Annotated in this window: 38 protein-coding genes and 1 tRNA gene (2 of these 39 running past the window's edge); 18 read left to right on the top strand and 21 right to left on the bottom strand. The window is 53.4% G+C overall.

Annotation, left to right across the window (positions count from 1 at the left end; translation table 11 throughout):
- Positions 1 to 1,155, bottom strand: the 5' portion of a protein-coding gene (locus tag MK110_03680) for a Gfo/Idh/MocA family oxidoreductase (protein MCH2210376.1). Its footprint begins 219 nt before the window's first position; the window shows 1,155 of its 1,374 coding nt (coding positions 1-1,155); it begins with the start codon at positions 1,153 to 1,155; its stop codon lies off the left edge, out of view.
- A 172-nt stretch (positions 1,156 to 1,327) separates the two neighbouring features.
- Entirely contained in the window at positions 1,328 to 2,344 is a 1,017-nt protein-coding gene (locus MK110_03675) for a formylglycine-generating enzyme family protein (GenBank protein ID MCH2210375.1), read from the bottom strand.
- Between the two features lie 520 nt (positions 2,345 to 2,864).
- Here MK110_03675 and MK110_03670 point away from each other — a divergent pair.
- The 7 genes from MK110_03670 (at position 2,865) to MK110_03640 (ending at position 11,815) form a co-directional block, all read left to right on the top strand.
- On the top strand, positions 2,865 to 3,872 hold the full coding sequence (locus MK110_03670) for a GGDEF domain-containing protein (protein MCH2210374.1): 1,008 nt from the start codon (positions 2,865 to 2,867) through the stop codon (positions 3,870 to 3,872).
- 522 nt (positions 3,873 to 4,394) lie between these two features.
- Positions 4,395 to 5,621: a protein kinase gene (locus MK110_03665; GenBank protein MCH2210373.1), complete on the top strand. Its 1,227-nt coding sequence runs from the start codon at positions 4,395 to 4,397 to the stop codon at positions 5,619 to 5,621.
- A gap of 206 nt (positions 5,622 to 5,827) precedes the next feature.
- Positions 5,828 to 6,931, top strand: coding sequence for a glycosyltransferase family 4 protein (locus MK110_03660; GenBank protein ID MCH2210372.1), 1,104 nt, complete (start codon positions 5,828 to 5,830; stop codon positions 6,929 to 6,931).
- Positions 6,932 to 6,933: 2 nt separating this feature from the next.
- Positions 6,934 to 8,148 carry a molybdopterin-binding protein gene (locus MK110_03655; GenBank protein MCH2210371.1) on the top strand — a complete coding sequence of 405 codons (1,215 nt, stop codon included), beginning with the start codon at positions 6,934 to 6,936 and terminating at the stop codon, positions 8,146 to 8,148.
- Between the two features lie 33 nt (positions 8,149 to 8,181).
- Entirely contained in the window at positions 8,182 to 8,571 is a 390-nt protein-coding gene (locus MK110_03650) for a GNAT family N-acetyltransferase (GenBank protein MCH2210370.1), read from the top strand.
- A 664-nt stretch (positions 8,572 to 9,235) separates the two neighbouring features.
- Positions 9,236 to 10,213, top strand: a complete 978-nt coding sequence (locus MK110_03645) for an NAD-dependent epimerase/dehydratase family protein (protein MCH2210369.1) — start codon at positions 9,236 to 9,238, stop codon at positions 10,211 to 10,213.
- Between the two features lie 372 nt (positions 10,214 to 10,585).
- The gene (locus MK110_03640) at positions 10,586 to 11,815 is read left to right on the top strand and encodes a mandelate racemase/muconate lactonizing enzyme family protein (protein MCH2210368.1); all 1,230 of its coding nucleotides are present in this window, start codon (positions 10,586 to 10,588) and stop codon (positions 11,813 to 11,815) included.
- A 290-nt stretch (positions 11,816 to 12,105) separates the two neighbouring features.
- Here MK110_03640 and MK110_03635 read toward each other — a convergent pair whose 3' ends face one another.
- From MK110_03635 to MK110_03615, 5 genes are all read right to left on the bottom strand, one after another.
- Entirely contained in the window at positions 12,106 to 12,384 is a 279-nt protein-coding gene (locus MK110_03635; GenBank protein MCH2210367.1) for a hypothetical protein, read from the bottom strand.
- Between the two features lie 273 nt (positions 12,385 to 12,657).
- Entirely contained in the window at positions 12,658 to 13,713 is a 1,056-nt protein-coding gene (locus MK110_03630; protein MCH2210366.1) for an Ldh family oxidoreductase, read from the bottom strand.
- 584 nt (positions 13,714 to 14,297) lie between these two features.
- Entirely contained in the window at positions 14,298 to 14,690 is a 393-nt protein-coding gene (locus MK110_03625; GenBank protein MCH2210365.1) for an STAS domain-containing protein, read from the bottom strand.
- A 276-nt stretch (positions 14,691 to 14,966) separates the two neighbouring features.
- Positions 14,967 to 15,830 (bottom strand): dihydropteroate synthase, encoded by an 864-nt coding sequence (folP, locus tag MK110_03620; protein ID MCH2210364.1) that lies wholly within the window; start codon positions 15,828 to 15,830, stop codon positions 14,967 to 14,969.
- Positions 15,831 to 16,297: 467 nt separating this feature from the next.
- Positions 16,298 to 17,917, bottom strand: a complete 1,620-nt coding sequence (locus MK110_03615; GenBank protein MCH2210363.1) for an alanine:cation symporter family protein — start codon at positions 17,915 to 17,917, stop codon at positions 16,298 to 16,300.
- Between the two features lie 566 nt (positions 17,918 to 18,483).
- Between MK110_03615 and MK110_03610 the strand changes: the two genes are divergently transcribed.
- From MK110_03610 to MK110_03595, 4 genes are all read left to right on the top strand, one after another.
- Complete coding sequence (locus MK110_03610) at positions 18,484 to 19,551, top strand: hypothetical protein (GenBank protein MCH2210362.1); 1,068 nt, start codon at positions 18,484 to 18,486, stop codon at positions 19,549 to 19,551.
- A gap of 443 nt (positions 19,552 to 19,994) precedes the next feature.
- Positions 19,995 to 20,165 (top strand): hypothetical protein, encoded by a 171-nt coding sequence (locus MK110_03605; GenBank protein ID MCH2210361.1) that lies wholly within the window; start codon positions 19,995 to 19,997, stop codon positions 20,163 to 20,165.
- Positions 20,166 to 20,491: 326 nt separating this feature from the next.
- Entirely contained in the window at positions 20,492 to 21,043 is a 552-nt protein-coding gene (locus MK110_03600) for a sigma-70 family RNA polymerase sigma factor (protein ID MCH2210360.1), read from the top strand.
- 729 nt (positions 21,044 to 21,772) lie between these two features.
- The gene (locus tag MK110_03595) at positions 21,773 to 24,562 is read left to right on the top strand and encodes a hypothetical protein (GenBank protein MCH2210359.1); all 2,790 of its coding nucleotides are present in this window, start codon (positions 21,773 to 21,775) and stop codon (positions 24,560 to 24,562) included.
- A gap of 561 nt (positions 24,563 to 25,123) precedes the next feature.
- Here the strand turns inward: MK110_03595 and MK110_03590 are convergent.
- From MK110_03590 to MK110_03565, 6 genes are all read right to left on the bottom strand, one after another.
- Entirely contained in the window at positions 25,124 to 26,428 is a 1,305-nt protein-coding gene (locus tag MK110_03590; GenBank protein ID MCH2210358.1) for a dihydroorotase, read from the bottom strand.
- Positions 26,429 to 26,464: 36 nt separating this feature from the next.
- The gene (locus MK110_03585; GenBank protein ID MCH2210357.1) at positions 26,465 to 27,424 is read right to left on the bottom strand and encodes an aspartate carbamoyltransferase catalytic subunit; all 960 of its coding nucleotides are present in this window, start codon (positions 27,422 to 27,424) and stop codon (positions 26,465 to 26,467) included.
- Between the two features lie 414 nt (positions 27,425 to 27,838).
- On the bottom strand, positions 27,839 to 28,621 hold the full coding sequence (locus MK110_03580; protein ID MCH2210356.1) for a PrsW family glutamic-type intramembrane protease: 783 nt from the start codon (positions 28,619 to 28,621) through the stop codon (positions 27,839 to 27,841).
- Between the two features lie 194 nt (positions 28,622 to 28,815).
- A complete protein-coding gene (locus tag MK110_03575; GenBank protein MCH2210355.1) occupies positions 28,816 to 29,730 on the bottom strand; it encodes a hypothetical protein in 915 nt (304 codons plus the stop codon).
- Between the two features lie 162 nt (positions 29,731 to 29,892).
- Positions 29,893 to 31,734 carry a M20/M25/M40 family metallo-hydrolase gene (locus tag MK110_03570; protein ID MCH2210354.1) on the bottom strand — a complete coding sequence of 614 codons (1,842 nt, stop codon included), beginning with the start codon at positions 31,732 to 31,734 and terminating at the stop codon, positions 29,893 to 29,895.
- 778 nt (positions 31,735 to 32,512) lie between these two features.
- Entirely contained in the window at positions 32,513 to 33,358 is an 846-nt protein-coding gene (locus tag MK110_03565) for an AAA family ATPase (GenBank protein MCH2210353.1), read from the bottom strand.
- A 339-nt stretch (positions 33,359 to 33,697) separates the two neighbouring features.
- On the opposite strand from MK110_03565, the gene MK110_03560 reads away from it, so the two are divergent.
- A tRNA-Gln gene (locus MK110_03560) sits at positions 33,698 to 33,769 on the top strand.
- A 251-nt stretch (positions 33,770 to 34,020) separates the two neighbouring features.
- Here MK110_03560 and MK110_03555 read toward each other — a convergent pair.
- Entirely contained in the window at positions 34,021 to 35,061 is a 1,041-nt protein-coding gene (locus MK110_03555; GenBank protein MCH2210352.1) for an NAD(P)-dependent alcohol dehydrogenase, read from the bottom strand.
- Between the two features lie 1,240 nt (positions 35,062 to 36,301).
- Between MK110_03555 and MK110_03550 the strand changes: the two genes are divergently transcribed.
- The 5 genes from MK110_03550 (at position 36,302) to MK110_03530 (ending at position 44,444) form a co-directional block, all read left to right on the top strand.
- Positions 36,302 to 39,205, top strand: coding sequence for a VCBS repeat-containing protein (locus MK110_03550; GenBank protein ID MCH2210351.1), 2,904 nt, complete (start codon positions 36,302 to 36,304; stop codon positions 39,203 to 39,205).
- A 116-nt stretch (positions 39,206 to 39,321) separates the two neighbouring features.
- Positions 39,322 to 41,052, top strand: coding sequence for a hypothetical protein (locus MK110_03545; protein MCH2210350.1), 1,731 nt, complete (start codon positions 39,322 to 39,324; stop codon positions 41,050 to 41,052).
- 45 nt (positions 41,053 to 41,097) lie between these two features.
- Positions 41,098 to 42,195: a Gfo/Idh/MocA family oxidoreductase gene (locus MK110_03540; GenBank protein ID MCH2210349.1), complete on the top strand. Its 1,098-nt coding sequence runs from the start codon at positions 41,098 to 41,100 to the stop codon at positions 42,193 to 42,195.
- Between the two features lie 581 nt (positions 42,196 to 42,776).
- On the top strand, positions 42,777 to 43,664 hold the full coding sequence (locus MK110_03535) for an acetamidase/formamidase family protein (GenBank protein ID MCH2210348.1): 888 nt from the start codon (positions 42,777 to 42,779) through the stop codon (positions 43,662 to 43,664).
- A gap of 21 nt (positions 43,665 to 43,685) precedes the next feature.
- Positions 43,686 to 44,444, top strand: a complete 759-nt coding sequence (locus MK110_03530; GenBank protein MCH2210347.1) for an SDR family oxidoreductase — start codon at positions 43,686 to 43,688, stop codon at positions 44,442 to 44,444.
- A 282-nt stretch (positions 44,445 to 44,726) separates the two neighbouring features.
- Here MK110_03530 and MK110_03525 read toward each other — a convergent pair whose 3' ends face one another.
- From MK110_03525 to MK110_03510, 4 genes are all read right to left on the bottom strand, one after another.
- Complete coding sequence (locus MK110_03525) at positions 44,727 to 46,133, bottom strand: DUF1501 domain-containing protein (protein ID MCH2210346.1); 1,407 nt, start codon at positions 46,131 to 46,133, stop codon at positions 44,727 to 44,729.
- Between the two features lie 111 nt (positions 46,134 to 46,244).
- Complete coding sequence (locus tag MK110_03520; protein MCH2210345.1) at positions 46,245 to 48,734, bottom strand: DUF1549 domain-containing protein; 2,490 nt, start codon at positions 48,732 to 48,734, stop codon at positions 46,245 to 46,247.
- Positions 48,735 to 48,871: 137 nt separating this feature from the next.
- Positions 48,872 to 49,558: a YebC/PmpR family DNA-binding transcriptional regulator gene (locus MK110_03515; protein MCH2210344.1), complete on the bottom strand. Its 687-nt coding sequence runs from the start codon at positions 49,556 to 49,558 to the stop codon at positions 48,872 to 48,874.
- A 41-nt stretch (positions 49,559 to 49,599) separates the two neighbouring features.
- The gene (locus MK110_03510) at positions 49,600 to 49,785 is read right to left on the bottom strand and encodes a hypothetical protein (protein ID MCH2210343.1); all 186 of its coding nucleotides are present in this window, start codon (positions 49,783 to 49,785) and stop codon (positions 49,600 to 49,602) included.
- 92 nt (positions 49,786 to 49,877) lie between these two features.
- Between MK110_03510 and MK110_03505 the strand changes: the two genes are divergently transcribed.
- Entirely contained in the window at positions 49,878 to 51,752 is a 1,875-nt protein-coding gene (locus MK110_03505; protein MCH2210342.1) for a serine/threonine protein kinase, read from the top strand.
- A gap of 188 nt (positions 51,753 to 51,940) precedes the next feature.
- On the opposite strand, the gene MK110_03500 is transcribed toward MK110_03505, so the two are convergent.
- The 3 genes from MK110_03500 to MK110_03490 form a co-directional block, all read right to left on the bottom strand.
- Positions 51,941 to 53,434 carry an acyl-CoA synthetase gene (locus MK110_03500; protein MCH2210341.1) on the bottom strand — a complete coding sequence of 498 codons (1,494 nt, stop codon included), beginning with the start codon at positions 53,432 to 53,434 and terminating at the stop codon, positions 51,941 to 51,943.
- Between the two features lie 361 nt (positions 53,435 to 53,795).
- Positions 53,796 to 55,262 (bottom strand): DUF1501 domain-containing protein, encoded by a 1,467-nt coding sequence (locus MK110_03495; GenBank protein ID MCH2210340.1) that lies wholly within the window; start codon positions 55,260 to 55,262, stop codon positions 53,796 to 53,798.
- Between the two features lie 4 nt (positions 55,263 to 55,266).
- Positions 55,267 to 57,671, bottom strand: partial view of a DUF1553 domain-containing protein gene (locus MK110_03490; protein MCH2210339.1) — the 3' portion only. The gene runs 451 nt beyond the window's last position; only the last 2,405 of its 2,856 coding nucleotides appear in the window; its start codon lies beyond the right edge, outside the window — the gene reads right to left on this strand; its stop codon occupies positions 55,267 to 55,269.

Below are 57,671 nucleotides of genomic sequence, written 5' to 3'. Positions count from 1 at the left end.
AACTTCATTGTACTGCGCGTCTTTCCGAATGGCGGCAATCAGGTCATTCCATTCCAGCTGGTAAGGATTTTCCTCCCTGCGGGGATAGGCCCACTGCAACGAATCAGCTTCTGCATTGTGTCCTTTGTAAATCCGTGATTTAGCCGGTCTGTGACCTGATGAGGACACAATGGCGAGACCTTTTGTTCCGTGCGCATACGTCGCAAAATCGTGGTAACAACCAGGAACAGTACGTCCCCCGACCAGCATCTTTGTCCCGTCCGCAAACGTATATTCAATCGAGTAAGAATCAAAATTCTGATCGATCATATCACCACGGTAATGGCGCCCCCCCGTCGCAACAGCCTCAACCGGCCAGGCATCCTTCATCCAGCACCCTTCATCGATATTGTGAATCAGAAAGTCACTCACGGCCCCACCGCTCAGCCACAGGAACCCGTGAAATTGAGAAATCTGATAGTGCAGCGGACTGATTCCTTTGGGCATCGGCGGCACCGCCGCTGAGGCCGTCGGTCCGGCAAGGCGGTTCGCTCGAAGCAAATTGATCTCGCCGATTTCGCCGTTCTGAATTCGATCAAATAACTCGCGTCTGGCGTCACAATGGCGGCACATGAGACCCACCGCAACTTTAAGATTTTTCGCCACTGCCAGTTTGTTGAGTTCCAGCATTCGTCGACTGGTGGGACCGTCCACGGAGACCGGCTTCTCCATAAATACGTTGAGGCCTTTCTCAATTGCATACGTGTAGTGCACCCAGCGAAAAGCCGGAGGAGTTGCCAGAATCACCAGGTCACCGGGACGCAGACAGTCCATAGCCTTTTTGTAGGCGTCGAAGCCGATGAACTGCCGGTCTTCCGGAACGTCCATTTTTCCGTCTGCCTCAAACCTTTGGGCCAGTCCGCCGCGACTTGTTTCAAGTCGTCGGTCAAACACATCGGCCATCGCCACGAGTCTGACAGGCCCCTGGTCTGCGACACTCATGGCCTGACTGGCGGCTCCGGTTCCTCTTCCTCCACAGCCGATTAGCGCAATTCGAATTTCGCTGTCTTCGCCGGCATAGGCCCCCACTGAGGCAGCCTGCAGCGTGGTGGCAGCTGCGGCCACCTTACTGCCGGTTTTCAGGAACGAGCGGCGGGTTGTTTCTGAGGATACCATGATGCACCTTCTGTAGGAGATAGCTGAGAATTGTTACTTCGCCGAAAGCGGTCTATTGTCGCACCAGAATCCGGTCATTTTGTGAACAGGAGCTCGACTGATGTCATAAAGAACAGAGCTCACGCGGGAACCCGCGGCTCCTGCATTTCTGATGTGTTACTGTTGCATATCCTTACTCTTCCGGGTCCAGCTGCACAGGGTCTGACTTATTCCAAAAGTCGTTTTGTTCATCCGGTGGTGGCACGTTCAGTGGACGAACAACACGAAACCCGACACCGAGTGCGTCCGTATGATACCATATGCTCCGGGGAATTTGAGGGTCCTGCTCTTTCCATTCCGAACTGGATGCGGTGCGAACAGCACTCCGCAGCTTCGCTGCTGAATCGTCATAGCAGCCGCCTCTAACGACTCGCGGATACAACGTCACGGGAATCACCAGTGGATTCGTCGTGCCGGACTTTTCGCGACGGCTGTAGGTGTCAGCCGAATACTGATCCAGTACCCATTCGGCCACATTTCCGTGCATGTCGTGCAGTCCCCAGGCATTGGGCTTCTTTTGCCCCACAATCTGATAGGTATAGTCGGAATTGTCTTCATACCACGCGTAGTCATCAATCAGCGAATCGTCGTCACCAAATGACCATGCCGTGGTGGTACCTGCACGACAGGCGTATTCCCATTCTGCTTCCGTCGGCAGTCGGTAATAGCGCCCGGTTTTTGCACTCAGCCATTCGCAGTACTTTCGTGCGGCATGCTGGGTCATGCAGATCGCCGGATACTTTTGTTTCCCCATTCCAAAACTCATATCAGTGTACGGCGGTGTGGGTCGCGTAACAGCATCTGCTCCTTCATCCCGTGGAGTGGCTGTCCTGCCAAAAATCCGACGACGGATAATGTCCATATTCTCTCCCCAGACATCATACTGTTCCCAGGTAATTTCACATTTTCCCATCCAGAAAGCGTCAACGGTCACCGGATGCGCAGGACCCTCGTCGGCGTTCCGACTACTTTCTGTCTCCGAACTTCCCATCAGAAAAGTTCCGCCGGTCACAGGGATCATCTCAATAACAAGGTCAGTATGCTCCAGCGGTTCTGCGTAGAACTTCATCTCCGATTCGATTAACGCCACAGCATTCTCAACCTCCAGCGGCGCGACCTGCCCGTGGGCCAGCAGGGACATGCACATCACGGCGGACAACGGAAAACACTTTCGAAGTACTGAATATGCGGCAAAAGGCATCGGTGTTCGAGATGCTCCGGCACAATAGAGTAAGCGATTCGACTGACGGGTGTATTATGTGCGGATGATGGCAAAGAGTCGAGCAAAACCAATGAAATGACAGATCCACCAGGTGAGCAGCGATCTTCTGGCCGCCGTCGGGAAACCTTCGTGGACCTAACCCAAATCCCGCCACGCGGTGAACTGTTACATTACAACTTCACCGGAACATCTCTCTGAGAGTCCCGGCCCCGTATCCGGCTATTGTCACCGCTGCAGGTGTAATCAACCACTTCAACCCGGACCATCGTTACCGCCGAATCGGATGGAATCCCGAATCTTTCGCGACTGATCCGGCCGATGAGCTACGGTTCCTGTGTCGAATTACGCGGTCCGCACTGTGAGTGGAATTCTTAATTTCCATTCGACTAAACGCGACGCGGCCGAAATCGAACTGTCGTCCGACCGCCGGTTACGAAGAGGAATTTCAATGGTTGCACAGAACCACTTGAGAAAACATGCAGGCCAGCTCCTGCTGGAGATGGACACCGGGGAAGGCACGTTACTTTCACTCGATCGCGAAACACAACTTGGCGACGTTGTACCTCAGTTGAAAGCACAGCCTTATGTGCTTGCGACGGATGACACCGGCCAGATCACCGGAATCGTTTCGGCGGCAGAAATTCGTAGTCGGCTGGCCTCGATCAATCAGTTCGAACAACGTCGCTGGCAGCAGATGCCACTTAGCTCCTTACTCAACGTCACATTTACCCGTCAGGATAAAACACCAACGGTAACTGCGGGAAAGTCCGCAGAATGCGTTGCCATTGGTGAAGGAGAAAACATCTTCGGTCTGGCAATCGAAGATGACATTTTCCTCAGCTGGCGAAGACTGGAATCATTACTTTGTGTAGCGCAGTCTGATCCTCTCACCGGACTCCTGAACCGCCTGGCCTATGAACGTCGTCTTCGCGAAGAATGGAGCCGAGCCGCACGTACGGGGATGTCCGTTGGTGTCGTCGTCATTGACCTGGACAATTTCAAGACTATTAATGACACCCTGGGCCATCCTGCCGGAGATACGGTACTTCAGGGCGTCGGACATGAACTTGAAGCATCAATGAGGTCCTATGATGTCGTGGCGCGCTTCGGTGGAGACGAATTCGTAGCCTTGTGCCTGGGCTGCACCGCAGGAAATATTGCGATCCCGATCGAACGAATTCAGCAGGGTATCAACTCGATGAACCTGGCATTTGAAGCCGGCACCATTCCCGTTTCGGTTTCGATCGGAGCGGCTGTTCGGCACGACGGATTTGATTCCTCTGATCCTCGTGAGCTGTTTTCTGCGGCTGATGAATGTTTGTACCACGCCAAGGCCTCCCCGGAATCGGCATGGAACGTGGAACTGGGCTCGACATGTTCGGGAGTTCCGGAACCAGTTCGATTAATGCCCTCGGAAACGAATCACAGCGCAACTGCGTGTTACGTAAGCTGTTGAGATTTTCCCTGAGGACCGTCTCAACCGGTGCACTCTGACACTCACAACCGTTCGCCGGATCTGGCCTCCAGGTCTTCCGCAGAGCCATTCGTGCCGGCCCCCGACCGGATCCCTGACCAACGCCACAGTTCACGTTCCTCTGCTGCGATTTACTCCGGTTTTAGACCTTACCAGCCAAGGCAACTGCACCACTATGCCCTCGCTCCGGCTGCCAAACATCGTTTTCAGAAATCATCGTTCGCTGCTGATTATGACATCATCAGAATTCCTGATGTGCGCGGTTGGGAATGATTGACAGATTCTGCAGTGATCGCACAATGTTTCAGGTCCGGTCACTTTTAGACGAATGTCGCATGAACTTGGAACGTGGTACCGGCGTCTAAACCGCGGCCATCAAACGACGTACGTCTGTCCGACATGCAGCTCGCCTTTGAATTGCCGCCTGACCCGCGCAGTGATGACACCGTGGTGTTTCACACCGACTCCCGAAACACGTCTAAGGCCCGAAAGATTCGTGATCAAATGAAACACCAATTGACAGTGATTGATGGCCAGGAAGCAGGACGTACCATTGATCTGTCCGAGGGAACGTCATCGTTCGGTCGCAGCAAGACGGCTGAAATACAGATAGGTGACCGTAGTGTGTCCCGTCAGCACTGCACTTTTGTCGTGTCTCCCACTTCCGTGCAAATCGTGGATTCAGAAAGTTCGGGCGGAACGTATGTAAATTCACAGCGTGTACAGCGAAAGATGCTGAGACCAGGCGACGAGATACGAGTGGGGAATACGAAAATTCGCCTCAGTCTGGCGGACTCGGAACAGGCAACAGTCATTCTGCCGGGACCGAATGCTACGTCGGCAAAAGCAGAAGCTGATAGTCAGCTGAAGGATCTGATCGGGATGAAAATCCACGAATATCAGATCGAAACGATGCTGTCAGAGGGCCACAGCGGCGCTGTTTTTAAAGCAGCAGACACATCAAAAGATCGCACAGTTGCACTCAAGGTTCTGTCGCCCGAGATCGCTGAAAACTATGAAGAGATGCAGCGTTTTCTCAGGGCGATGAAAACAATGTACCCCGTCCGACACGAAAATCTTGTTCAAATCTATAAAGCGGGTCGAACCGAAGATGGATGGACATGGGTGGCGATGGAGTATGTTAACGGTGAAAGCATGGCGCAGGTCATTCAGCGGATCGGCACGGCCGGTATGCTGGACTGGGATTACGCTTTTCACGTCGCTGTGCATACGACGCGAGCGTTGAACGCCGCGTTTGAGCATCAGATTATTCACCGTAATATTAAGCCGGAAAACATCCTGATGAGGTCTTCAGACAGGGTCGTCAAGCTGGGTGACATGATGCTGGCCAAGGCTATCGAAGGTCATTTGGCTAACCAGATTACGCTGCCGGGTCAGCTGATAGGAGATCTGTGTTATATCTCACCGGAAGCCACAGTGGATTCTGCTGCAGCAGATGGTCGGTCTGACATCTACGCACTGGGCGTCACCTGCTATGCTCTGTTGACCGGTCGTCCACCGTTCGAAGCCCGCACTCTTCCGGCGATGCTGGATAAGATGAGAACTGAGGTTCCGGAATCACCAAAGGCGTACCAGCTGGCCATCAACGACCAGTTCGCAGGCTGCGTAATGAAAATGCTCGAGAAACGTCCGGAAGACCGACATCAGACACCAATCGCTCTGCTGAAAGACCTGGAGCGCATCGCCAAACTTACGAACGTCGTCGTTTAACGTGGCTTCCGACGAAACTCCTCCGACAACCATCCAGGCCGATGGATGATTGTGAATCGTTGCTGGTTCCGACGACTCAAGTCAAACCGCTGCAGCTCAGATAACAGACAGGAGCGAATCCAACCGGTGCTCTGCGTCAGGTTGTATTCCACCTCCGACCACCATAGTCTTGGCATATGGCGAACACACCTGAACGCGTACTCTTGATGGCCACTGATCTGTCCTTTCGCGGGTCATCTATTCTAGCCCTGCGTCTGGCGCAAGGCCTGCAGGATCTTGGCATTGACACAGTACTCCTGTGCACACGAATCGGTCAAACCGACCGAAATCTGCTGACAAACCTTCAGGTACATGAGCTGCCGGGCTACCTTTTTCCGGTCTGGGGTCAAATTGTACGCCGTTCAGTGCTGCAGAACCTGATCGACCAGCCTCCTGACGTCATTCATGTATTGACGCCAAAGATGCTGCCACAGGCAACCTGGCTGGGCGAACGGTTAGACTGCCCTGTCGTCATGAGTATCAACGATCATGCGGACGCCTCGGCACTGCAGATGCCGTCTTCATCAGACTGTTGTCGAATGATTGTCTGTGTAAGTGAAAGTGTACGGTCATCCCTGCCCGAAAATCGTCAGTTCAATCAAATTGAACAACGAGTGATCCATCCAGGAGTCCCGGTACTGTCCGAATCACAGTGCCAGCCTGTTCTCGACCCAACCCGGACACCGGTCATTGGAATGGCGGGCCCTCTGGAACTTCTCAAAGGCGGCTCATTTTTTCTCCGGGCCTGCCATCGCGTTATTAGTCAGGGAAACAACATACGAATTGTGATTGCCGGATCAGGCTCTGAGGAACGAAACCTGAGAAACCTGGTAACATCACTGCAGCTGGATGATCAGGCAACTTTTGTTGAAGAAACAACAGACATGAAGACGTTTATGTCTGCAATGGACGTATTTTGTATGCCCTCGCTGCAGCAGGGCATCGGAGTGCTGCTGCTGGAGGCGATGGCTCAGGGTCGTCCGGTGATCGCTTCCGGTGTAGGCGGAATTCACGCGGTGCTCAGCAACAGTCAGGCCGGCCTGACGGTACCGCCATCCGACAGTCGGCAGCTGGCAAACGCCATCGTCCGTCTGATAGACCATCCGGAACAAACTCGTCAAATGGCTCAGACGGGACGCACTCTGACAGAACAACGGTTCTCTCTGCAGCGAATGCTTGACGAGGTCACGGCACTGTACAACGAACTTAGCGGCGGAATTCCGGACACCGTCTCATTGTTACCGTCAGCTCCGGTATCGGGCCAGGATTAAACATGAACGCCGAACTCATTGCCATCGGCTCTGAACTCGTTTGCGGTGCCGGTCTTGACACAAACAGTCAGTGGCTCAGTCAGGAACTCGAAGCACGCGGCTGGACCGTAACACGCCACACGACGATCGCAGATGACCTTGACGCTATGGTTGAAACTCTGCAACTGGCGGCTCGTCGGTGCAGAATCGTGCTGGTCACCGGAGGCCTTGGTCCTACTCGTGATGATATTACCCGGGAAGCGATGTCCGGTGCATTCAATCAGCCGCTCGTGGAAGACGAAACCGAACTGCAGTATATCACGGGAATGTTTGCAAGACTCGGCCGGCCTATGCCGGATCGCAATCGCATACAGGCAATGAGACCACGTGACGCGACTCCTCTGCGCAACAACCATGGTACAGCTCCCGGAGTCCTTCTGAACGTTGCATCACCCAAATGTATGATAGCCGCCATGCCAGGCGTCCCCGGTGAAATGAAAAAGATGTTCGATGAGCAACTGGTGGCGATGCTCCCAAAATCATCCGTTTTTGTCCGCAGAGTAGTGCTGCGAACATTTGGATATGGTGAATCACATGCGGAAGAACTTCTGGGAAATCTGACCGAACGGGGTCGCAATCCCGAAGTAGGTATTACTGCCAGCGGAGCTGTCATTTCACTGTCTGTGACGGCTCGTGCTGATACCGAGTTGCAATGCGACACCCTTATTCAGCCCGTGATAAATTTAATCAACGACAAACTCAGTCACGCCGTATACGGGACAGGTTCTGACGAACTTCACCTAGTGGTCCGCCGAAGTCTGGCCGACAGGAATCTGACCGTGGCCCTTGCCGAAGGAACAACAACCGGAGGTCTTTTGAGTCAGTGGCTGGTTCACGATTGCGCTGATGAAGGACCGGTGGTCCGCTCCGATCGCCTGATTTCCGGCACCGAAAATTTGGATGACCTCGTTCAGTTGTGCAAAACGGTACAGAATGACGCGGACTATGCGATCGTCACATCCCATTCCGTGTATCGCAGGAACGATGACGGATTTGCTGTCATGCACGGACAGTTTGCCGTTACAGGTCCTGGACTCAGTCGCGTCGTAAACGTGGATTTTACGGGTGACCTCGGAATTTTTCGCGAACGTGCTGCGAGAATGGCAATCAATCTAATTCGACTGCACATCAATGGTCATGCAGTAGAACCTGTTGTATCCGGAAACACTGTCAGATAAAGCATGAATGCATCATCCCCGACGGGTCCGGTCATGCGGCCTGCAAACTCCAAAGATCTCCCGGAAATCTTAGACGTGGTGGACAGTTTTGTGCGCGCTGACCGCCTGTTGCCACGGACGATCGATGAACTTGAAGAACTGTTGCCAGCCGGATTTGTTGCCATCAGCGAAGGAGCCGTTGTGGGATTTGCAGCACTGGAGGTCTACTCACCGAAACTTGCCGAAATTCGCAGTCTCGCAGTGATCCAAACAATGCAGGGACAGGGAATTGGACGAATGCTGGTCAGGGAATGTGTCCAACTGGCAGAACAAAAAAACGTACGTGAGGTAATGGTTGTGACTTCGTCTGAAGACTTTTTTGTTTCATGTGGCTTCGATTTCACACTGCCGGGTGAAAAGAAGGCGCTGTTTATTCAGCCGTAACATACGGCTCGTTGTCTTCGTATCACCGCTTTCAGTTCAGCGACAGTTCGAAGTCGCCGGTCTGTGGATTCCGTTACAGAATTTTTGAAATGTGCTGAGGTAAAAGAACACGGGGTGTCAGTATCAATCAGTAAGATATGACTGTCCCCCGAATATTTATTTTCATGTGAAACCACCGGAAAAACAGACGAACGAGTCGATCAATTTTCGCACGAATTTTATTCCGGACGTCATAAAACTACCTGCTAAGTATCGAACATGAAAAAATGATGCGGTGGATCATCTGGTGTGTTCATTAATGACTTACCCCGATTACGATGCATGGGAGCACGAACCTTCCGTCAGCGCAATCACTTACATATCCTGGACAACATCGAGTCAGAATTCCCGTTACGTTTCAACAACCGGTCAAATCTCAACTCAATCGCTGAATACGGTCATTGTTTGTGGATACAATCAATCGCTCCGTATTACAGAAACGTAGATCCCTGGACAAACTACCTGATGGGCCGCGATTCCTGTTAATAAAGGCCCTTGACGCAGGATTGAATCCCTGCAGACTTGCAGATAGCCCTCTGAGGGATCAAACAACAGAAACAGACGTTGTCGATCATCGGCCAGAGTGTGTCATATTCAGAATACAACCACGGGATAACCAGAAATAATGAGTCAGCAGCATGCATTCATTACCGGGGGGGCGGGCTTCATCGGCAGCCATCTCGCAGAACGGCTGTTGAGTGACGGAATAGCAGTCACTCTGCTCGATAACCTGTCAACCGGCAACTACGCAAACATTTCGCATCTCGAAGCACGAAATGACGTCAACCTGCTGATTGACACGGTCTTCAACGAGTCACTGGTGGCTGAATTGATTCGTGATTCTGATTTCGTGTTTCATCTGGCATCGGCCGTGGGTGTCAAGCTGATCATGGAACGACCCGTTGAAACAATAGAAACGATCTTCGGTGCTACGGAAGTTGTCCTGCGAAACTGCTCGCGATTTCGAAAACCAGTACTGGTTACAAGCACCAGTGAGGTCTACGGCAAAGGAACATCCATCCCCTTCCGCGAAGGCGACGACGTTGTAACGGGACCAACCAGCAAACACCGTTGGGCCTACGCCTGTGCCAAATCCCTTGACGAATTTTTGGCACTGGCTCACTGGCGACAGAGTCGTCTGCCGGTATCGGTCGTACGTCTGTTCAACACTGTGGGCCCCAGACAAACCGGACAATACGGAATGGTTGTCCCGAGGTTCATCGAAGCCGCACTCGCCGGTGACCCAATTGTTATCCACGGAGACGGATCACAGGCCCGTTGTTTTGCACACGTGTCAGATGTCGTCGACGGCCTCGTACGCTGTCTGCAGACCCCGAACTGTTATGGACAGGTCATGAACCTGGGAAATGACCAGGAGACAACGATCAGCGACCTCGCTGATCGTGTCATTCAGATCACCGAAAGCGACTCTCAAATACACCGGATCAGCTACCAGGAAGCATATGGAGAGGGATTTGAGGACATGCAACGTCGCGTGCCGTGTCTGGACAGGGCACGACGCCTGATTAATTATCAGCCAACACGTGATTTGGATCGAATCATCCAGGACGTTGCTGCCTGTGTGAGAAAACCGGATTCTTAGTGCAACAACGCACGCTTGCAGCTTCCGGTTCGGCATTCATCCGCCCCAAATGTTTTCCACGGCAGCGGCTTCTTCGTCACGGATCGTCGGTCTGACATGTGCCCGGACTTTCAATCGGACAGGCAATTTGACGGTTCTCATGTGATTACCATATGAGCCACCCTGGTTGTGCAAATCACCCACAGCACAGATGTTCTGAAACTCGAATCCAGCAGTGTACACAATTAAGGCTCACGTTTTCCCCTGACACAGTCACGTGTGACTGTGATGGACAAAATATCGCCCGCTCATAAATTTTCGTCAACAGCGCATGTGATGTCCACCCGCAGGTGATACCCGTTCGTTATGAAACTGACATTGAAGGATTCACAAATGACGAAAACTCGGCAGAGCAGGATCCTGTCTCGTCGTAATTTACTGGCCACCGGTGCCACTGCCGCTATCGCAGGATCCTGGTGGAGTCCGGTCGCGACGGCCTGGGAACGGCATCGGGACCATAGCAGCCTGCGCATTACCGGACTTGAACTATTTCCTGTTCGCCTGCCGCGCAACAGAACATGGCTTTTTATTCGGCTTCGGACCAACCAGGGAATCAGCGGTATCGCTGAAGCAACGTTGGGTGGAACTGACAAAGTGTCGGAGCTTAAAACATTTTTCCAACTCATTGACGGCAGGTCGCCTTTCGACATCCGTCGATATCGGAAACAAGGCCTGAATCTTGCGGTGACAGGGGGTCGAAAAATGGCCGGAGCATTCAGCGCAATTGAACAGGCGCTGTGGGACCTTGTCGGTAAGACTCTAAACGTTCCGGTGTATGATCTGTTTGGTGGAAAGGTCCGGGACGAAATTGATTTGTATGCCAACATCAACAACGCCACCACCGACCGGTCACCGGCTGGATTTGCAAAAAATGCAGATCGGGCTGTCCGAGAAGGATTTCCTGCGATCAAAGCCGCTCCTTTTGACGGTTTCCCGTCCCTCGACGCCCCTTCTGATCAGGTCAAGCGGGCAACAGACACCGGTGTCGATTGCATTCGCGCTATTCGTGCAGCAGCCGGTGACGAAGTAAAAATCCATGTCGATTTCCACAGCTACTTTGATGTTGGCCTGACCATCGACATAGCAGAACGCGTTGAACCCTGTGATTTATCATGGATTGAGGAACCGATTGATCCACGGAAAGTGATCGAAAACAACGAAATCAAGAAGGCCATTCCTCAGAGACTTGCCGGAGGTGAATTCCTGGTTGGTCTGCACGAATTTGGACCGTTGTGTCGGACACAGTGCATGGAGGTGCTGATGCCCGACGTCCAGATCTGTGGGGGGCTCCTGGAGGGGCAGCGTATTTCGACAGCTGCCGAACTGCATGGTATGTCAGTAGCGCCGCACAATGCGCACGGACCTGTCGCGACTGTCGCTTCGGCCCAGTTATCCGCTGTACTGCCAAATTTCGAGATACTCGAATATCAATGGAACGAAGTACCATGGCGGGCCGAGTTGATTGACCCACCCGAGTCAATTCACGAGGGGCGACTTTATCTGAATGATCGCCCCGGTTTTGGCGTCGAGCTGAACGATCAGGTCATCGCCGCGCACCTCTGACTAGCCGTCGCCGTATATCCTGCAGGATCCACACAACAGCAGTGGCTCCCCGCGGCCCGGATATACACGGTTCATGGCAAAAACGGCAAATGGATCCGAACCGTGCACGGCATACTAAACAGTTCTGACAGCCATTGGCGCAGCCTTTTCTTGAATACACTGTATCGACGTGGCAAACGAGAACAGGCAGATTCTTCCGAGCGGATCAATGTGCCGTTGTGATTGCAATGCCCCAGTGATTGTCAAGCAGCAGGCAACGCTTCCATGCAATGGTATTCTCCGGTTACGAATCAAGGTTGTGTTTTTCCGGAGAGACAAGCGAATGCGATGGCGCTGCCAACGACCCCAATCACAAAACCGGTGATGGCGCCAAGCAGGCCGGTGGCTTCGTAGCCGTGATTGTCGGCAACGCGAATATCGACATCCAGGTTTGCGCCGACAGTGGCTCCAACACACAAGCCAGCGACCGCACAGGCAAAACCAATAAGAATCGCACCGAACACGATACGTGCAATGGACCGTGGTGTCCGTGACACGGGCAGGTGGTGAGCTTCATGTTCATCTGTCATTTGATGGCTCCCCTCGCGGCGACGGAACCGTTTGCAAAATCAGGAACAGCATGTCCGAACCCCGCTGGATGATTCTTTATTCAAGACTAACCGGATCGGCGGCATCCTGGGGATGGCCTTTGTTATGTGGTATTTACCACGTTAGCCACACCAATTACTTTCGACAAAGTCTTATCATGGGTTGGCGTTCGGTTCGTCCTTTGGCTCACCGGCAGCCGTGGTAATGAGCCACATCCGTTTGTCTCACATCACGAATAATCGGGCTTTCCCGGCTCACTGCTGCCACGAGTCCGGGTTCAGTCCGAGCCCTCTGGCGCTTGTGCAAATGTGTGACCACGTGGTTTCGTCGACGTCGATTCCGTTGCGGCTTCGCTCTTTATACTTCCTGAATTCCGGCTCACCTGGCACTAAAATCTCACCAACATCCGGATTGACCCGGCTTGTACGGAGGTGACGGATCAATGTCTCGATTTCGGCATAGTAGCTGTCGAGGTCTGTAAAATGCTCGATATCATAAACGGTGAAGACCGCTCCGTTGCTGACCATGTGAACTTCCCCGGACGCAACCCCCTCACCACTAAGCGCTCCGCCAAGCACTTCGACAATCCAGCTGAGACAGTAGCCCTTGTGACTGGCAACACCTCCCAGTGGCAGCATGGCCCCTGCAGACTCCAGATAGTCACCAGGGTCGACACTCGGCTGCCCGGCATTGTCAGTAATCCAACCCGGCGGGAGTGACTCGCCTCGGTTTCGGGCAACCCGGATCTTACCTTCGGCAGTCACAGATGTCGCCATATCAACCATAATCGGATCGTGATCTTTGCGTGGTGCGCAGAAGGCAATCGGATTGGTGCTGAGTTTCCCGTCGATCCCGCCGTGAGGTGCGATCTGTCTTCCCATACGCCCGGCGTTGACAAAAGCGACGGCAATCAGATTATTCCGTGCTGCCATCAACGGATAGGCTCCACAGCGACCAAGATGACTGCAGTTGCGCAGCGTCACTGTTGCGGTGCCATGTTCACGGGCCTTCTGCATCGCTATTTTCATAGCAAATGCGCCCGACACCTGTCCCATTGACGATCCACCATCAACAATCGCCGTGCACGGATACTCGGAAACAATTTTGGGAACGCCGCGCGGGGTCCAGAGTCCTCTCTCGAAAAAGCCCAGGTATTCGTAAAATCGAATAAGTCCGTGTGAGTCGTGACCGTAGAGGCTGGAGTCCACCAGGTGGTCGGTCACAATCCGTGCGTCTTCAGCTGAACACCCCGCAGTCTCGAAAAGCCGGCAGCCGATGTCTCGCAAAAAATCAGGGAAAAGTATGGGCATCTGTCGTATTTAAACGGGTCAGGACTGATGGTAAGGGCACAGTGCGGGTCGTCTGTTGTACAGTCCCCGACCGACCGCTGCTGAACAATAATCAACACAGGATTAAATTGAGACCTGGTTTTCTGCAAAGATCGTCAGAACGTCTCCCAGGCCGGGGCTTCGTCGCCGGTCTCGACACACCGGGATCCCGTGAATTTAACAATCACGTACAGCAAAACGATGAGTAAATTTTGCCGATCCTGCCTGTCTCTGCATATCCAACGTCGCAACTGACATTTCTTTCGATCGACGGCATGCGGTTCATCAGTGTATTCAAACACACATCCATTCCCATCAGTCCGCAAAATCACGTAAGCCCCGTCACAAGTCCGGGACACGGACGTCAACCGGGCAATTTTCACCCCGCAGATGAGAACAACCCGGGACACAGGCAGTCTTCGGCCCTGTCCCCTGAAACGCTTTCCCGCTCAGAAAACGGTACACATTCGAAACGGACAGATTCACAACAAAGAAACGCCCGCCATCCCATCCGAGGATGGTATCCAGCACGATTTCGCGGAAACTCTCCAGTTCCGTTCGCGGACTCAGTTGATGTGATGCACTTCAATCATCGTGTTGAGCTTGGTGATCTGCAGAACCTCTTCGATGTCAGACGACGGATTGAACAGCTGGACCCTTGGTGAAAGACCTTCAATCTTCCTGAGTGACACCAAAAGGCCCAACATTCCGCTGGGAATCATCGGCACACCACCAACGTCAAATGCAACAGTTGAACAATTATTCTCTTTCAGGAGATCCGTGATTGCAGCACGGTAATGAGCAGCATTGAACTCCGATGGGACATCTTTTCCGTCAAATCCAAGAACCGTAGTCTCACCAACGCGGTAGACTTTCATCGCCCCGTCCGCTGTGAGCGCATACTGGCCGGAAGGAGGCATGCCATTTGCCATAAAGTCAGCATTAGGTGTATCGTTCATATCTGTTTCCTGAAATTGTCACGTTCCACCAGAGCTGATGACCGGTGGCTCAGGCCGATCACGCATCACACTTTCTGTCAACCACCATTTCCAGACAGCAACGCTGATCGCGGCACCTTATGCGGTGATCGAAATCACTTTAGATCAATTACCTGCCGTTGATCTGAAACAGCCTTTGGCACAACCGTAATCTGTACTCGCAAAGTCTACCCAACAGAAACGGTTACAGGCGAGAGTCAGCGTATAATTTCAGAATAACGGGGCGCAATTCTGAAATCACAATGACTTCAAATGACCAGGATTCGTCAATTCCCGCCAGGCAATCAGCACGTCCCGAATCGCCGCGACATCATGGACACGCAGCACATCCACACCCTGCTGGGCCAGCCCAATTGAAACACCTGCCGTTCCGGCAAGTCGCTCATCGACCTTTCTTCCAAGGAGTTTGGACAGGAAACGTTTCCGGGAATGTCCGATGAGAATCGGGCGTCCAAGTGACTGCTGTATCAGCCCCGCAGACTGCAACAGTCGCAGGTTGTGACCTGAAGTCTTTCCGAATCCAATTCCAGGATCAACACAAATCCGCTCCGGTGAAATACCGGATTCAACGCAGCGGTCGATACATCCCCGCAGATAATCAGCAACTTCGACAACGACGTCACCGTACACAGGGTTCTGCTGCATGGTTTGTGGTGTGCCCTGAATGTGCATCAGACAAATCCCCACAGCGCTGTCCCGACAAACATCCAGCATCCGGCCATCGAATCTCAGTCCGGAGATATCATTGACAATTCGAGCGCCCGCGGCGACCGCCCGTTCCGCGACCACTGCCTTGGTGGTATCGATGGAGATCGGCACGTCGATCTGTTCTGCCAGACGTTTAATAACCGGGATGGTCCGTCGCAGTTCTTCATCCGCGTCAATGACGTTTGCCCCAGGCCGCGTTGATTCCCCGCCTATATCGATAATATCCGCTCCATCCGCAGCAAGCCGCCGTCCGTGGCGAACAGCAGCGGCCACTGAATCGTGTTCACCTCCGTCTGAAAAACTATCCGGAGTGACGTTCAGGATCCCCATCAATAACGGAATCCGTGAAGCCTTCAGTACCGTTCCCTTACAATCCCAAACCTGTTTCGTCACCGGGTAACTCCACGTTGATGCGGCAGAACACTGGCATGCGGCACTCGAGGTACCGAATTACGTGGATTCACACCGGACGGGATAAGTCGTGTTGTTCCATGATAATAATGAGACCAAAACACGATCAAATTCGTTTTCAGCACTCCTGAACAGATCGTTGAACTTCATCGCCGACCCGCCGGACAGAGCAACAACCTGTGCTGAAGCCCAACCATGACGTTGATCATGTTTGACCGATGTTCCCCGATGATGATTTTAGGTGCTATCTTTGACAGCATTTCCCGGGAGCACTCAGGAAGACATAGAATCCGGCAAAAGCAGGAATCGGGCATCAACGTTATCCGGTGCAACCAGTGAGCTCCGTCCGTCACAGGATCACTTCAATGATAACGGTCGAAAAAATCTATACTTACAGTCAGATTGCAAAACGCAGGAGTCATTGTCAATGGCCCGCTCGTTTTGAGCACTCAGGAATAGGTCCTGAATTCACCGTTCTGATACCTGGTCCAATAGTCCTGAAGTAAAGCCTTAACCCGTGGAGCCAGAATCATGCCGCCAATTACGTTGGGAAATGCCATAGACAGGATCATCAGATCTGAAAATTCAATCACGTTCTGCAGAGTTGAAACTGCACCCAGCACAATGAACAGCAAAAAGAGCACACGATAGCTCATCACCGCAGTCTGTGACTGCCCGAATATGTATTGCCACGCCTTTTCACCATAGTACGACCAGCTGATCATCGTGGAGTAAGCAAAAAGAAATACGGAAACATTCAATATCACCGGGAACCAGTTCAGAGTATTTGCAAATGCCCAACGGGTCATTTCCACCCCGTCTCCGGCAGACGGATCAGCATAAGCCCCGCTGACGATCACCACCAAAGCCGTCATGGTGCAGATCACCACGGTGTCAATGAATGGACCCAGCATAGCAACAACACCTTCACGAACCGGCTCATCCGTCTTTGCTGCGGCATGAGCGATCGCGGCAGATCCAACTCCGGCCTCATTAGAAAACACGGCGCGTTTGATTCCCTGCACAAGAACACCAACAAATCCTCCAAAAGCCGCCTCCGGCGTCACGCAGGATCGAAAAATAAGACTCACTGCAGCCGGGAGCTGTGCCCAGTTCATGATAAGAATAACGCCCCCCGCAAGCACATAGACACCGCACATCAACGGAATAACCTTCTCCGTTACCTGTCCGATCCGCCTGATGCCGCCAATGACCACCAGTGCCACCAGGAATGACAGTATGCAACCGATGATCAAGTTACTGCCGCCGAAGCTGCCAAGCAGACCCTGAACGGCTGAAGTCGCCTGATTGGCCTGAAACATGTTGCCGCCACCAAAAGAACCACCGATGCAGAACACCGCAAAAACAATCGCAAATCCTTTGGCTAAAATCCGGGGAAGACCACGTTCCTGAAGCCCAATCTCAAGATAGTACATGGGACCTCCGTGAACCGTGCCGTCCGGTGTGATTTTGCGGTACACCTGCGCCAATGTGCATTCATGAAATTTGGCAGTCATTCCAAACAGTCCGATGATCATCATCCAGATGACGGCCCCTGGACCTCCGGCTTTGATTGCAACCGCAACACCGGCAATATTTCCCAGACCAACCGTGGCACTCAATGCAGACGTCAGGGCCTGGAAATGTGAAATCTCCCCGGGATCCTCAGGATTGTCGAATCTGCCCCGCGTCACATCGATGGCATGTTTAAAGCCTCTGACATTCAGCCAGCCGTGATAGACCGTAAAAAAGATCGACCCGAGTAACAAAATCAGCACGATTAAAGGAATGGGCATACTGGGCACGGGAATCCAAAACAAAACCAACGCCATGTGTTCGACGACGACACCAAATCGAGCGTTAACCATTTCGGAAACTGAAGAGTTCGAGGCATCGTCTGCGGCACTGACCGCCGACGCTTCGGCTGATTGCGAATCGTCAGCGGCGGACGATTCAGCCTCTGCCGACACCGGCTGTTCGAGAGTGGTGGAACTGTCCTGCGCATGACTCGGTGCTGCACAGACCAGAACACACAACAGCATGGGCAGGAACATTCTGAATTGAGACATCACAGCCAACCTCTCGTATATCCTGGGAGACAGTGCTTGAAAGGGTTCTATACCAAGCCGATCAGGGAGCTTCAAGAACACCTGGGCAGAGGTACTGACCCAATAGACATCAATAAAAACATTGCTCCCTCACCGATGTCAGGGGAACTCGTCCAGGCTACGAATCGGCTGTATCACGGCTCCCTGCCGCGGAACAGCCCCTTAAAATCAATGCGACAGAGTCCGGTGAGGATTCGCCGACACCCCCTCAGAGGCGGACGCTGTGGGTGTTTGTTACACAACTGACGGGAAAAATGTTCAGGATTTGCATAATTCTTTCTGCCGGCATTTTTCAGGAGCACAATCACAAGTGACACACAGCAGGCACGCATTGCATCACCAACTCAGATTTTGCGGGAAAACAGGTTTCCGTCAGTCGATGCGGGTCCCAATCCGATCTGGACCCGCAGGCCACCATCCTGTTAATGTGCAAATAATACAGCTGACGTCGGCTTTGAACGGGAGCCGGTCGTCGCCCCTCAATTTACTGACACGATCTGTGTCAGGCGAAATCAGGAGTGACACGGATGTCTTGCCTGAAAGTCATACTGACTTGTGTCTTTGCTATTACCTTCTTTATTCCAACGACGGCGGAAGCTCAAAAGCGACGCAAAACCGAAGTCGTCAAGGGAAAGCGATATCGTCTTCATAAGGCCCATGGTCCGTATATGATTCTTGTGACCACACTGCGTGACGTGGACACCGGGCTTCAAGCGAAAGGCATGTCAGCAGAAGACGCGGCTGATCAGATTGTCTATGAACTTCGGCGAAAAGGCATTCCGGCATATGTTTATCACCAAAAGGAACAGTTGAGCGAAGAAGGTCGGTTCATCCAGCGACAGCAGGGCATCGCGATCATGGCAGGTAATTTTCCATCAGCCGAACATCGTGTTGCCCAGACGGTCCTTAAAATTATTCAGAACAGGTTTCAACCGGAATTTCTGAAACAACCCGATACCGGCGCCATCATTGTTGATAAGCTGGCCGCAAAGCCTTTCAAACGTGCGTTTCTCGTAGCAAATCCTCTGCGAGACCCCTCAGACCTTGGGAAGGACAAAGTCAATCCCGAGCTGGTCCAGATGAATGCCAACAACGGCAAACTTTCCCTGCTGAAAAATCCAGGCAGGTACACACTGAAAGTGGCAACATTTCGTGGAAACGAAATTGTCGAAGTCTCAGGGAAGAATTCCAAAAAGTCAGGATTCGGTATTTTCGGACAGGCTGATGAATCAGCAACCAGAGCCTGGGAACTGGCAACAGCCCTGCGTCGCGCTACCAAGTACGGCTATGCAAAAGACTATGAAGCCTGGGTACTGCACGACTCTCGAAAATCCTATGTCACGATTGGATCGTTCAGCAGCCCTGATGATCCCCGTGTCAGGCAATTGATTCAGGAATTCAGGGCGAAGGTCAAACCAAATCCACGGACAGGTGAAGCGAAACTGACACCGGAGTTGTTCTCAATTCCAAAGAACCCCGTCAGCAAGCCGCTTCCGGACAAACTGTGGTTCTTTGATGAATCACCGCGAGCGGTGGCAGTTCCCGGGCGAACTCCGGCTGACAAACCGCGTAATTTGGGTGTCGCACGAAGATAATCGGACACCAAGTCGGTTTTGACCCGCAGCCCGGCCGCACGTTTGGATAATTTCCAACGAGGTTCTGTGTTGACGCACTCAGCCGTGTGCGTCAACGGGACGAACGGCACGGCCTCATTCGGATGACTTGAGTCTCGTATCAGTACGAGTTTTTACACTGGCTTTGGTCGTTCTCTCGGATTCCTCAAAAAAAACAAAGAATTCTGGCACATTCCGCGAACCATCTATCAAATACCGATGTCTCAACGGAAGCCGAAGTTTTCTTCCGGTAAGAACAGATCATTTTATCCCGGAAAACCAGGACCGATACAGACAGTCGGTTAGGCCACGCGCCTTCACCGGCCATATCCATCTGATTTGACGAACGTGGTGTAAGAAATCGCACCACCTCTCAATGAGCCAGAATTGCTAAGGCTATTCAGGACATTTAAGGAGGCATGACAATGCTGCTCTCATACACAATCAGCGCCAAAAGCTCAGTCGAGAACATTCTCATGAGCGATGCGTATCTGTGTGCGACCGAGCCGGCCAGTCCTCCTGCCGCCCCCGTCCAGTTTGCAGACCGGCAACCGCCACACCGGCGGAGGGAACGCCTGCGCAGCGGGTCGATGTGAAACCCGGAGCGTCCTCCGCCCGGATTGATTCTGCCGACTCACTTATCGGGATATGTGGTGTCCCCACACTCCCTAAGAAACGTGCTCAGTTCTGTCACCGACAGCTAAGCAGCGGGTCCTGCCCGGACGAATCCTGAGGCGCTCCGGAAGTCGTCTGAAATCTTCTCAACCAGACGGCGATTGTTTGTCTTACTGAGACCAACGGCACCTGAAGTCGCCATGACTTCAACTTTCACGGGTCTCGTACTGTCTGCAAAACATCACCTCAGTAGTCAGAATTACGGTTCAAAATCCAACACAGTGCTCCCCATACGGAGTCCGGCATGATGTCTGCGGAATTCAACATACAAACAGTGCTGCGTGCCCAGGCAGGAAACCGGGACGCCTTCGACAAACTTACCAAAACATTTTATTCCCGGGTCTACGCAATTGTCATACAGCGACTGCGAAATACGGCAGAAGCAGACGAGGTCACTCAGGAAGTCTTTTTGCGCGCCTACCGAAAGATGACTCAGCTGAAGGATCCGTCTGCATTCGCAGGCTGGCTATGCCGGATCGCTGTCAGACTGGCAATCAATCGCGCCGTCAGACGTCCGACGGAACGGACCTGTGAACCAGTGACGTTTGAACAGTTGCAGGAAGCAGACACCGGTCCCACAGCCAATCTCCTGCAGCGAGAGGATGCTCAGCAACTGCGATCGGGAATCGATCAACTCGGTCAGATGGACCGTCAGACATTGATGGCGTTCTACTTTGAAGGTCAGTCACTGAAGGACATGGCAGAAGTGTTTGACAGTCCAGTCGGAACGATCAAGAGACGGCTGCACACAGCGCGACACCGTCTGCGTGAAATGTTGGCAGCAATGCAGCCCGCCTGAAGACAATGGACAGCTGACTTCAGCAGACGGTTTGCATTTTTCGACCTAAGTTCAGCATAACTTATGCAGGCCGTGGCGATCCAATTTGATCGCCACGGCCTGCTACCGGATCCCAGGACCGACGGGAAGTGACTCGCCCAAGACAACCATCCTGTGTCTCTGTGTCCGTCTGTCCTCCGTTTCGCATGAGTCAAATCAGCCTCGGTCAGCATCGATTTCCCGCAGACAGCGAATCGCTTCATCACGCCAATTCCGATCGACGTCTGTGAATCGGTCATCGGTGGGTCGTGGGCGCTGCATGATTGTAAACGGGGTCCCTGCCCTGTGGTCAACTTCAAGCTTCAGAAGTCATTCCGTCCACGGCTTGGCAGTGGACGGAATACTGACCGCTGCTGCTGATCCCAGGCGAATCCGTGCTCCAGACGCCCCAGTGCCCAGATCGACCCCGACCACGTATCGCGCTCGTTTCGACTGACCACTCACCATGGTTCGGTTCTGTGTGACATATACCACCGCTCCGTAGTTTCCGCTTTTTACCTGAGTTACAGTGAACGCGACCCAAATGCGCTGAGAAACACAGAAGATTCAACCAACGCCAGGATCGGCAAAAAACGCCGATCCTGTCTTCGCGCGTTTCTGACGTTTTGCTAAGTGTACGGATTCAGGTCTGCGACGGACTGGTCTAATCGGGGTCAGGAAAGACTCCGACACTACAGGGAACGGATTCCCATGCCGAATTCACTTTGGAAACTGATTTCTATTGTTGGTGTCATTGCGATTGGAAGTCTTGTCGTTAAGGAAGTCCATGAGGGTCTTTCGATCGGCGACACGGCATCAAATCCGTTGAACGACACTTCGCAAACTGAAGGTCGTGAGACTCTGCTTACTGCAGATCCCAGCCAGTCAGCACTGGAGGGTCAGTTGTCTGCCGACCTGAGGGGAAACCAGCAACCAGACTCTGATCCTCTCGTTTTTGGTGAATCCAACCAAGTAATTCATGACGAACACGATCACGACCAACTCGTCTCCGTCAACAACAGTTTTTCCGGAGACCATCTGACGGAAAACCGAGATCCCTTAGCGGTCGATTCTGTGACTGCAAAGTCTGATCCCCGGACTATTCCATCAGACACCCGACCAACTCAAACGGCTTCTTTTGCGGAGGAGTCTGATTCGGTCCAGAGCACGCAGTCCGATATATTCGATTTTACATTCGAGCCCGACATTGAAGACGCGGCAGATTCAAGTAAACAGACGGACTCGAATGAAGTCACCGTTTCCTCTTTTGAAGTCGACGGCCTCGACGTGCCGCCCCCGATCTCCGAACCGTTCGCAGAAACTACCGACTCAGATACAGGTTCTCCTCCGTCAGAAACTCTGTCGGATGCTCGGAAAAATCCCCTGCTGTTTCTGTCGCCCCAGGACGGTCCTGCGCGAAGTCGAGTGCTGTCAGGCGAGGCAAACAAAACATCCGACGCGTCCACATTTTCCGAACCGTTCGAAACAGATGCGGTCGAACCGCTCAACCAGGCCCCCCCGACCAGTGGTCTGAACATCGACGCACCACAAACTCCGGCGCCGGAGTCCAACGAAGGTGATCTGCCGCCCTTGCCCGTCGAGGTTCCTCGAACTCATGATGATGACAACGGCTATCCTGCACCAAACGGCTCTGCTGAGGATCTGATGTTCGGAGAAGATACGGACAACAACGACTCAATTCAGCCTTTTGCGGAGGAGTCTTCAAAACGGTTACCGTCCCGTAATTCATCCTTTGATCAAACGACAGCGCCGGACGTTCAACGATCTGTTCCTGACACGACGGAGGAACGCTCAAACGACTTTCATAGCGACCTGGAACTTCCTCCGGCCCGAGAGTCCGATCATGAATCCTTTCCCGCTGATTCCGTGTTACCTGACGCAGGAGACGGATCCCCCCCGTTCCAACTTGACTCTGTTGATCCTCTGACCAACGAATCGCCTGAATTCCCTCCTCTGCCTCGAAGACAGAATGACGATCGCAATTCTGATTCACGGAGGATTCGTTTGCCCGACGAGGTGCCGCCCCAAACCACGACTCCTCAACTTCCCCTGAAATCACAGCGGCGAACGTCGTCTTCAACCGGCGTGCTGCGGCCACATTTAACGGTTCACAAAAAGATGCCCGACTCTGCAACACTTGGTCAGCCAATGGATTACAGGGTTGTTGTAACCAATGAAGGCAAGTCAGTTGCTGAAAATGTGGTCGTTGAAGATGCTGTGCCTGTGGCTGCACGCGTCGATACAACCGACCCCCCGGCCGAATACAATAAGGAGACGCGAAGTCTCATCTGGAAATTCGAACAGTTGCAGGCCGGCGATTCACGTGAACTCATTGTACGCCTGACACCAACAGATCAGGGTGTGCTCCGCAGTATTGCAACTGTTCGCTTCAATGCTCAGCTTACCACAAGCACTCTTGTACGCGCTCCAAATCTCAAACTGGAGTTCAAGACGCCGCGTCCGGTTCGGGTCGGTGGAGAAACCCAACTCCGGTACATGGTGCGGAACGAGGGTGATGGAACTGCCGTGGATGTCGTGTTGAGAAGCGATCTGCCATCGGGACTGCGACATCCTGTCGGTAACGATCTGGAATACTCCATCGATACTCTCGAACCTGGTACGGAACGTGAAATCATACTCAACGTGATCGCCGCAGAACCCGGTAAGTTTACGACTCGCGCTGAACTGCTTGCAGATGGTATCCCGGGAGACACCGCAGAGGTCACAGTCCGGGTTGTGGGGCAGCAGATCCATGTCATTCGCCAGGGCCCCCAACGGCGCTACGTCGGTCGTTCGGCGGTCTATTCAAATATCCTCAATAACGGAACGGAATTCGATGCTTCCGAAATCCGTGTCATTGAACGTATTCCCGAAGGCATGAAATTTGAACGTGCGTCGCATAACGGCGTTTACAGTCCACAGCAGCGGGAAGTGGTATGGAATGTTGATCGGATTCAGGCGGGTGATCAGGAAACGTTGAAAATTGAACTAACTGCCGCGGATTCAGGTGATCAGGAGAGTCTGGTAACAGTCATTGAAAATGCGGGTTTTGAGACTGCGGCCCGAACGATCACAGCAGTTGAAGACCTGCACAACATTGGAAGTCGAATGAGTCGGCTGGACGGGCCCGTCTCTGTTGGGTCTGAATTTGGATTCGAAATCGTTGCAGAAAATCGGGGCACGGCAGATGCAACCGGCATCCAACTGATCATTGATCTGCCTGAAGGCGTTCAGGGGGTGAGTGTCGGCAGGGACGGACCGCGTGCTGACCCCAAGCTCAACAATGGGCAACTCCAATACCATTTTCAGCCGGTCAAACGAATTCAACCTGGGAAACAGAAGACTTTCCGAATCAATCTGAAGGCAACCCAGGCGATCTCGAACGGCGTTGTGAATGCCCGAATTCACTATGACCAGATGCAGGACGAAAACGCACTGGTCATGTCCGAATCAATCACAGCCAGCGATGATCGACCTTAGTGCGTATTAAGCCATCTGTTTCACGCGGTGCATATTCTTCACCCGACTTCCAGCGGGAGAGCAGTGGTTGGCGACAGACTGTTAAATTCTGAAAGTTCTTCCGTCTTACATTTTTATCGCAGACGGTATTTAACAGTTCGGAACCCATATCTGAATTATGGGAGCGCTGATTGAAGAGGTGTCCCGCAACTCTCCGTCAACCGACTCAAATGCCAGACTTTCTGCATCAGTACAGGCCAGGTGTTGAGAACCGGCAACAAATTCGGGCTTACGACAGCTCCATTACGAATCTCAGCCGCAGCCAACGGCAATTCAAAATCTGCACCGCCTGATGAATCCGTGACTCACCCCTGCGGAATGATCGAATTGCACAACTGCGAAATCGAATGGCAGAAGGCGATTTACTCACTCGTGAAGCAGATGAGGCCGCCGCAGAATGTCTGCTGGATGGAAATCTCAACCTGACGTCAACACATCTGAATCCGGTATTACGTCAGCCGAAATGTCATTCCTGTTGTAATTAACCTGGTTGACCCTGACACGACAGGAATGCGTTTCACGCTATGTTTGTCGCTCATAAACTGTCTTGCCGGCAACCAGCGTCCTCACGACAGCCCCGGTAAATGTTTGCCCGTTAAACGGTGTGTTCCTGCTTCTGGAACGGAACTGTGCTGTATCAATCGTGATTCGACGCGCCGGATCAATCAGGGTAACGTCAGCCGCACAACCGCGAGAGAGTCTTCCTGCATTGACCCCGAGAATTTCCGCCGGCCCCACAGTAAGACATCGCAGCAATTGCGACCAGGATAAATGCCCCGGTTCGATCAGAGCACGAATGCTGCAGCACAGGAGCGTCTCCAGGGCACACATTCCAAAGGGGGCAACGTCCAGTTCAACCGCTTTCTTTTCGATCGCCAGTGGCTGATGATCCCCGCTGATCGCGGTGATCGTACCGTCTTTCAGGCCTTCAATGAGTTCACTGGTGTGGTCCTGTGTACGGAACGGGGGGTTAACTTTGTAGAGTGTGTCAAAACTGCTCATGACAGTGTCGTCGAGCAGAAGGTGTTGAGGTGTCACATCAGCCGATACCTGAATGCCTCTTCGGCGAGCCGTGCGGATTCGCTCTGTGGCATCCATAGTGGTCACGGTCATGATATGCACACGACCCCCGGTGAGTTCGGCAAGAGCAATATCCCGCCCTGTCATAATGTCCTGAGCAGCAGCCGGAATTCCTCGCAGGCCGAGTCGTGTCGATTCAAATCCTTCATGCATAATTCCCGTTTCTGACAGCTCAGGAATCATGGCATTGTGCATGATCGGACGGTCGAACATACCTGAGTATTCCAGAGCACGGCGCATGATTTCCGCGTTCGCAACCGGCAGTTTTCCATCGCTGAAAGCAATGGCATCGGCTTCCACCAGTTGCCCAATTTCCGCAAGCGTTTCGCCTTTAGCTCCTCTGGTGACAGCTCCCATAGGAAACACACGACTGCCTGAGACCTGCAGAGCCTGCTGTTTAACGAATTCCGCAGCGCCTCGATTGTCCACAACCGGATTTGTGGACGGAAGAGTTGCAATGCTGGTTACTCCGCCCGCCACCGCCGCAAGTGCGGCTGAGGCAATCGTCTCATCTTCTTCGAATCCCGGTTCACCAACGCCCACGTGCAGATCAACAAATCCCGGTGTCACCAGGAGTCCGTCTGCGTCGATCTGTTCTGCATCAATCTCCGAGACATCCGGCCCGTCAAGTAAATCCAGAACGCAGCCATCTTCAATCAGTAAACTGCCCACACGGTCAATATTATTCGCGGGATCAATGATCCTTCCGTTGGTGATCACGAGTCGCTGCATATTTTTACCAGACATCTGTTCCGCAACGCGGCCGAATGATTAAGTCACTGATCAATTACTGTTCCGTATCCGCCGGCGTTCCTCAGCCAGCATCGATAAACACGCCATCCGCACGAAAAGCCCGTTGGTTACCTGATCAAGAATTAGTGAATGCGGTCCATCTGCCACTTCCGGAGTGAGTTCCACTCCACGATTGATTGGCCCCGGCGCCAGTACCAGAAGTCCGTCTTTTGCCCGTCGAATGCGTTCAGCAGTCATTCCGAACAGATGAGCATATTCTTCAATGGAAGGGAAAAAAGCTCCGCGCTGTCGCTCAAACTGCACTCGCAGCAGGTTGACACAATCGACATTCGGAAGAATCTCATCCAGGTCATAGGCAACTTCCACACCCATCTGCGTAATCGTACGGGGAATCAACGTCGCAGGACCACAGACAATGACCCTGGCCCCCAGTTTTTGCAGCCCGTGGATGTTGGATCTCGCGACTCGGCTGTGTCGAATATCACCAACCAGAGCTACTGTCAGGCCCTGGATTTCCCGGCGTTGTCGAATTGTGAGGATGTCCAGCAGGGCCTGTGTGGGGTGTTCGTGGGTCCCGTCACCAGCATTGAGAACGCCGGCCTTCAGGTGACGAGCGAGCATGTGGGGAGCACCGGGAGATCGGTGTCGACAAACGACCAGGTCAACTCCCATCGCCTCGATCGTCAACGCCGTGTCGACAAACGTTTCTCCTTTAGACAGGCTGCTGCCACTGGCTGAAAAATCAACAGTATCTGCCCCGATGCGTCGTGCAGCCAGGTTGAAACTTGTGCGAGTACGCGTTGATGGTTCAAAGAACAGATTTGCAACAACAATCCCTCGCAGGTCGTTCAGTTTCTCGGCGCTGCTGATTGTTTTCTCACGATAGTGTTCGGCGAGGTCCAGAATCGACGTGATCTGCTCAGCAGACAACTCTTCAATGCCAAGCAAATGCTGTCCGATGGATACTGGATCTGCGTCGGCAATTGTCATGACGACTCCTGTAAAACCGGCCATGGACCGCCAGCAGAACCTGCCGCACGCAATCATGACCTCATGTCTGTCCGTCTGTGGCGGTCGCGGACCGAACATTCCACTCCTGTAGGCCCTTCTACAACTCCTGCCGGGGAACTTCAATGGATAGAAGCCACTTACGGAATGAGAACGGGATACACGCACGACCGCGATGGATTTCCACGCGAATACGGATTGGTGGTCATTCCCGCTGATCGGCAGGATGATTGCTGGATTAGCCGTAAAACAACATGTGCTGAGTGTGCGAAGACTGCGAATCCCTCAGTCTGGCATTCAGTGATGCAGTTTGTGGCCCTGGTTTGCGGATTGAACAAGGATGATTACAGAACCACCTCGCGTTTCGCAAGCGGCAGGTGGTGACTGCAGACGTATTCACGGTTCAGTCGGAGCGTCATCGTCGTTCCGAGAAACGTGTTCCGGTCGACTGCGGAAGATCAGGTTGAACGGCCAGCCGAACAGCGTGCGCAGTCGTCGCGGTTTTAGTGCTGCTGCGGCATGTTGCGTTCCCAAATGCGTCATGAGTCCAAACAGCAACAGCGTGGTCAGCATCAGCCCCACGGCGATATACCGCGGGCCCATTGTGATCTCGCCCAGTTGTGCGGGCAGGCCGCAGGCCCAGTCCCAGGCCGAATGCAGTACCACGGCCACCGTCACCGAGACCGGTAGTTTCCACGCCCAGCCCCGAATCCGGAAGCGAGCCAGGCCGATACCGTAACCGCCGATGCCTCCCAGCAGCAGGTGCAGTAACAGACGGGCGAACTCCGTGCCGACGGTTGCCAGTTCGGGCGTTCCCAGCGTGAGGTAGACACGTGACTCGATGATCGCGGCACCCAGTCCGGCAAAGGCTCCGTAAATCTGCCCGTCCTGAGGATCGTCGAATTTAGACCGGCACACAAAGGCAACGGCCACGACGACCAGCACCTTGGCCAGTTCTTCCACAATACCCGCCAGCCAGGCCATTTCCATCGGTTGATCGTAGATGTTCCATGCCTGGATCAGCTGATCTTCGATCAGGCCGGAACCGTACCCGGTCAACATCCCCAGTCCAGTCGTCATCAGCAGCAGGTACCATGGCTCCTTGTTATACAGGTCGTAGCGATAGACGATCGATCCCAGAACGATCGCCGCGACGAGAACCATGAAAAACACGAGCATAAATCGAACTTCGCATTAGTGTGACTGAAACACTCCGGAACTTTATTTCTGTCCGGGTCCCCCGAACTCAGAGTGTGCGGCCGACACGACAGTCTGCCTTCATGTCTGGTTACCTTCTGTGTGTAACGGCATCAACGTGCGAGATACCACCAGAAGCATTTTCACATCGCATCCCGTTTCAACTTCACCAGTGGTCAGCGGCAGTCATTCCGTATTTCAAGGATCTGTTGGTTATATTTCACGTCAACATTGCTGAGCTCGAATCCTCCGGAGCGCAGTTCGAAATCTTCAGCAGGTCTGACTTCCGATCTGGTGGTGAAGTAGACCCCGTCATTCGTCGACAGTTGATCCGCACGATCTGCTGTGACGACCCGAATTGCGCCAAACGATCGGTTGCTGTCACCATCATGGACCCGTCCGTCGGCCGCAATCGTACATTGGACGTCAGCCGGAACAATCGGGGAATTCTGAATCGCCACAACTCCGTCGCCAGCCCTCAGTCCCAAACGATCATCGTCCGTACGGACAAACATTCCGTTACGCGTTAATCGGCCATCGGCCAGTTGAAAAAAAACGAGCCCTGGTGATCGCAGCGCGACATGCAGGGGGTCGCCTGTCATAAACAGGTTCCCACAGGCCATTCGTCTCAAAGAAATCTGCTGAGAGTCTGTGTCAGCGCCGGCCGAAACCATCCTAACGTCAATTCGGCCCCGATACCCCACTGTCATGATATTGTTCAGATTTGTTCGGGCCGACTCGATCTGAAGATTCATGGATTCCGCATCGTTGGATGGGAATGCGCCCCCGCCGGCACTGTTGCCCAACACAGAAGATGACAACGGACTCGCATCCATTTCTCCGGGCAACCCGGACTGATTGATCAAAAACGCAATTTCATCATCGGCCGAATGTTCGAATGCTTCCAGCCACACTTCAATTGCTGCCGCAGATTCCTGTGGGCGAAGCCGCCGAATAAGCTGACGAACATGTTCTCGGCGTTTTCCAGGAACCGGTTCGGAATACGCTCGTACAATAGCCTCAGATTCAGCTGCATCGACGCTAAACGAAACCGCCGAATGTTCACTGTCACCCAAATGGGAAGCTGCCACCGACGAATCCGGCCTGACTGTTGATTGGGATCTTTCCGGCAGGGAACTGTCTGCGGGGTCAGTTTTCAGAGACCAGACTCCGACAAACGCTGAGAAAGCCGGCACAATGAACAACAACCTGATCGCCGCCCGGTTCATAACTGCCTCCCTGTCGCCTGCTGACTATCGACTGGCTGTTCCCAGCTTCACCCGCAAACCAACACGCTGACCATTGCGTTCCACAATTAACGGGACGTATCGACCGTCCGGTGCTTTACGAAGAAAATCGTAAAGTCCGGGATAACCGTCTATTTGCTGTTCCCCGATATTAACGATGATGTCTCCTGTCTGTACAGAGGCATCTGCTGCGGGTGAACCATCTCGAACACTCAACACGCCAACCCCCCGACCGGTACTGTCGGAGAGGTCCGGTCGGACTCCCAAAACGGCCATCCGAGTCCGACCACGTCTACACCGACGATAAGACGGTCTGACTGGAAGTCCATCGACCGCGTGCAACAATCTTTCTCCCAGTTCAATCACCGAGACAACTCCATCCATATTGATCATTTCAACATCGTCATCGGGAGTATGATACCGATCGGTTACTCCGGTGAAGCAAAACAGGACCGGAATCTGCTTTCGATAAAACGGAAGATGATCGCTGCCGCCGAAAGGACTCGAAACAATTTTCACACTGACCGGAGTTGATTCGTCAGCCTGTTGTACGAGTGGAAGAAACTCAGCACCAGTCCCGACTCCGTTAACCTCCATGTGATTGTTTCGAAGAGAACCAATCATATCGAAGTTAAACATAAAGACAGTATCGTCCAGCGGAAACAGGGGCCGACTGATGTAGTGACGGCTGCCGAGCAAACCTCGCTCCTCACCGGAAAAACAAATAAACACAATTCGACGATTCGGCGCTGGACCTGCCGCGACACGTCGTGCCAACTCGAGAACAGCTGCCGTTCCGCTGGCATTGTCATCAGCTCCATTATGAATTTCCCCCCGTCGGTTCCGTGCACGGGATCCGTAGTCACCGAATCCGATGTGGTCGTAGTGTCCCCCGACGATAATCGTCTCATGGGAATTCGGCCCCTGTCCCTCCACCATGCCAATCAGATTCGATCCCTCCACGGTACGCCCCTGAAACTCTACATTAAGATTCACCGACCAGGATCTCAGCTCCTGGGAAACCGGCAACATTGTTCTGTCGAGGTATCGTGCTGCGGAACGCACACTCGTAAGTAGTTCACCGCCGGACGTTCTGAGAGGACTTTCTTTCAGCAGTCGATCCAGAACGTCCTGTCGAATCTGCATGAATGGAACAGGTCCACCACGCTGACCAAAACCATCACTGTCGGCAAGTTTATCGGACTCCGGATCCGGTGCGGTGAACGGATCATTGACCAGTAGAACAGCGGCAGCATTGCGTTCCCGGGCAAGCCGCAGTTTCGTGGTGATATAGGCATGAGTACTCGTTGAATCACCGGAAAACACCGATTCAGGATCTCCCTGGCCCGGTACTCGACGTATCAGGACGATAATCTTTCCGGCAACATCAACGTCAGCGTACTCATCATAATTATCATGCGGAGAACTGATTCCGTAGCCAACAAAGACAAGTCCGCCGGACGCACTGCCTGAACTCCCGCGCTCCAAAGGTTGCCAGTCCTTTCCAGTTACCAGTCGCAGTCGCGTACCACGGCTACTCTGAAAACTCAAAGCTGTCCGATTACTGACTCCCGTCGCCCCGATTCTGACATCAAATTTCTGATGCCAACCTCTGTCCGGCATCACTGAGGTCAGCCCCATATTCCGGAATTCATCGACTATGTATCCTGCAGCGCGGTCGATTCCTGCTGTTGCCACACCTCGACCTTCCTGTTCATCGGACGCGAAGAACTCAATGTCTGCCCGTACCCGTTCCACAGCGGCGCCCCGGTGACTGTCGGCAGGTGCCGAACTCATCACACCGAAGACACTGATGAGACTGACTGCGGTTAATATATTGCGATTCATGAAAATCCTGTGGTGAGCGTGGCGATCGCTGAGAGTGAGTTCGACGGAATGTGCCCGATCAGATGTCTACCGAATTCGTCCTCCACACCCGAACTTCCGCGCACAGGAAATCAATCCGGCCTGGCACTAACGGATAAAATCCAGGAGTGATGGTAAGGTTAATATTTGAGAAACACAGAAAAATGGCACGAGAGATTGCCGATGACCTCAACACGACGGTTGATGATCATCGCACGTGTGACGTCCCGTGACAACAAATCCTGCAGAGTGTCAGCGTGGGAACACTGAAGCTATTTCGAAACCGACTGTCGACACGGGAACCCAGAGCCGCCGACAGTCGGTACGTCAGCGAACAGCTCGAACAATTCTGCCAAACAACCGGTTCAAATCCGGGAAACCATCCCCGTCAAACGCAGGCACACCACTGTGAATCCTGTAAACCGAACCACAACGTGGCGTTTCAGAATGAACGCAGCGGTGCTGATGTGACCAGCCTGTTGACGAATGCGTCAACAAAGTGGCGACAGTCACGAGCGGAACCACCGGTAGCAGACTTAACTATTGGCGGAATCAATCACAATCAAATCTCGCGTCAGAATCTGCAATCGCCCCGGAGGTCCGCCCAAAAGAACGCTCGACCTGAGAGAAAATTGACTCCCATTACGTTTGTCAGCCTGACAGGCCCTGTACCTGCGCCATGCGCATACAGGTGGTGCCGGATCCGGCCATCGATCCGTAAACCAGGTCTGCCCGGACATCATACGACAGGAACATTTCACTATGCCGCGACCCGGAGGCCTTCGTTCGTGTCGTCGGCTGCATCGGAATCGCAATCCGACATAGCAAGAACTTCATCTGCCAGCGCGGTGTAATCGGCGGCTCCAGGACAGCGAGGTGCGTAGTCAAAAATGCTTTGGCCAAAGCTTGGTGATTCGGCAAGCTTGATGTTTCGACGCACTCTGGACTGAAAAATCTGAGCATTCGCCCACGGGGTGTCGTCGTCACTTTCTTCCAGGAAATATCTGAGATCCTCAGTGACATCAGTCGCCAGACGTGTGCCCGATTCATACAAACACAGGGCCACGCCCGTCACACGAAGATCAGGATTGAGACGGCGATTCACAAGTGCAGTGGTTTCAAACAACTTGGAAAGGCCCTGCAATGCGAAAAAATGAGGCTGCAGGGGAATCAAAACTTCCGCCACAGCGGTCAAAGCATTGATCGTCAAAATTCCCAGCGATGGAGGACAGTCCATTATGACATAGTCAAATCGTGACTGATCCCGCCACGGTTGAAGACTGTTCTTCAGCAGAAACTCCCGCCGCGCGACCCCGGCCAGCTCCATCTCCACTGCTGCCAGATCAATGTTCGATGGAACCACGGATAGTTTTTCGGCAACCAGCTGTCGCACATCGTCAATAGTGGCTTCATCAGAAAACACATCGTACAGCGTGCCCGTTCCTTCCCCGGCTTCAATGCCCAGATGGAAAGACGCATGTCCCTGAGGATCCAAATCCAGCACACAGACACGCTGTCCGGCTCGCGCCAGCGCAGCCGCAAGATTAACACTCGTGGTGGTTTTACCAACTCCACCCTTTTGATTCATGACTGCAATCGTACGCATGGTTCCATCCATAATGACAAGTCCCGCCGAACGAGAGTTCGCTCAGTGGATTCGACCGTGATCAATTCTATCTTGACACGGGTGATACGGTAAGACGAGTCACGATCAGCTCAGCAAATCAACAGCGAGGTCAGTCTGAACTGAATGCCCCTCCTCCGGGGCAGAGGCAGGATTCACCTGAATTAAATCCAATTCGGCGAAATCCGCTTACTGCATGAATCACACGGCTGAATTTCCTGAATCGGTCACGAATGCGATCAGGAACGGAGATTCGAAGACTTCACAGTTCCTCAGCAGAGTGCTAGAGTAAGTGCCAGACACAGAATTGTGAAAATTTTCTACCCCGTGGTGTAATTGGTAGCACAACAGATTCTGGTTCTGTCAGTTGGGGTTCGAGTCCCTGCGGGGTAACTTCGGGTAAGCCTAAACCCGGCCAGCATATTAAGAGACAGATATTTTAGTTTGGGTCCGCTGAGGACTGTTTGGCACCTTTGGTGCACCATATCTTCGGTCTCGTCAGTGATATCGTTGTGCTCAGCCGGAGCGTGGTGGCGGTTTGACAGGTTGCGCGGTAAGTTGTTACCCAGCTGGCTCTATCTGCCGGCATGCCTGAATTCAGACAGACTGTTTCACAACCGGCATCCGTCATTCAGCGGGCGTTGTTAAGGCACCAGCACGGCTCGACCGGTCAGTTGTCCCGAAATCAGGTCATGCATTGCTTCATTGACCTGGTCCAGCCTGTACGTGGTTGTGGATAATTTGACCTGCTCTCTGGCTGCCAGAATCATCAGTTCACATAGTTCGGTGTAGTTACCGACTAAAGTCCCAACCACATTGAGTTCGTCCAAGATCAGGTCGAGTGTCGGAACCCGCATCATTCCTCCGTAGCCAACAACGTAGTACGTTCCGCCCTTGCCGAGCATCGCCAGACATTGCTCCGGTGTCCCTTTTTCACCGGCAAAATCAATAACCGCATCAGCCCCTGCAGCACACCGCCGTCTCACGTTCTCGACAGCGGATTCACCCCCCTGCAGACAGATTTCGAAACCACATTCACGGGCCAGATCGAGTGCTTCTTTAGATGTATCCACAATAATGATCTGTGCAGCACACAGATTTCGAATGACCTGAGCAGCGATGTGCCCCAGGCCACCAAACCCAAGAATGACGACACTCATCCCCGGCCTCATTGTTTCCGCCGCTTTACGGGCCGCTCGGTAAGCTGTGAGACCGCCGTCAGCGTACGGAGCAACGTCTTTCGGCTCAAGTTCTGCCGGCAGTTTGACAACGGCTCTCTGGCTGGTAGGCAGGAATTCGGCGAACCCGCCGTCGTGCGTGATACCGGAAAAGCGACCGTTCGAACAATACATGTCTTCTCCGCGACGACATTCAGCACAGGTCCCGTCAGTGATCAGCGGATGTACAATCACAGGGTCCCCCGGTTTGACGTGTTTCACTGCATCACCCACGTCATGAACCCATCCTGCATTTTCATGTCCCAGAATATAGGGAAGGCGACGATTGACTTTTCTGTTCCAGGTACCTTTAACGATATGCAGATCGGTTCGACAAAGTCCCGCGCCACCGATGCGTACGATCACATCATCTCGTCTCTGAACAACGGGTTCAGGAACGTCGTCAATTTCAACAAGATTGCTGCTTTTTAGACCTTCGTCAAATCGATGTAGTCTCACAGCTTTCATCCTGGTGTCCTCCCGGTTGAGTGTCCGATTTTAACAAACGTCGGCAACTTGGCGTTTCAGGTAAAGTTTTTGAAAGAGTTTGCCCCAGCAGAAACACCCGGGTCCTGCAGTCGGGCAGAATTTTCTGCCAATAGCCTGGTATTTATTTTTCCAGGACAACTCGAAAATGATCCCCGCCCGATATCATCGGGCGGTCTAACATGGACACGGTACTCGGTGATCTGTCTGGCCGACAAAAATACCGGGACAGTACCGATCATCAGCTTTTCCGAACTGAGTCAAACAGTCTATTCACGGTGATGTCCTTGAATTTTCAGTCCGTGCCGGAATGAAAACAATTGTAGCTCCCGAACCGGGGTAATGATTGACTTCCGGTTGAACCGGGCCGAAGAAATCGTCTCATCGAGACAGGGCAACCTGTTCAAAGATGCAGTACCCACGGCTATTCTCGGCGGCCTGAATATCTGGCCTGCTGTCAGGATATCTCCGTTCAGTGAATAGATGACAGCGAATTTGTGGGCCTTAATATTTTTGAATCCATTTTTATGATGTTGCACAGAGTATGGAAAGTTGCAACACCGGCCTCCACACAGCCTCACGAACCGTCCCGTTGTTCTGCCGTGTACAGACGACTTCCCTTGACCGGCATATTCACTCTCCATGGCTTGGTATCGTGCCGCCCCTGGCACCAGGTGAGGGAACAACGAGCGTTGATTAGGAATCGTTCCGAAATTCATCAGAGAATCAGGACACACGACGTACTGTGAAACACTGGATGGGCAGCATCAATAACGACATTTGACGCGTTCTTTCCGTGTGCACACGTACTACCATAAGGCCACTTCTCACAGTTCCCGGTACCGGATCGGTGAAGACGTATCCTTCGAAGCTGTCAATTGATGAGATGGACAGTTAACGACACTGCAGTCATACAAATTGCGGTCTAACCCCATTCGGCACATTTCCCGTTCTCCATTACCCGAGTGATGACCTCCAGGGTCGCAACACCGTTAATCCCCTCTATCATTTGTTTACACCGAAATTTTCAAGTCGATCATACGCATGTGCAGGTGTGGTCTGATTCAGTCAACAGTCACGAAACGGAAGACACCCTATGGACAGCCCTGTCCGGAAACTCTTGCACGCCGACACCAGGTCCTCGTGCCATCGATTCGCTGAACCAAATCCCGCCATCAGTTCCCGTGGACGTCACACCATAACCGTTTCCTGGAAGACGCTGGTGAACAGGATTGCTGCTACAGAATTCCAACACTGCCTGGTGGTTCGAAAAATCCTGTACCGCGTGACGTCCTTCCGCCGTTCATTCACCCAATATGGCGTGCGAGCCCGTACACGGGCAAAAATCGCGGCCCTGACTTTTCTCATTCTGGCCTGGTGCTGCCATGTGCGAAGTGACGACTCGTGGATCCATCATTCACAGTTCACTGACTTCGCGTCAGGGACGATGGAGGATGGCGGGAGCAATCTTTACATCACACGCGACGGATCGCTGCAAATGATCCACCGATGGGATTTTAACAATGACGGCTACCTGGACCTGTGGGTTGGACAGGATCATGATGTCGTCGAAGATGCTGATGTATTGGTCTACTGGGGCAGCGAAACAGGTCCACGATCCCTTTTCCCACCGCTGAGGGAGCATCAGCCTCTCGTGCGACTGATGCGGCAGTTTCACTCACGCAGGCAAACTGTAACAAAACTGCCCAGCGACGGAGGTGGTCGGTCGGTGATCGTCGATTTGAATAATGACGGCTACTCCGAAATTGTTTTTTGTAATTTCATCCACAACTACTCGGTACACATGCAGGCACTCGTGTACTGGGGCAGCGAGGAGGGGTATGCGGCGGACCGTCGCGACGAATTGCCAACACTGATGGCTGGTGGCGTAGCGGCAGCTGACTTCAACCAGGACGGATTCGTCGACCTGGCATTCGCCAACCGCGGCATCGAAGGCGGTGAACGATTCGGATTCGACAAACATCTGGAATCGTACGTCTACTGGAACGGCCCGACGGGGTTCAGTCACGATCGTCGCACTTCGCTGCCGACAGTGAGTGCAACCGACTGTGCTGCAGCGGACGTGAACGGGGACGGATATCCCGAGTTGCTGTTCGCCAACAATAATTCCAAACATCAAAGCGTTTCGATGTATTGGGGACGCAGCGATGGATTTTCTCCACAGCACCGCCAGGTCTGGAGTGGGGGTGAACCAGTCGGTCTCCACCTGACAGATCTGGATGGGGATGCCAAAACGGATCTGATTGTCCTGCACGGTGATGACCACGCCGATCTTTGGCGCGGCACGGGCGCAAATTTGGAACGTTGGAGTCAGCTGGAGACGTCGGGCGCGACAGAATGTGAAGTCAGCGATCTGAATCAGGACGGACATCGCGATCTGATATTCGCGAATGCAGGGTCAGACAAAGAGCAACTTTCATATATTTATTGGGGAACCGATCACGGATATTCCGGTGAATCACGAACCGATCTGCCTACGCTGCATGCAACCGATGTCTGTGTAGCCGACTTCAACAGTGATGGCTGGACGGACGTTGTATTTGCCAACGAACACAGCGAATCCACTTATGATGTCAATTCGTTTCTTTACTGGAACGGCCCCGACGGTTTCGATGGTGCGTGGCGCGAAGAGCTTCAGGGATTTGGCGCCGTCAGCAATGCAGCCGAAGATCTCGACGGCGATGGTCATACGGACCTTGTGCTGGTCAATCGACACAGTGGTTCGTACAAACATTCCGATTCATTCGTGTATTGGGGCAATCCGCGAAACCACTACTCACCGGCAGCGATGACGGAACTCCCGGGTCGTTCGGACGCATCGACGATTGCGGACCTCAACCACGATGATTTTGTGGACATTGTCTTTCCCAGTGGATGGGTGTACTGGGGGACGTCTCAGGGTTTCTCCCCGGATCGACGGCAAAGAGTCTGTCAACTTCAGGGGCGCGGGGTCACCGTGGCGGACCTGAATCGTGACGGAGACCTGGATCTGATCTTCGTCGCCGGCGAAGAGGACGAAGGTGAGGCTGTCATTCTGTGGGGGGACGTGAACGGGTATGAATCATCAAATCGAACCATACTCCCACTCAGCACACGTTTAAGCCTGAGTACAAGAGTGGCTGATTTTAACAAAGATGGTTTCCTTGACATCGTCTTCGGTGACGTGGACTCGCCCGCTGTCGACATCTTTTGGGGCAACGATTCCGGTCAATACAGCGGCGACTTCCACACAAAATTCAGGTTCAACAATGGAGCCAGTGTCGAAATTGCGGACCTGAACAGTGACGGGTGGCTGGATCTGATCATGGGAGGTGGCTGGGACGATTCACGTTTTGGTCGTCCGACGCGTCAGGCCCACATCGCATGGGGAGGCCCGAACGGGTTCTCACCCGCCCGTGTGCTGAAGCTCGAAGCATACGATTCGCTTGAACAGTCGGTTGCAGACCTCAATCGAGACGGACACCTGGATCTGGTCATGACCAATTACCATGCGTACAGGACGCGAACAATTCCGATTTTCATCTATTGGGGAGACAAAACCGGTCAATTCAGCGAGTCGCGCCGCAGCACGCTGCCCGCAGAATCGTCGGCTCCGGTCACAGTTGCCGACCTGAATCGGGACAGCTGGATGGACATCGTTTCATTCAACCACATCCGGCACGGGGATCATGGAGTCGGAGCCAATATCTACTGGGGCTCCCCTGACGGGTTTTCCGGATCCAATCGTCACTGGCTGCAGACCTTCGGACCACACTTTGGCGTCGGACGCGATGTCGGAAATATTTACGACCGAAAACTCGAAGAGCGTTTTGTCTCTGCACCACTCCAGTGCCCTGCAGACAAAACGCCATCCCGTTTGAGCTGGCAGGCACGGACACCTCACGGAACCGGGGTGAGGTTTCAGCTTCGCACAGCAAACGCCAGGGACGGCCTGGCCAGCGCTCAATGGCAGGGGACAACAGGCAGCAACAGTTGGTACGATAACTCAAACGTCGCCCTGAATCTGGACGGAGATACTCGATGGCTGCAGTATCGTGTGACTCTGCGAACTCCGGATGGAGGAAGCACGCCCGTGCTGGAACAGGTGCGTATTTCCGTAAAATGACTGCGTTTTGAACTACGAAGCCCGTAAATTATTCCAATAGTAATTAATCGAATTTCACAGTGATGCACAAAACAACTCACGCGTATCAAACACAAATTGTCGATCGGAAGGTGACTGTGACGTTAAAGAGAGACCGGAAACACGTGTGTTTCCAGAATGTGGTACGCCTGCTGATGTTCGTTTTCTTTTCCGGCAACGTTTGTTGTGTGGAATCCTGGGCACAACAGAAAAACGAAGGCGCCGAGCCGGGAAAACAGCAGCAACAAGCCCCGTCACCATTCACGGAACCGCAGAAACGGTCCAAACGTATCCGTTACAACAGCGGATCCTGGCATCCACTTGTGGATATCACAGAGATTTTTCCCGGCAACCGCCACCTCAATGACCGAGGTCTGTACGATTTGTACGACGGAGTGATTGGTGTTCAGCTTCGTGTCGAACCGGCCGAACGTTCACAGGTGCTGCTCGAAGCGGTGGCCGAATGGGAGGATGGAGAATCAATCTCCCCGCTGTTCATATGGGAAGCCGACGGGCTGTGGCATATGCTCTATGAATGTTCGGGAGCAGGAGGAGGCAACACGGCATATTGCACCAGTGTCGACGGCTACCAATGGAAGCGTGTTGAGCTGGGTCAGGTCTCGTTTCGCGGATCCACAAAAAACAATCTCGTCGCCAACGGTATCCAGGGAGCCACCGGAGCATTCCTGGATCCACATGCTCCGCCCGATGAACGCTTCAAGGCCATGGGCGGCGATATGGCCTGGTACGATCCCCAGACGCTGCAGCGGATGCAGGGCCCTGAAGTCATGCGTCGCTGGAACAAGCAGCAACAACTGGGATCGGACTACAAAGGACCTCGTGTCGAAATCTGGGGCCGCATGCTCGGCTGGGTTTCATCAGATGGTCTCAACTGGAAACAGCTGGACACCATGCTGGGCAACCGTCCGGTCAACGGAGGAATCTCGGCCTGCTACGACGCTGACAATGACGAATACATCGCCTACCTGCAAATCATGGGAAACACAGCAGAGTTGATACCAGGCATTGGCACTGCGCAGATTGAAGAACAAACCCAGCGCCGCACCATTGGCTTTTCCCGCACCAAAGACTTTGGCAGTTGGCCGGCCCCGAAGCTGATTCTGTCTCCGGATGCGCAGGACGATCTTGATACAGAATTCTACGGAGGCAATTATTTTCCGTATCCCGGACGCACCGACCTGCACGCGATGGTGGTTCCTCTGTACCACAAGGCAACCGACCACATGGACATGCAGATTGCATTTAGTCGAGACGGCATTATCTGGTCACGTCCGGAACGTCGCGCGATCCATACCGTCGGAGAACATGGCAGCGGTGAGGAATGTGCGGTGCATGCATGGAGAAGCGGCCTTCTTGAGCTGCCGGACGGCAGTTGGGCAGTTCCCTACACCGGAAGTTCGACCCGCCACAATGTCCTGGACCCGGATAAGGACGAAATTTTTCCAGACAGGCGTCCGAGGCAAATCCGTTATATGCTCTGGCAGCCTCACCGTTTTTGCGGAATCGAAGCTACAGGTGAAGGACGATTCACAATTCCAACGATCTATCGTCACGGAAATGAGCTGCGACTGAACTACCGCTGTGAGCCCGGCGGCTGGCTCACTGTGGAACTTGTGCGAAATGTCGGCAGGATCCCCGATCCGGAAGGAGTCGAAGGGTTTACGTTTGCGGACTGTGACCGGCTGGCTGGTAACGAGTCGGATCGCGTGGTGACCTGGAAGGGTAACAGCGACATTTCTCAACTCGGTGAGACCGTCGCCATTCGGGTGAGAATGTTTCAGGCGAAACTTTTTGCCTACCGGATTTGAAAGCTGCCGGCTCCCGCAATTAACGGCACAAGAAAGTATTATTCTGTGAGCTCTTCATCAGATTCCAGCCGTCGCAGTTTTCTTGCCGGCTCCACAACACTGGGAGCACTCGGACTCAGCAGTGCTGTCGGAATGCCGTCAGCCTCGGTCCTTAAACACCGGAGCGACGAACTCCGTGTTGGGGTGATGAATCTGCAGGTCTATTCCCACATGGGAATCTGGGCTCCGCTCCTTAAGCCGTTCACCGGTATGCGGATCACTCACTGCTGGGATATCGACCCAAACATTTCGGCGGGATTCGCAAAAGGTTACAGCGCAACTGCTGTAAAAAACTTCGACGACATGCTCGGTAAAGTCGACGCGATCATTTCGGGGGGATACTACAACAACCCGTGGAACCACATCATCCACGAACCCTATCTCGAAGCAGGTTTGCCCAACCTTATCAACAGACCGTTCGCCAACACGGTTGCCCGGGGTAAAAAAATGACTGAGATGGCGCGTAAACACGGAGCCCCCATCCTCGTGCCTTCATCGTTTGAACACACCCATCCGATCGTTCAGGCGAAAACGTGGAGCCAAGGAAAAACAATTACCTGCTACAACGCAACCAATGCCTCTGACGACTATTCCACTCACGGAATTCACGGTGTCTACGTCATTTGCCGGACCATTGCTGAAGCAGGGAACCCTGTTATCTCGGTCGCCCAACAGGCGAAGAACTGGCATAGTTCTCCGGCCGTCGTCACATACGAGCATCAGGCGCCTGACGGGCGAACATTTATGGGAACCCTGCACCTGGGTTCATTCGGGCTGGGAGGAATCCGAATACATACTCAGGAAGAAATCGGTGGCAAAGGCTTTCAGATCGATCTCGGTACCGGCTACCCGTATGACAAGACTCACCTGTGGGCACCGACCCTCTGGGAGTTTGAATCACTGGCACGCGGCAACGCACCTTCTCAATCCCTCGAACAAATCGAACACAAGCACAAAACCTACATGGCAGGTTTTTGGTCAATCCTTGAAAACGAAGGAAAACTCACGCGGCTCGATCAGGTCCCGATTGACTGGGAAGCACCAGTCGACGTCCCCAATCTGAAACACAGGGATACCACTCTGTTCCGGAAAAAATTTGGATAGCACCCGGGGATAATCAGACGGGTACACGACCGCGCCGATCACCGGCGTTCATGCAGGCCTGGCGAATCTGGCAGCTGACTGAAGTCAATCAGCTGCGTATCACCCACAACGGCCTCAAACGTTCAAACCCCGGTTAACACAAAGCAGACGGCTCCGTTAACAAATAATCTTTGAACACCACAATTGGCGACAGATCGATAAAACCCAGGAGTTCATTACGGACTGAAACTGCGTAAGTTTTACGCGATGAGCCGGTAACGTCGATCATCCCGTCCCCCTGATGGCCGAACAAACCGGACTGGTTGATTCGCACGTTCCGAATTCACAACGTCTTTTGTGAATAAATATCCCACAACAAAACGATTGATGGCAGGACCGGAAGAGCCACACAACTCTGAGTCACACCCACTACGCTGTGCCTGACAACACCGGCAACCGTGCATTTCCAGCAGGTGAAACAGGAAACTTCCCGCAGTCAGCAGCACGTTGCCCGTTGATCACGTGATCCCTTGCCTTTCGGTTCATTCCGCGACAGGATGTGCCGTGTTCTAACTGAAACAGGCCGGTAGTCGAGGACCACAATGCAACGCCTTCCACTGGGACCATTGTATTACGAATTTAGTCGCCATAATGAACCTCGGCTGAGAATCCAGCCCGGTGAAACGGTACTCGTTGAATCGGAAGATGCCTTTTCCGGACAGGTCCGTACCAACGACGACCGACGGGACAAAACAAAAAAACCGTATGGAAACCCTCAGACCGGGCCGATTTTCGTTGATGGTGCAGAGCCGGGGGATACCCTGGCGGTGACCATTGACGACATCCAGCCCGCCATCGGACAATGCGCGACACGCACCAGCGATCCCAACCAGCTGGCTCAGTGGCTGGGCAATGACTGCCCCCACGGCACACACGTCTGCCCGATCGAAGATGGTCTGATTCACTGGAGTGATGAAATCACAATCCCGTATCGCCCGATGCTCGGATGCATTGGTACGGCTCCGGACAACGGCGTACCCACCACCGGCCCTGCCGGCCCCCATGGTGGAAACATGGATATTATCGAAACAGCACCTGGCAATACTGTTTGTTTGCCGATTTACGTGGAGGGAGCTTATCTGTATCTCGGGGACGCTCACGCCGCAATGGGACATGGCGAGCTTTCCGCCAGTGGTCTGGAGATGCCGGCACACACCACGATCACCGTTAACCTGATCAAACATACCAGTATCCCCGGACCGCGAATTGAGTCTCCGGACGAAATCATGACCATCGCCACCGGCTGTCCAATGGAACGATCCATCGCCCAGGCCTACTCCTGGCTGATTCTCTGGATGGAATCCGACTATGGCTGGGACCGCTGGCGAGCCTACGATCTGCTGACACACGCCGGAGAGATTTCGGTGGGCTACTACGCCATCGGTACCGTCGCTGCCAAAATTAAAAAATCGTATCTGGCCTGTTCCTGACAGCTGAATTCGAGTGCACTGATGAATGATTTAGAATTACAGAATCGTACGGCACTGGTCACCGGCGGTTCCCGAGGCATTGGACGTTCCTGCTGTTTGCAGCTGGCTGCCGCCGGCGCGAAAGTGGCAGTGAACTTCATTTCGAATGAGGCCGCCGCCCGGGGGGTCGTAGATCAGATTGAATCAGCCGGCGGCCAGGCAATCTCCTGCAGGGCCGATGTTTCCTCACCTGAACAGGTCCAAATGATGATCGGACAGGTCGAAAAACAACTCGGTCCTGTCGAACTTCTCGTAAACAACGCAGGCGTGTTCGACTTTGTTCCACATGACCAGACTCCTCAGAAAGTCTGGCAGCGGATGCTCGACGTGAACCTGACGGGATGTTACCTGACCATCTGGGCGGTCAAAGAGGCCATGATTGAGCGAGGATTTGGGCGCATTGTCAACATTTCCTCAATTGCCGGTTTAGCCCCTCGGCCAATGTCAATCGCTTATTCCGTCAGCAAAGCAGGCGTGGTTGCCCTGACAAAGAGTCTCGGAGTCGCTCTTGCCGGAGACAACGTCCGGATCAACGCCGTCGCCCCCGGACTCATCGATACCGAAATCCTGGCCGATGTCGATCAGGCCGCTCTGGACGACCTGATCGAAACCACTCCGATGAAACGCATTGGAAAATCCGATGAAATTGCTGACCTGGTTCTGTACCTGCTGTCAGAGCGTTCCAGTTTTATGACCGGCCAGACCCTGGTGGCCAGTGGTGGACGTGTGACGCTGCCATAGCGTTGTTGGATATGGAATGACTCCGGCCTCGCAAACGCTTTTACCAGAGTGAAGTTTGACAGCTTTCGTTAACGCGACCACGAGTGGACACCACTGAACCTGAATTAACGGCATCGCTGTAATTCGCGGGAATCGCGTTTCGGTTCAGACAGAAGATACCAAAATCACCGGAGCGACCCGGTGCGTCTCCTACAGAAAAATACTGCAGCAGGGCACCGGATTTTCGAAGTGCCACGTGTGCAGGAAGCCTGTCAACCTAAACACGAGGACACAGCACGTTGTCTACGCCAGGATCTCATGCACCACTCGGCCGTACACATCGGTTAGCCGGAAATTCCGTCCGACGTGCGGGTAGGTCAGCCGTTCGTGGTCGATTCCCAGTAAGTACTGGAGTGTGGCGTGCAGGTCATGCAGATGCACACGACCCCGGATCGGTTTGTAACCGAAGTCATCAGTTTCGCCGTACACAAAACCTGATTTGACACCTGCACCTGCCAGTAGTGTGCAGAAGCTCTCCTGCTGATGCTCTCTGCCGTGAGCCTCCAGTGGATTGGTGCCGGTAAGGTCCTGGCTCCAGTACGTACGTCCAAATTCACCGGACACCATCACCAATGTATCGTCCAGCAGCCCGCGCTGTTTCAGATCCTGAATCAACCCGGCAATCGGTTTGTCAGCACCTGCACAGGAGTTTGTCAGGTTTTTACGCATATTGCTGTGGTGATCCCAGCCACCAATCGTTACCTGGACATATCGAACACCCGCCTCACTCAGCCGACGAGCCATCAGACAGGCCCGGCCATTCACGTCGCTCGCGCTTTCGTCAATGCCGTACATGTTCTGAGTTTCTTTGGATGCATCAGAAAGATCAACAAGCTCCGGTGTTTCTGCCTGCATGCGGAAAGCCAGTTCGAACGACTCAATGATTCCTTCCATCTGTGAGTCCATTTTAACGCGGGCCAACAGACGTCGATTGGCCCGCTGGAGAAAATCGAGACGGCGACGCTGTACAGACGGGCCGGCATCGGGATCGCGAAGATTATCAATCACGGCGTCGCCGTCGCTGTGTGGTACGCGAAGCGGCGTTCCCTGATGAATCGCCGGAAGGAATCCTGCACCGTGAACCCGTCCGTCTTGCGGAGGATGAATGGTGATAAAACCCGGCAAACTTTGATTTTCAGTTCCGAGCCCGTAACTCAGCCAGGCACCCATCGAGGGGCGTGCTTCGGCAACGTGCCCCGTGTGGAACTGCAGAGCTGCCGCAGCGTGAGCTTTGTTATCCGCAACCATCGCCCGCAACAGACATAATTCATCAGCGACACCCGCCAGAGACGGTAACAAATCCGACATCATCATTCCCGACTGTCCACGTGGACGCACCGGAGATACGGGGGCCATGGGGAGAAACTGATCGACGCCCACTCGAACCTGCCCATCGTCGCCCACGGGTGACTCAATCGCAGCACCGTGCCTTTTTGTGATTTCTGCCTTTGGAGCAAAAAGGTCTCCCTGCGAGGGCCCCCCGGACAGAAAGACAAAAATCATTCGCTTGGCCTGCGGAGAAACGTGCGGCGCACGGACCGCGAGCGGATTTGCCGCATGCGCCGACTGACTCAGCAGCCCGCGGAGTGCCATTCCGCCAAAGCCACACGCCGCAGTTTGCAAAAATCGTTGCCGGGAAAACTGTGACATCATCATATTTTGAATTTCCCACAGGAAAGACAGTGACTTCGCTCATTCAAAACAATCGCCTCACGGGGCCATCCTCCTGCCTGAGTGCAGGCTGTTATCGCGCCGGCCAATTCAAAGCCTCATCAAAAATTCGTTGCTGGCCAATAGTGCGTGACACAATTCAACCAATGCCGCTTCTCCGGCTGCCTCAAGAAACCCCTGGCTCTCCCGCTGTTCCGGTTCTGTGATCGGACGGTTCAGCAGTGTCAGCCAGAGCAGTTGAAGTCGGCCGAACTCATCGTCCTGCTCATTGATGCGTTCCGCAAGTGCCGCTGCGTGTTTTTTGACCACGGGACTGTTCATTAAAAACAGCGCCTGAGTCGGGACAGCCGTAACAGTCCGCCGCCCCGTGAACTCTGAAGGCTGGGCAAAATCAAACACATTTCTCAGTGTTGCCGGACCAGGTTGTGCTGCCGACCGAATGACTGGAAGATAAATGGTACGCCGAAATTCCTGATCAGGCCGCCATTTGGCGAGCCTGAAGTGAGGAGGATTCACATCTGTGGGACTAAGTCCCCCAACGTTATCAGGATATTCCAGCGGCATCGCCGGGCCGCCACCGGAAGGAATCAGTCGGCCTGTTGCCGCAATCATGGCATCACGCAGAGCTTCAGCGTCCAGTCGGAATCGATTCATCCTCCACAGTAATCGGTTATCCGGATCAACAGAATAGCAAACGCTGTCGTGTGCGCTGTCCATTCCGTAAGCTCGACTCAGCACCAGGTGACGAATCAACTTCTTTTGAGACCATCCATTACGAATGAATCCGAGTGCCAGATGATCAAGTAATTCCGGATGAGACGGTCTGTCTCCGGGGAGGCCGAAATAGTCCACGGAACGCACGAGTCCTTCCCCGAACAGTTTCTGCCAGATCCGATTCACAGCAACACGAGCTGTCAAAGGATTCTTACTACTGCTGACCCACACCGCCAATTGCCGCCGACCACTTTGACCTTGGGTTATCGCAGGTGGCTTGTCTGATACCACACTCAGGAACCCTCGAGGTACCAGATCTCCCAGTGCACGGGGATTGCCCCGAATCGTGATTCTCATGTCCTTCGGATCTTCGCCATCCCGAACCGCGTATGTTCGTGGTACCACCGGTGCGAAAAATTCGCCGTGCATGATCTTTTTGTTCAGGATTCCGATTTTTTTTCCTGCCACGTCCCGCTGCTCTTCCAGCTTTTGGCGTTCGGTTTCGGCAAGCTGCGTCTTCTTCACCAGTTCATCCAGTTCCGCTCTGCGATCCTGGATCTGTTCACGTTCCTGTTGCCACTGTGCAAGTTGTTCCTGATGTTTTCCGGCCCGCTGTTCGCGTCTGGACCGCTGAGCATCTGTTTCCGGCAGTTCGGAAACATTCAGGTCACTCCAGACTCCGCGATCCGTTTTATAGACAGAAGAGGTTCCGTAAAAGAAACCAGCCATGGCATAGTAGTCACGCTGCGAAACCGGATCGAATTTGTGATCGTGACATCGTGCACATTCCAGGGTCAGGCCAAGGAAGGCCTTACCGACTTTGTTAAGCTGCTCATCGATGATATCAACCAGCATCTTTTCCTTGTCCGCTTCGACGACATCCATGTCACCCAGTACCAGAAATCCCGTGGCCACCTGGCTGGCCACCTGCTCCTCGATGTTTTCATGACAGTCAAGGTCGCCGGCAATCTGTTCACGGATGAACTGATCGAATGGTTTGTCATTATTAAACGCATCGATCACGTAGTCACGATATCGCCAGGCGTGTTCTGCAAAGATATTGTTGGATGTGCCGATCTGGTCTGCGTAGCCGACCAGATCCAGCCAGTGGCGCGCCCATCGTTCGCCAAACGCACGGGAATCTAGCAATCTGTCAACAATCGCCTCACGCGCCGGGAGAGACGAATCGACTTCGAATTCACGGATCTGCTCAATTGTTGGAGGCAGACCCGTCAGATCAAAACTGACTCGCCGCAGCCACGTGTAACGATCAGCATCCTGGACCGGAGACAGACGAGATTCCTCAAGCTTCGCCAACAGGTAGCGATCAACATCGCTGTACGGCCAGAATTCACTGAGAACTTCCGGCAACGCTGTCTCCCGCACCGGACGAAACGCCCAGTGCCGGCGACCGGCTTCGATATCGATACCTTTATCACTCATTACCAAGGTGGCAGTACGAGGATCAGGGGCTCCGTCCGCCACCCAGCGTTCAAGCTGATGAATCAGTCTGTCGGGCAATTTTCCGGTGGGCGGCATCTCGAGGTGTTCGTACCGAACGGCCTGGATCAGCAGACTCTCATCCGGGCGACCAGGGACGATCGCCGGACCCGACTCACCACCTTTGACCCAGCCACTGCGGGAATCAAGCACCAGTCCGCCGCGCGCCTGCTTCGTGTCATGACTGTGACACTCAAAACAGTTCTCTTTCAGAATCGGCAGGACGTTTTTGCGAAACCCCTGTGTGGTCTCAGTGTCTGATACAACAGGATCCTCGGCTGTGCAAGAACAGCTGAACTGCAGGACAACGACGGCAGACAGTGCAGCCTCGCACAACAACAGACTCCTGAAACAGCGGTGTGTCATCGTTCATACGCCTGATCATAGACCGAGTTGCTGAGACATTCTATGGCGTATCCCGCAGACGACACAACCACGTTTCGATCATACACTGTGTCGAAGAGTCACAAAGGAATGTCCAGCAGACCTAAATACTTTGTGTTCTATTCCGGCAGGACGGCATTGTGGTAAACGTCCTGTACGTCATCGCAGTCGTTTAACAGATCAATAAATTTCTCGAACGAAGCCTGGTCCGTTTCACTTATGTTCGTAGTTGCCTGAGGAAGGAATGTGACCTCCTGCACATCCAGTTCGGTACCGGGAAACGCTTCAAGCAGTGCAGTCTTGGTTTTGTAAAATTCGTCAGCCGGAGCAAACAATGTCAACCGGCCATTAGTGCTTTCGATATCGTCGACATTAATTTCGGCATCCAGCATCGCTTCAAGTACCTGGTCCTCGTTGTCTCCTTTGAAGGAAAGAACGGCCATGTGATCAAACATATGAGAAACCGAACCGGTCGGACCCAGCTTCGAACCGGTTCGATTGAAACAGTTGCGAACATCCGTGATGGTTCGATGATTATTGTCTGTCAGGCAGTCAACAATGACTGAACAACCCCCGGGGCCAAACCCTTCGTAGCGGGCAGAAACAAAGTCTTCTCCGCCGGCACCTTTTGCCTTCTCAATCGCCTTGTCAATAACATGACCGGGAACCTGATCGCGTTTGGCTTTCTCAATCAGGTTTCGCAGAGCCGGATTCGACTCGGGGTCGGCCACTCCGTTCTTTGCAGCCACATACAACTGTGTTCCGTACTTGGCATAGAGTTTTGATTTCTGAGCAGCCGTCTTCATGATCGACTGTTTGCGGTTTTCGAAACTTCTTCCCATAACGATCAACTCATCTGTCGTTGCTGATTGTACGGAGTCGTCGAATCTCCACGACGCTCCTGATAGAGTGTAACGCCATTCTGCCTGACAGCGACTGAGTTCATGGCAACCGTGACCACTCCGGCTATGATGTTTACGTTTTTTTTGCGGACGCTCCATTGATTCCGAAACAGCAATCGTTCCGTCGCCATGTAGTCATGGCAGTGTATTATTGTGAAAATGGTACGTACATGCGTCAACACAGACACTGAAAACGCCGGCCGGGCAGCTTGTACACTTCAAGATGACTGGCAGGGAACTTTTGGCGGTCACCGACTGGACAGGTGCTGTGACAACATCGAATGAAGTCAGTAGCGATGGTGAAGGAAAACGAATCACGGAATCTGCTACAGGCAGCAAAATAACAGCAATGCCGGAGGAAATGGAAGTCACCGTTCCCCCGCGCAAAGACTTCCATTCCTCACCAGACGTTAGCCGGACACATACAGCTCAACCGGCGATACCGAACCGGTTTGATGGCTACGAGATTATCGAGGAAATTGCGCGAGGTGGCATGGGAGTTGTCTATCGTGCCTATCAAAAGAGCCTCGATCGCGTGATAGCGATCAAAACGGTTCTGGCGGGGAACCATGCCTCAGAAGACATCATTCGCCTGTTTCGGACAGAGGCCAGGGCGGCCGCAAAGTTGAATCATCCGGGAATCGTACCGGTGTATGATGTCGGCGAATGTCATGGTTATCACTACTTCTCCATGCCTGTTATTGATGGCGTAAGCCTGAGTGATCGTGTTGCTCGCGGACCACTTGATCCCGATGAAGCGGCCCGCCTTCTTCAGGTAGTTGCTGAAACGATTCAGTTTGCACACGAACACAGGGTGATCCATCGCGACCTGAAGCCCGGCAATATCCTGATTGATCCTCATGACCAGCCGTTGATCACGGATTTTGGTATTGCCAGAAGAATTGACGACCAACAAACACCTGATGACGTGGATACATTGATGGGGACCGCGGAATACATGCCCCCGGAACAGGCATTGGGTGAACCAACCGGACCACTCTCCGATGTGTATTCACTGGGGGCAACCCTGTATTGTCTGCTGACCGGACGCCCCCCGTTTCAGTCACACAACACACTCGACACACTTCTGGCTGTCATTCAACGTGATCCAGTTCCACCCCGTCGGCTCAACGAACGCATCCCTCGTGATCTCGCACTGATCTGCCTGAAGTGCATGCAGAAACGACCTGAGGATCGTTACCAGTCCGCTCGGGCAGTTGCGGAGGAGTTCACTCGTTTTCTTGAGGGTGAACCGGTACTCGTTCATCCGGTCGGTAATGTTGGAACATTTGTTCGCTGGATGCGGCGCGAACCTCGCAGTGCCGCGATTTCTGCGGGACTCGTGGTCTGTTTTACAGCAGCACTTGGGATCAGTGTCTACTATAACTATCAACTTGAAATGCAAAAAGTCGTCGCCGAAGAAGCAAAGGAAACCGCGGAACTGGCTCAGGCAGGAGCAGAACTCTCGGAAGCCCGTGCACGTCGCTGGAAGACAATGGCTGAATCTTTGCTTCGAAGTTCAGCGACCGAGGAAAGTCGGATTGTCCAGGCACTCCAGTACTCAACTCTCGGTGAGGTCTGCTTGTCAGCAACCAGACTGCTGCGGGAAACACGTGTGGGTCCTGCAACCGGTGCGCTGGAAACTTTCCGAACGGCCAGACGTAAGCTCCCAAAGAAGCAGCAGACGAGACTCAGCGGACTGCTCGACCAGATTGAACTTAGCAGACACAGAGCCAACACAGATCCGGAAGCAACACAAACGGCGGTGCGTCAGCTGATCGAAAAAATTCGACAGTTGTGGCTGACTGCAACAGATGACTCACCTCGGACGACACAACTGGTTCGTTCGGTTCTGTACTCTCAGACCTCCGATCTTGTTAACACGGTTGCAACCGCCGACGACCGCAGCGAAGTAAATCGGAAACTTGAGTCGTTACAGGATCTTATTAAGGCTGAATTATTTGTCGTCGCAACAGACGAAGTGTATCTGAGGGCGATCAACCTGCTGGTGGAACTCGATGCGTGGGTATGGGGACCACCTTCCGAATCTCTAAGAGTGTGTGCCGAATCGCTGAGGCAGTCCCTTAAGACAAAATGAGTACCGGTATCCGGCAGTAATTCGTGACAGAGAACATGTCGTCAGGCGGTGAGCAGTCCGTACCTGTTTCACCGGCACTGAATGACATGGCAGAATCATTTGCCAGGAAAAACAGCCGACAGGACGAGTCCGGCGAACGCGACCCCGTGGTCTTCTGTCAGTACCGATTGACACGGTCCGTTCGGATTTCAGGACTCAAACAGTATCCGAACAGCGGGTTTCTTCACCTTACCAAGCGAATTACGAGGCAGTTCCTTCACGATCAGCAGCATTCGTGGAACCTTGTACGCAGAAACACGGACTTTGCACCAGTTCCGCAATTCGGTCATCTCAATGTTCCGTCCTGGCCGAAGCACCACCGCCGCGGCAACAACTTCTCCCCATGTCTGATCCGGAATTCCCACCACAGCGCATTCCGCAATCGAAGAATGATCGAGCAGTGAAGCTTCAATTTCGAGAGCCGACAGCTTGTAGCCGCCACTTTTGATGATGTCGACACTGTTGCGCCCCATGATGCGATAGTAACCGCGTTCCAGCACGGCAATGTCTCCCGTGCGGAACCAACCGTCAGTGAACGACTCCCCGGTAACATCCGGGCGATTCCAGTATTCCTGAAAGACATTTGCCCCGCGAACCTGAATCTCTCCGGATACATCCTCATCAGAAATCAGTTCACCTGTTTCAGATTGAAGGCGAATACCAACTCCTGGCAGCGGCTGACCGACTGCTCCGGGACGACGTTCGCCATGATACGGATTTGACAGCGCCATGCCGATTTCCGTCATGCCGTAGCGTTCCAGCAGCTTCTGTCCTGTCAGGTCGGCCCATCGTGTATGGACGCTGGCCGGGAGGGCCGCGGATCCGGAAACCATCAGCCGCATACGTCTGAATCCGTCTGTAATGACCGTCCGGTCGGCATCACTCATCGACTCCAGTGCAGAAACGAGTTTCACATAAATCGTGGGCACGGCCATGAAGACCGACCATGCATCTTCTGCAACTCGGCGCAGGATGGTCTCTGTGTCAAAACGCTGGAACGGTTCGATTTTTGCTCCGGACCACAGCGCACAGCACACAATGTTGATAATTCCGTGAATGTGGTGCAAAGGCAGAAACAAAGGAATCCGATCCTCAGAATTCCAGTGCCACGCATCGATCAGCGACTGAATCTGAGCCTGAATGTTGAGGTGTGTGGTGACGACACCTTTTGGACGACTGGTCGTACCGCTGGTATACAGCATCATAGCACGACGATCGGGGGCAACCTGCGGCAATTCGACGCACCCGGCATTCCTAATGTCTTCTTCAGTAACCAGCCTTATTTTCTGCCGTTGAGTGATTGCTGCAACATCAGACTCGCGGCCGTACTCTGCGACAACCACCTCCGACTGCGAATCACTCAGGGTGGATACCAATTCCTCTTGCGTGGCAGACAGGCTTAGAGGGACCGCAATACCTCCTGCCCTCCAAATTCCCCACAGAGCAGCGATGTACTCTGCACCCGGCCGCATTTGAAATGCGACGCGAGATTCCTTCAGATCATCCTCACCGTTAAGCACTGCAGCAGCAATTAATTCCGACTGCCTGCAGATATCCTGATATGTGTACGAGGCGCCCCCCCCACAAATCGCAGTCCTGCGACCATGTCCGATTGCGCGTTCGATGAAGGGAAGTTGATTCATACAGCCTCTGACGAAAACACGCCGGTATCACTCAATGTTACAAACCTGCGATCAGTCATGATGCTGTCCTGCGGTTCGGTGTATTTGTTTCAGAGCACGTCGCCAACAGCAAAACAGCCTTCATGTCCCTGTTTCAGACCATTGACAGACAACTTTTCCATTGATCCGAATACATGCCGTCCGGTCCCGACTGTCTGCCATGAATCTATTCACTCGAAACATTTGTGCAATACTGCCCCGGCAACCCCGGTGAATCAACTGCAACGATTCCCCCGAATCTTAACAGGGTGATGATGACCTGATCTGTTCAGACTCCAACGATAGTGTGCGGTTTTGCATCTTTGTGTATCGGTTCATCAGCTCAGCCAAGGACTTTCTGTACAACATTTGCGGGTTCCACACCGGTCAGTCGCTGGTCGAGGCCCTGGAACCTGAATGTCAGCTTTTCATGATCGATGCCCAGGCAGTCAAGAATCGTTGCATTCAAATCCCGAATATGGACGGAATCTTCGACGACGTTGTAACAGAAGTCGTCGGTCCGACCGTGCTGAACCCCGCCCTGAATTCCTCCGCCCGCCATCCAGATACTAAAACAGCGGCCATGGTGATCACGACCATAATTTTCACGAGTCAGTTTTCCCTGAGCGTAAACAGTTCGACCAAACTCGCCGCCCCAAACCACGAGTGTTTCGTCCAGTAATCCTCGCTGTTTGAGGTCTTTGATCAGTGCTGCCGACGCCTGATCGACATCACGACATTGACCTCGAATCTGACTGGGCAGGTTGCCGTGCTGGTCCCAGCCCCGATGAAACAGCTGGACAAATCGAACACCCCGTTCGGCCAGTCTTCGTGCGAGCAGACAATTTGCAGCATAGGTTCCTGGAGTGCGTGAACTCGGACCGTACAAATCAAACACACTCTCCGGTTCGTCCGTCAGATTCATCAATTCCGGCACTGATGACTGCATCCGAAACGCCATTTCATATTGTGCAATCCGGGTACGGGTCTCCGGATCACCGAACGAATCCGCTTTGAGTTCATTCAGTCGCGCCAAGCCATCCAGCATCGCCCGACGACTTTTCCGGTCAAGACCCGGAGGATCGGAAAGATACAAAACAGGGTCGTTACCACTGCGGAATCGCACCCCTTGATGACTGGACGGTAGAAAACCACTACTCCACAAACGTGAAAACAAGGGCTGACCGCCGGCCAGCCCCGTCCCCTGCGAAATTAAAACAATATAAGCAGGCAGCTCGCGACTCTCGCTGCCCAGACCATAGCTAAGCCACGAGCCCATACTGGGTTTGCCAAGCTGCTGTGTGCCGGTATTGATGAACGTAATTGCCGGATCATGATTGATGGCCTCCGTGTTGATCGACCGAATGATCGCAACATCATCTGCGATCGAGCCGGTATGAGGCAGGACCTCACTGAGCCACGCACCGCATTCACCGTGCTGTCGGAATCGAAAGATCGATGACGCGCATGGAAAACTTTTCTGTTTCTGAGTCATTTCCGTGACTCGCTGGCCCTGCCTCACAGAATCGGGCAACTCCGCCCCGTGCAACTCTGTCAATTTTGGTTTGTAATCGAACAGATCGATCTGTGACGGCGCACCTGACTGAAACAGGAAAATGACGCGTTTCGCCCTGGGTGAACTATGTGGCAACCCAGAAAGGCCTCCATTCGGACTGCGTCCCGGAATTCGTTCAGCCCGGACTTCATCTTCCATCAAACCGGCCAGGGCGGCCATTCCCAGATTCCCCGTCGTTCGATTGAAAAGGTGTCGACGGTTCATTGTCAATTTGAATTCATCGAGGGCCTTCATCACGTCATTCCTTGGTGATCGTCTCGTCCATATTCAGGATGATACTGCCAATCGTGGTCATCGCCGCATGTTCACCGGCATCAAGATTTTGGTTTCGTTTTGATTCTCCGACAGTCAGAAGATTTACAGCAGCGTCGGAGTTCCGGTCATAAACGCCATGCTGACGCCGGTACACGTTAAGTAACACCTCAATTTCCAGCGGGTTCGGTTGACGTGCAGTCGCTCTGTTAAACATGAATGAGATCCGGTCCCCCGGATCAACAGCACTGATCATTGCGTTTTCTGCCATCACTCTTGCCGCCTCAACAAACGTCGGATCGTTCATCATGACCAGTGCCATCAGCGGTGTGTTTGTTCGTTGACGGCGAACAGTACAGATTTCACGGGTTGGAGCATCAATGGCAAACATGTTCGGCAGCGGGACAGACCTCTTCCAGTAACTGTAGAGGCTGCGACGGTACAGGTTTGGTCCATGATCCTGATCGTAACCCCGATTGGAAGTCTCCATCCAGAGTCCCGGAGGCTGGTAGGGTTTGACACTCGGACCACCAACCCGCTGCACCAGCAATCCGCTCACTGCCAGTGCATTGTCGCGAATGAGTTCAGCAGCCAGCCGAAAACGAGGACCGCGACTCAACAGACGGTTTCCTGGATCCCGTCCGAATGATTCCGGTGAAATTTTTGAAGATTGCTGATAGGTTGCCGACATCAAAATCAGTTTTACGATCTGTCGAACGTCCCAGCCCGCGCGAACAAACTCCGTAGCCAGCCAGTCCAGCAGTTTGGGATGACTCGGTAGCTGTCCCTGTGTTCCAAAATCTTCCGACGTTTTGACGATCCCGGTGCCGAATATCATTTGCCACAAACGGTTCACGGTCACTCGACTGGTCAGCGGATGGTCCGGTGTGACCAGCCAGCGAGCCAGAGTCAGCCGGCTGGGTTCTGCAGAGTCCGGCAGCGACGGCAAAAATCCCGGCGTGCCTGGCTGAACCTGCGGACCATGCTGATCGTAGACACCACGTTCCAGAACAAACGTATCACGTGGTGTTTTCATGTCCTGCATGACCATCACTGTCAATGTTTGGGCCTCTTCCTGGATCTCATTTTTAAGACGGCGCAGGCTCTCGAGGTCGCTGCTGATTCGCCGATATTGCGCGTCGTGATTCGTGAGATAATACTGCCGCAGCACCTGTCTTTGTTCCTTGGTTCGGTCCTCCACCGACGTGGCCAGAACAGGCACGGCAGGATTCGTGTCAGCCAGTGTTGCAACTTCGGCCGCAGTCAGAGATCGACGGTAAATTCTGACATCATCAATCGCGCCTGCAAAAACATCGGAGGTACTCCGGAGTCCAATATTAAGAGGCGTACCGGTCCTGATTGTGCCCGTCAACGAATCTCGCAGAATCGTGACCGGCTCCTGCCGACCGTCCACGTAGATTCGAAGCCCCCGAGCGCTGACGGAACCGTCATAGGTGACAAACACGTGCGACCACTGAGCGGATTGGAGCTGACTTTTGGTTTTCACGTGAATCGCGTCATCCGGACGGAAATGCGTCATACGGGCTTCAACATGCTTGTCGGTAATGACGACGTCCCAACCTCGATTGGCCTGGGCTGTATCCATACGGGCAAGCACGGCACCGTCACCTTCAGGAAAAACCCAGGCGCCGTACGAAAAAGAATCTGTTCGCTCGAAACCTGCTGCGTCTCCCAGATCGACCCAGGCCCTGCCGTCACAGTCCAGAGCATTCGCCAACCGGCCGGGTTTCCAGACGGGAATTCCCATGAGCGTCCCGTTTCCACTTTCTCCGGCGACATTTATCACCTGATTGTCCGTTGCTGCATCAAGTGGATAATGCAGCAACAGGCCCTCCGGCTGTTTGATCGTGCGGACTCCCCCCTGCAGACAAAGCTGATGCTCCCACGAGTCCGAAACATCTACAGCGACCTCCCGATCTCTTTGCTGTCTCGCCTGTTCCTGTTTTTCAATGTTCCTGTCCAGCATCGCCAGTTTTGCGACAAACCCGGGTGAATCGACATTCACAAGCGGATCGACGTTTCCCATCCGATTTTCAACGCCTTTGTCGGTGACGGAATTAAAATACGCGAAAAATTTGTAAAACTCTGACTGTGAAATCGGATCATATTTGTGGTCATGACACTGAGCACAGTGCATGGTCAAACCGAGCCAGACCGTGGAGGTCGTACGGACCCGGTCCAGTACATATTCGACACGGTATTCTTCTGAAATCCCCGAAGCCGTCACTCCGTGATTTCGGTTAAAACCAGTTGCCACGATCTGGTCGTGTGTGCTGTCGGGCAACAGATCCCCCGCCAGCTGTTCGATGGTAAACTGATCGAACGACATGTTGGAATTGAATGCGTCAATCACCCAGTCCCGCCACGGCC

This window comes from Fuerstiella sp. (assembly GCA_022447225.1).
Classification (GTDB): domain Bacteria; phylum Planctomycetota; class Planctomycetia; order Planctomycetales; family Planctomycetaceae; genus S139-18.
This window is presented reverse-complemented; position numbering and strand designations above follow the sequence as displayed.

Coding starts and splice junctions, on each gene's coding strand:
- MK110_03640 (MCH2210368.1), top strand. CDS start 10,586: ATGACGAAAACTCGGCAGAGCAGGATCCTGTCTCGTCGTAATTTACTG.
- MK110_03570 (MCH2210354.1), bottom strand. CDS start 31,734: ATGAATCGCAATATATTAACCGCAGTCAGTCTCATCAGTGTCTTCGGT.
- MK110_03605 (MCH2210361.1), top strand. CDS start 19,995: ATGCTGCTCTCATACACAATCAGCGCCAAAAGCTCAGTCGAGAACATT.
- MK110_03615 (MCH2210363.1), bottom strand. CDS start 17,917: ATGTCTCAATTCAGAATGTTCCTGCCCATGCTGTTGTGTGTTCTGGTC.
- MK110_03630 (MCH2210366.1), bottom strand. CDS start 13,713: ATGCCCATACTTTTCCCTGATTTTTTGCGAGACATCGGCTGCCGGCTT.
- MK110_03525 (MCH2210346.1), bottom strand. CDS start 46,133: ATGTCACAGTTTTCCCGGCAACGATTTTTGCAAACTGCGGCGTGTGGC.
- MK110_03510 (MCH2210343.1), bottom strand. CDS start 49,785: ATGGCGACGGAACGATTGCTGTTTCGGAATCAATGGAGCGTCCGCAAA.
- MK110_03500 (MCH2210341.1), bottom strand. CDS start 53,434: ATGAATCAACTTCCCTTCATCGAACGCGCAATCGGACATGGTCGCAGG.
- MK110_03655 (MCH2210371.1), top strand. CDS start 6,934: ATGAACGCCGAACTCATTGCCATCGGCTCTGAACTCGTTTGCGGTGCC.
- MK110_03505 (MCH2210342.1), top strand. CDS start 49,878: ATGACTGGCAGGGAACTTTTGGCGGTCACCGACTGGACAGGTGCTGTG.
- MK110_03520 (MCH2210345.1), bottom strand. CDS start 48,734: ATGACACACCGCTGTTTCAGGAGTCTGTTGTTGTGCGAGGCTGCACTG.
- MK110_03590 (MCH2210358.1), bottom strand. CDS start 26,428: ATGTCTGGTAAAAATATGCAGCGACTCGTGATCACCAACGGAAGGATC.
- MK110_03495 (MCH2210340.1), bottom strand. CDS start 55,262: ATGAAGGCCCTCGATGAATTCAAATTGACAATGAACCGTCGACACCTT.
- MK110_03670 (MCH2210374.1), top strand. CDS start 2,865: ATGGTTGCACAGAACCACTTGAGAAAACATGCAGGCCAGCTCCTGCTG.
- MK110_03530 (MCH2210347.1), top strand. CDS start 43,686: ATGAATGATTTAGAATTACAGAATCGTACGGCACTGGTCACCGGCGGT.
- MK110_03565 (MCH2210353.1), bottom strand. CDS start 33,358: ATGCGTACGATTGCAGTCATGAATCAAAAGGGTGGAGTTGGTAAAACC.
- MK110_03585 (MCH2210357.1), bottom strand. CDS start 27,424: ATGACAATTGCCGACGCAGATCCAGTATCCATCGGACAGCATTTGCTT.
- MK110_03515 (MCH2210344.1), bottom strand. CDS start 49,558: ATGAAGACGGCTGCTCAGAAATCAAAACTCTATGCCAAGTACGGAACA.
- MK110_03600 (MCH2210360.1), top strand. CDS start 20,492: ATGTCTGCGGAATTCAACATACAAACAGTGCTGCGTGCCCAGGCAGGA.
- MK110_03555 (MCH2210352.1), bottom strand. CDS start 35,061: ATGAAAGCTGTGAGACTACATCGATTTGACGAAGGTCTAAAAAGCAGC.
- MK110_03535 (MCH2210348.1), top strand. CDS start 42,777: ATGCAACGCCTTCCACTGGGACCATTGTATTACGAATTTAGTCGCCAT.
- MK110_03645 (MCH2210369.1), top strand. CDS start 9,236: ATGAGTCAGCAGCATGCATTCATTACCGGGGGGGCGGGCTTCATCGGC.
- MK110_03650 (MCH2210370.1), top strand. CDS start 8,182: ATGCGGCCTGCAAACTCCAAAGATCTCCCGGAAATCTTAGACGTGGTG.
- MK110_03635 (MCH2210367.1), bottom strand. CDS start 12,384: ATGACAGATGAACATGAAGCTCACCACCTGCCCGTGTCACGGACACCA.
- MK110_03595 (MCH2210359.1), top strand. CDS start 21,773: ATGCCGAATTCACTTTGGAAACTGATTTCTATTGTTGGTGTCATTGCG.
- MK110_03580 (MCH2210356.1), bottom strand. CDS start 28,621: ATGCTCGTGTTTTTCATGGTTCTCGTCGCGGCGATCGTTCTGGGATCG.
- MK110_03665 (MCH2210373.1), top strand. CDS start 4,395: ATGAAACACCAATTGACAGTGATTGATGGCCAGGAAGCAGGACGTACC.
- MK110_03660 (MCH2210372.1), top strand. CDS start 5,828: ATGGCCACTGATCTGTCCTTTCGCGGGTCATCTATTCTAGCCCTGCGT.
- MK110_03610 (MCH2210362.1), top strand. CDS start 18,484: ATGTCTTGCCTGAAAGTCATACTGACTTGTGTCTTTGCTATTACCTTC.
- MK110_03625 (MCH2210365.1), bottom strand. CDS start 14,690: ATGAACGATACACCTAATGCTGACTTTATGGCAAATGGCATGCCTCCT.